Annotated in this window: 41 protein-coding genes and 2 tRNA genes (2 of these 43 cut by a window edge); 22 read left to right on the top strand and 21 right to left on the bottom strand. The window is 66.0% G+C overall.

The annotated features are described in order from the left end of the window. The 5 genes from NCW75_07220 to NCW75_07200 all read left to right on the top strand — a co-directional run. On the top strand, positions 1-796 hold the 3' portion of the coding sequence (locus NCW75_07220; GenBank protein ID UYV14073.1) for a hypothetical protein. The gene continues 407 nt to the left of window position 1, outside the view; the window shows 796 of its 1,203 coding nt (coding positions 408-1,203); its start codon lies beyond the left edge, outside the window; its stop codon occupies positions 794-796. An 8-nt stretch (positions 797-804) separates the two neighbouring features. Then, positions 805-2,766, top strand: coding sequence for a hypothetical protein (locus tag NCW75_07215; GenBank protein ID UYV14072.1), 1,962 nt, complete (start codon positions 805-807; stop codon positions 2,764-2,766). 68 nt (positions 2,767-2,834) lie between these two features. Continuing rightward, complete coding sequence (locus NCW75_07210; GenBank protein ID UYV14071.1) at positions 2,835-7,547, top strand: hypothetical protein; 4,713 nt, start codon at positions 2,835-2,837, stop codon at positions 7,545-7,547. 139 nt (positions 7,548-7,686) lie between these two features. Then, positions 7,687-7,760, top strand: a tRNA-Pro gene (locus NCW75_07205). A 134-nt stretch (positions 7,761-7,894) separates the two neighbouring features. After that, positions 7,895-9,448 (top strand): sodium/proline symporter, encoded by a 1,554-nt coding sequence (locus NCW75_07200; protein ID UYV14070.1) that lies wholly within the window; start codon positions 7,895-7,897, stop codon positions 9,446-9,448. A 488-nt stretch (positions 9,449-9,936) separates the two neighbouring features. Here NCW75_07200 and NCW75_07195 read toward each other — a convergent pair whose 3' ends face one another. Together NCW75_07195 and NCW75_07190 are read right to left on the bottom strand one after the other, a co-directional pair. After that, positions 9,937-10,548, bottom strand: coding sequence for a hypothetical protein (locus NCW75_07195; protein UYV14069.1), 612 nt, complete (start codon positions 10,546-10,548; stop codon positions 9,937-9,939). Then, positions 10,535-11,446: a type II secretion system GspH family protein gene (locus NCW75_07190; GenBank protein ID UYV14068.1), complete on the bottom strand. Its 912-nt coding sequence runs from the start codon at positions 11,444-11,446 to the stop codon at positions 10,535-10,537. The genes NCW75_07195 and NCW75_07190 overlap by 14 nt, the downstream gene beginning before the upstream one ends. A gap of 366 nt (positions 11,447-11,812) precedes the next feature. Here NCW75_07190 and NCW75_07185 point away from each other — a divergent pair, with 366 nt between their 5' ends. Next, positions 11,813-13,243: a sulfotransferase gene (locus NCW75_07185; GenBank protein UYV14067.1), complete on the top strand. Its 1,431-nt coding sequence runs from the start codon at positions 11,813-11,815 to the stop codon at positions 13,241-13,243. Positions 13,244-13,302: 59 nt separating this feature from the next. Here the strand turns inward: NCW75_07185 and NCW75_07180 are convergent, their stop codons facing one another. Next, entirely contained in the window at positions 13,303-14,364 is a 1,062-nt protein-coding gene (locus NCW75_07180; protein ID UYV14066.1) for a hypothetical protein, read from the bottom strand. 474 nt (positions 14,365-14,838) lie between these two features. On the opposite strand from NCW75_07180, the gene NCW75_07175 reads away from it, so the two are divergent. Beyond that, positions 14,839-17,301, top strand: coding sequence for a fibronectin type III domain-containing protein (locus NCW75_07175; protein UYV14065.1), 2,463 nt, complete (start codon positions 14,839-14,841; stop codon positions 17,299-17,301). Between the two features lie 220 nt (positions 17,302-17,521). After that, entirely contained in the window at positions 17,522-18,676 is a 1,155-nt protein-coding gene (locus NCW75_07170; protein ID UYV14064.1) for a TIGR03364 family FAD-dependent oxidoreductase, read from the top strand. 109 nt (positions 18,677-18,785) lie between these two features. Here NCW75_07170 and phnE read toward each other — a convergent pair whose 3' ends face one another. From phnE to phnC, 3 genes are read right to left on the bottom strand one after another with little or no spacing between them, the layout of a single operon-like run. Further along, positions 18,786-20,009 (bottom strand): phosphonate ABC transporter, permease protein PhnE, encoded by a 1,224-nt coding sequence (gene phnE / locus NCW75_07165; GenBank protein ID UYV14063.1) that lies wholly within the window; start codon positions 20,007-20,009, stop codon positions 18,786-18,788. Beyond that, the gene (phnD, locus tag NCW75_07160) at positions 19,999-20,922 is read right to left on the bottom strand and encodes a phosphonate ABC transporter substrate-binding protein (protein ID UYV14062.1); all 924 of its coding nucleotides are present in this window, start codon (positions 20,920-20,922) and stop codon (positions 19,999-20,001) included. The genes phnE and phnD overlap by 11 nt, the downstream gene beginning before the upstream one ends. Beyond that, positions 20,919-21,734 (bottom strand): phosphonate ABC transporter ATP-binding protein, encoded by an 816-nt coding sequence (gene phnC / locus NCW75_07155; GenBank protein UYV14061.1) that lies wholly within the window; start codon positions 21,732-21,734, stop codon positions 20,919-20,921. The genes phnD and phnC overlap by 4 nt, the downstream gene beginning before the upstream one ends. Positions 21,735-21,820: 86 nt before the next feature. Here phnC and NCW75_07150 point away from each other — a divergent pair, with 86 nt between their 5' ends. Together NCW75_07150 and NCW75_07145 are read left to right on the top strand one after the other, a co-directional pair. Continuing rightward, positions 21,821-22,603 (top strand): HAD-IA family hydrolase, encoded by a 783-nt coding sequence (locus tag NCW75_07150; GenBank protein UYV14060.1) that lies wholly within the window; start codon positions 21,821-21,823, stop codon positions 22,601-22,603. A gap of 6 nt (positions 22,604-22,609) precedes the next feature. Beyond that, positions 22,610-23,782, top strand: coding sequence for a phosphonoacetaldehyde reductase (locus tag NCW75_07145; GenBank protein UYV14059.1), 1,173 nt, complete (start codon positions 22,610-22,612; stop codon positions 23,780-23,782). 400 nt (positions 23,783-24,182) lie between these two features. Here the strand turns inward: NCW75_07145 and NCW75_07140 are convergent. Continuing rightward, positions 24,183-24,269, bottom strand: a tRNA-Ser gene (locus NCW75_07140). Between the two features lie 124 nt (positions 24,270-24,393). On the opposite strand from NCW75_07140, the gene truB reads away from it, so the two are divergent. Next, complete coding sequence (gene truB, locus NCW75_07135) at positions 24,394-25,167, top strand: tRNA pseudouridine(55) synthase TruB (GenBank protein ID UYV14058.1); 774 nt, start codon at positions 24,394-24,396, stop codon at positions 25,165-25,167. Here truB and NCW75_07130 read toward each other — a convergent pair. From NCW75_07130 to NCW75_07120, 3 genes are all read right to left on the bottom strand, one after another. Then, on the bottom strand, positions 25,164-27,209 hold the full coding sequence (locus NCW75_07130) for a hypothetical protein (GenBank protein ID UYV14057.1): 2,046 nt from the start codon (positions 27,207-27,209) through the stop codon (positions 25,164-25,166). The genes truB and NCW75_07130 overlap by 4 nt on opposite strands. 138 nt (positions 27,210-27,347) lie before the next feature. After that, on the bottom strand, positions 27,348-27,953 hold the full coding sequence (rpsD, locus tag NCW75_07125; GenBank protein UYV14056.1) for a 30S ribosomal protein S4: 606 nt from the start codon (positions 27,951-27,953) through the stop codon (positions 27,348-27,350). Positions 27,954-28,748: 795 nt separating this feature from the next. Then, positions 28,749-30,680 (bottom strand): hypothetical protein, encoded by a 1,932-nt coding sequence (locus NCW75_07120; protein UYV14055.1) that lies wholly within the window; start codon positions 30,678-30,680, stop codon positions 28,749-28,751. 233 nt (positions 30,681-30,913) lie between these two features. On the opposite strand from NCW75_07120, the gene NCW75_07115 reads away from it, so the two are divergent. After that, positions 30,914-32,251: an FG-GAP repeat protein gene (locus tag NCW75_07115; GenBank protein UYV14054.1), complete on the top strand. Its 1,338-nt coding sequence runs from the start codon at positions 30,914-30,916 to the stop codon at positions 32,249-32,251. 210 nt (positions 32,252-32,461) lie between these two features. Here NCW75_07115 and ilvE read toward each other — a convergent pair whose 3' ends face one another. From ilvE to NCW75_07100, 3 genes are all read right to left on the bottom strand, one after another. Beyond that, entirely contained in the window at positions 32,462-33,487 is a 1,026-nt protein-coding gene (ilvE, locus tag NCW75_07110) for a branched-chain-amino-acid transaminase (GenBank protein UYV14053.1), read from the bottom strand. Between the two features lie 178 nt (positions 33,488-33,665). After that, complete coding sequence (locus tag NCW75_07105; GenBank protein ID UYV14052.1) at positions 33,666-34,436, bottom strand: SDR family oxidoreductase; 771 nt, start codon at positions 34,434-34,436, stop codon at positions 33,666-33,668. Next, positions 34,433-35,914 (bottom strand): TIGR01777 family oxidoreductase, encoded by a 1,482-nt coding sequence (locus tag NCW75_07100; GenBank protein UYV14051.1) that lies wholly within the window; start codon positions 35,912-35,914, stop codon positions 34,433-34,435. The genes NCW75_07105 and NCW75_07100 overlap by 4 nt, the downstream gene beginning before the upstream one ends. 71 nt (positions 35,915-35,985) lie before the next feature. Here NCW75_07100 and NCW75_07095 point away from each other — a divergent pair, with 71 nt between their 5' ends. After that, the gene (locus NCW75_07095) at positions 35,986-36,642 is read left to right on the top strand and encodes a cyclodeaminase/cyclohydrolase family protein (GenBank protein UYV14050.1); all 657 of its coding nucleotides are present in this window, start codon (positions 35,986-35,988) and stop codon (positions 36,640-36,642) included. Here the strand turns inward: NCW75_07095 and NCW75_07090 are convergent. Next, positions 36,639-38,876: a hypothetical protein gene (locus tag NCW75_07090; GenBank protein UYV14049.1), complete on the bottom strand. Its 2,238-nt coding sequence runs from the start codon at positions 38,874-38,876 to the stop codon at positions 36,639-36,641. The genes NCW75_07095 and NCW75_07090 overlap by 4 nt on opposite strands. Before the next feature lie 125 nt (positions 38,877-39,001). On the opposite strand from NCW75_07090, the gene NCW75_07085 reads away from it, so the two are divergent. Together NCW75_07085 and NCW75_07080 are read left to right on the top strand one after the other, a co-directional pair. After that, complete coding sequence (locus NCW75_07085) at positions 39,002-39,280, top strand: hypothetical protein (protein ID UYV14048.1); 279 nt, start codon at positions 39,002-39,004, stop codon at positions 39,278-39,280. Next, positions 39,241-39,732 carry a hypothetical protein gene (locus tag NCW75_07080; protein ID UYV14047.1) on the top strand — a complete coding sequence of 164 codons (492 nt, stop codon included), beginning with the start codon at positions 39,241-39,243 and terminating at the stop codon, positions 39,730-39,732. The genes NCW75_07085 and NCW75_07080 overlap by 40 nt, the downstream gene beginning before the upstream one ends. A 26-nt stretch (positions 39,733-39,758) precedes the next feature. Here NCW75_07080 and NCW75_07075 read toward each other — a convergent pair whose 3' ends face one another. The 5 genes from NCW75_07075 to NCW75_07055 all read right to left on the bottom strand — a co-directional run bounded on the left by NCW75_07075 (position 39,759) and on the right by NCW75_07055 (position 47,953). After that, positions 39,759-41,363 (bottom strand): ATP-dependent DNA ligase, encoded by a 1,605-nt coding sequence (locus NCW75_07075; protein ID UYV14046.1) that lies wholly within the window; start codon positions 41,361-41,363, stop codon positions 39,759-39,761. Next, positions 41,364-42,473, bottom strand: a complete 1,110-nt coding sequence (locus NCW75_07070; GenBank protein UYV14045.1) for a ligase-associated DNA damage response exonuclease — start codon at positions 42,471-42,473, stop codon at positions 41,364-41,366. Positions 42,474-42,508: 35 nt separating this feature from the next. Continuing rightward, entirely contained in the window at positions 42,509-43,222 is a 714-nt protein-coding gene (locus NCW75_07065; protein ID UYV14044.1) for a hypothetical protein, read from the bottom strand. Between the two features lie 676 nt (positions 43,223-43,898). Beyond that, complete coding sequence (locus tag NCW75_07060; protein UYV14043.1) at positions 43,899-46,106, bottom strand: hypothetical protein; 2,208 nt, start codon at positions 46,104-46,106, stop codon at positions 43,899-43,901. Positions 46,107-46,315: 209 nt separating this feature from the next. Beyond that, complete coding sequence (locus tag NCW75_07055; GenBank protein ID UYV14042.1) at positions 46,316-47,953, bottom strand: MiaB/RimO family radical SAM methylthiotransferase; 1,638 nt, start codon at positions 47,951-47,953, stop codon at positions 46,316-46,318. 51 nt (positions 47,954-48,004) lie between these two features. Here NCW75_07055 and NCW75_07050 point away from each other — a divergent pair, with 51 nt between their 5' ends. After that, positions 48,005-49,726, top strand: coding sequence for a HAMP domain-containing histidine kinase (locus NCW75_07050; protein ID UYV14041.1), 1,722 nt, complete (start codon positions 48,005-48,007; stop codon positions 49,724-49,726). Here the strand turns inward: NCW75_07050 and NCW75_07045 are convergent. Continuing rightward, positions 49,723-50,124 carry a YraN family protein gene (locus NCW75_07045; GenBank protein ID UYV14040.1) on the bottom strand — a complete coding sequence of 134 codons (402 nt, stop codon included), beginning with the start codon at positions 50,122-50,124 and terminating at the stop codon, positions 49,723-49,725. The two genes, NCW75_07050 and NCW75_07045, sit on opposite strands and share 4 nt — an antisense overlap. A gap of 13 nt (positions 50,125-50,137) precedes the next feature. Beyond that, positions 50,138-51,226: a hypothetical protein gene (locus NCW75_07040; protein ID UYV14039.1), complete on the bottom strand. Its 1,089-nt coding sequence runs from the start codon at positions 51,224-51,226 to the stop codon at positions 50,138-50,140. A 330-nt stretch (positions 51,227-51,556) separates the two neighbouring features. Here NCW75_07040 and NCW75_07035 point away from each other — a divergent pair, with 330 nt between their 5' ends. The 6 genes from NCW75_07035 to NCW75_07010 all read left to right on the top strand — a co-directional run. Beyond that, a complete protein-coding gene (locus NCW75_07035; protein UYV14038.1) occupies positions 51,557-52,030 on the top strand; it encodes a DUF1844 domain-containing protein in 474 nt (157 codons plus the stop codon). 97 nt (positions 52,031-52,127) lie between these two features. Beyond that, positions 52,128-53,027, top strand: coding sequence for a hypothetical protein (locus NCW75_07030; GenBank protein ID UYV14037.1), 900 nt, complete (start codon positions 52,128-52,130; stop codon positions 53,025-53,027). Positions 53,028-53,052: 25 nt separating this feature from the next. Then, positions 53,053-55,092: a succinate dehydrogenase flavoprotein subunit gene (gene sdhA, locus NCW75_07025; protein UYV14036.1), complete on the top strand. Its 2,040-nt coding sequence runs from the start codon at positions 53,053-53,055 to the stop codon at positions 55,090-55,092. Between the two features lie 65 nt (positions 55,093-55,157). Then, positions 55,158-55,985, top strand: a complete 828-nt coding sequence (sdhB, locus tag NCW75_07020; protein UYV14035.1) for a succinate dehydrogenase iron-sulfur subunit — start codon at positions 55,158-55,160, stop codon at positions 55,983-55,985. A 59-nt stretch (positions 55,986-56,044) separates the two neighbouring features. Next, positions 56,045-56,896 (top strand): AhpC/TSA family protein, encoded by an 852-nt coding sequence (locus tag NCW75_07015; protein UYV14034.1) that lies wholly within the window; start codon positions 56,045-56,047, stop codon positions 56,894-56,896. Positions 56,897-57,005: 109 nt separating this feature from the next. Then, on the top strand, positions 57,006-57,671 hold the 5' portion of the coding sequence (locus tag NCW75_07010; protein ID UYV14033.1) for a hypothetical protein. The gene runs 858 nt beyond the window's last position; the window shows 666 of its 1,524 coding nt (coding positions 1-666); its start codon is at positions 57,006-57,008; its stop codon lies beyond the right edge, outside the window.

Here is a 57,671-nt window from a genome sequence, read left to right as displayed (position 1 = left end):
GGTGGGTGGCGTCGATCCGGCGATCATCCCGCTGAGCGATCGGCTGTATCCCTCGCCCGCGTCGGACCTTGACGAGCCGCAGTTCGTGTGGGATTTTGTCGCCCGCCGCCTGCCGCCGACCGAGTCGGGCGGGTACGCGTTGCTGGCCGATTCCGATCTGGGCTTGCTCCCGGGCACGCCCGAGCAGTGGCGCACGGGCATCGAGATCGCCGTGTTCGTGCGGCGTGTTGATACCGGTATTCGCGTGCCGTTCGGAGACACGGGCTACGGCGTCATGCTGCGGGGTTCCAACCCGATCCTGCCGGTTGGTATCGACTCGAGTGGCCTGCCCACCGGTGCCGGTGCCGATACGAGCGGGAGCCAGACCTACGCGCCACCCCTCACGCTGGGGGCCGAGTACGACGGGATGCGCAACACCGTGCTGCGGCTCGAGGCCGATCCAACGCTGAGCGGTGCCGAGCCGGGCAGTTCGGTGGCGCTCGGGAACCGGCTGATCCTGGCCGGCCAGGTCGGGCAGCAACTGGTGGACAATCTGGGCAACGTGTACACCGTCGAGGAGACGCTCGACTCGGGATCGAGTTTCACCGAGGTGCGTGTCCGCCCCGCGATCTCGAATTGGGTGCCGAGGACGTCTGGCAGCGTGTCGAGTTGGGATGACGAGGACGGCTGGACGCAGATCCGCCAGGTCGTGTTCGTGCCCCAGCCGCCGGCGACCACCGTCGTGTTCCGACTTGGCGTCGAGCCCAACGCCGTCAAATCGCCCTCGGGCTCGGGCGCGGGGAGGCAGCCGCTGTGAAGAAGCTCATGCACACCAAACTTGACTGTCGTGGCCGCCGCGCTCGCGCGCTGGCCCAAGCCAGCGGCCGGGCTATCGGCCGGGCGGGGGGCTTCACGCTCATCGAGATGCTCGTGGCGGTGGGGGCCGTGGCGTTCGTGGCCGTGGGCATCGCCAGCATCTTCGCCTCAGTCGGCGATACCGTGTCGCGCGGCCGCAGCGTGAGCGCGATCACGCAGTACGCGGCGGTGCTCGAACGCCAGATGCGAGCGGACTTCGGCGCGATGACCCGCGACGGGTACCTCATCATCCGCCACGAGGAGGCCGACGCGGGCAACGACGTTCCGTTGTATCCCGATCAGCCCATCGGCGACTGGCGGCCGCGCCGCGTCGACGAGTTGATGTTCTTTGTTGATACACCCTCCGCGTCGGCCCGCGAGCCGCTCGCGCCGGGGTACAACGCCGAGGGCGCCAGCGCCCGCATTTACTACGGCATCGGCCAGCGGATGCAGCCGAATGGCCTGAATTCCGCATATGCCCAGCCCGATGTCACGACGCCGAACCGCCCGCCGGTGACGGCCGAGGGCCACTTCCTAGGTGCGAGCACAACGGGGAATCCGAACCGTTTTGCCAATTCGTGGACGCTGCTCCGGCACGCCACGACGCTGGTGAGCATCGGCGGCGGGCGGGCCGACACGCCGGCCTCGCTCCCAGCACCCTACCCGTCCGTCTCGCCTGATAACCGGTTGCAGGTTGGCCTCCAGCCCGCCGCAGAGAGCATCTTCCGATCGGTCAACGCGCTGAGCTATACGGGCTGCCCGTTGGTGTTCCCGGTTGCCTCGACGATCCGGAACATCGCGGGCATCACCGCGCCCAATACCAGCCCGATCTTCGAATCGGGCCTGGTCGACGTGGCGACAACCAATCTCGAAGAGATCCGCGGCATTGTGCAATCGTCGGCTGGTCTGGCGGTTGGTGGGCCGCCTACATCGCCACAGTACTCCTATTTTTCGCCACTCCAATTGGTCAATTGCGCGGACTATGTCGGCCCGAGCTTTGTTGTTGGTCCGGTTGGCGTCCAGCAGTCGTGGATGCTCGATGGGATGCCGGCGCCCAGCCATCCCGTGCGACTCGATTACAACACCAACCTGCTCGACCCGGGCGTTGAACCCTCGTACCGGTCCGTGAATCTGGCCGATGCCGACATCGCCCGTATGCGATACGAGCCGGCGCCCCCAGACCTGCACACGCCGCTGGCCGATTCGGTGACGAACCCGACCCGCGGCGCGATCCGGCTGGCCGACCAGTCCGCGCTCGCGTCTTCGGCCTTCATCCCGCGCGTGTCGGAGTTCATCGTCGAGTGGAGCTTCGGCAAGCTCGACGACGAGGGCCTCATGATCTGGCACGGTGCCGAGCGTGAGATAGATGATGTCGACGGCATTCCGGGCACGTTCGACCCGGCGATCGACGTTCGGGTCATGCCATACCCGCAGTACTACAAGGACGTGCGCGGCACGGCCGCGGATCTTGCGGGCTCGTTCTTCGTGCCCTACCGCCTGCGGCAGCCAGCGCAAGCGGGTGCGATGGGCGTGGGTGCCACGGCGCGTGAGTTCACTGATATTCCCCGACTCGGCACGCAATTCGCATCGTCGTTGGGTGGTGACTTTGCGGATGTTGGGGACGAGTTTGCGAGCTTCCCGGTGCTGCCCGAGGTCGTCCACGGCGTGCGAGTCTCGGGGCTCGGTGGCAGCGGTTCGTTGCCGACGGTGTCGTACTTCGGGTACACGCTGCCGTTCTTCGATCCGGAGAATCCCGATGGCAGCACGGTCACGCCTGGCATCGTCGAGCCTGACGCTGCGGCCGAAGAGACTCTTGAATGGCCCTGGCCCGAGCTGGTGCGCGTCACGGTGACGCTCGCCGATCCGGGCGACGAGACCATCGAACGAACGTTCCAGTACGTCTTCCCCACGCCGGGCAACTCGGCGCGATAGCTGGACTTGGACGCCGCCGCGAGGTGGCTTGCGCGAAGTAGCGCGGTAGATTCGGGGAGGGAATGGACATGCGAAGCATGAAGATGAACATGGGTACGGCCAAGGCGCTCCGAGTGGCTAGCGGCAATCTTGCGGCCCGGCGCGGCTCCACGCTGATCCTGGTGGTCGCGACGCTGGCGCTGCTGGCGGTGCTGACTGTTGCCTATGTGAGCATCGGCGGCGGTGATCGCCGGTCGGCCCGCACCACCGTGCGCGCCGCCGAGGTCGAGCGCCAGGCCCAGCACATCGGCGACTACCTGATCGGCATCGTGGGAGACGACGCCCTCTCGGTGTACTTCGAGGGCTACGACCCCAGCGGCGAGCCCATCTTCAAGACCGAGGCGGTCGACCTGCCCCGCACCGACTTCAATCGCACCTTCGATGGCTCGCCGGTCACCGGCACGCCCGAGCCGCAGTTGAGCTTTTATGGGCGCGCGTTTACCCCGATCGGATCGCTCCCGCCGTTGCAGATCACCGACAACCCTACGGCTGCGGCATCTACCATTTTCAGTGACCTCAGGCCGTTCGGCCCGAGCGATCCGTTCCTGGCCGCGAGCGAGCCGGTGTACATCCGTCAGAGCGGCGACCCATTCAACTCGCCGGCATACGCCGATCGGGTGGATTGGCCGAAGATCTCGAACGTCGGGCCGAACGGTCTGTACGTGAACCTGTTCAACCTGCGCGGCAATTTCGATGCCGAGCCCGGTATTGGTGTGGATGCTTCGGGCGATGATCGGACGAGCGAAAACCTGTTCTTGACCCAACACGACGGCAGTCCAACGACGAATCTGGTGTATGGTGGTTCGGCGGATCCGCAGATTCCCGCCCACTTCGACAGCCGGCTCGTTGGGTCGTTCCGTCCGGTGGATTTCGATAACGGCTTCACCGTCGACGACGAGGAGTACATGCCCTACATGTGGGCCGACGCCGACGGTGATGGCTTCTTCGATTCGCGTTGGCAGGAACTCGTTGATGTCGTTGTCCCGGGCTCGCCCGGCACCTTCCTGCCGCGCAATGTCATCCCGAGCGAGGGGCAACTCCGCTGGTTCGTGGCGACCCGCATTGTCGACCTTTCGAGCAAGGTGAACGTCAACACTGCACGTAGTATCTTGCAGCCCTTGGCCGTCGGTGGTGGCTACGACGGTGCCCCAACCAATGGGTTCCGCCTGGGCGCTTCGCCGGCCGACATCGACCTGCGCCGCCTGCTCACGCTTGAGAACTCGTGGGCGATGTTCGACGAATTCTACGACGCGGCCCCACAGCCCACCGGTGGTGCCCAGGACTACAGCGACTACGACAATTACGACGACGCCCGCGACATCGCCAACCAGGGCTACTGGGCCATGAGCCGCGTGCTGTCGGGCGAGCAGCCGCCCGCCGGCCCATTGACGCCCGGCGTCGATCCGCAGATGGCCGACGAACGGCGCGACGAGTACTCGCTCCTTCGGCGGAGTGTCGATACGCCCCTGCGTACCGATATCGACGGCGTCTATCGCCAGTACGCGTTCGGGCTCGAGGATCTCTCGGACCTGTTGGCCTTCAACGGCTTGAACAACCCCCAGAGCCTGTCGAGCCTCGAACGCGCGGTTGGTGGGCGGCTCACGACGCTGCCGTTTGAGTTCTTCAGCCCCTTGCGTGAGAATCGCTCATTGCAATGGGAGCGTGACCTGACGGATCCGGATGCGGCGCTGGCCCTTCGGCACATCGGCGTGCGGCAGCACCTGACCACCCTCAGCGGCGGCATCCCGCGCGTGCCCTCGCTCGTGCGATACCCGTCGGCCTCGCCCAGCGCGCTCGACGTGTACACCAGCAGTTCGTCGCTGCCCGAGAGCACGGTGGCCCTCGACCCCGGAGATGAGAACCCCACCGTGCTCCAGGACGGCTACCGGCTGCTCAACTTGGCCTCGCCGTCCGACCTGCCGGAATCGAACCCCACGCTCGAAGTGGAAGAGCGGCTCAAGCGCAACGCCCACCCGATGTTCCGCACCTATGGCAACGCCCTGATGCCCTCGGCGGGCGAGGCGGGCGCGTGGACGCCTTCGGGATCCGATCAATGGCAGTCGACGTTCTACGGGTTCGATCGCCTTTTTGCGCTCCGTACCGCGGCGCACACGACGGCCAACATGATCGACATGTTCGATGGTGACGACATCCCCAGCGCCTTCACGGTGTTGGTCGATAGCGCGAACCGCAGCGCGATGTCTGGGTTTGCCGAGTTCCCGTGGTGGAACCAACCGGAGCCAATGTCTTCGAACCCCGGCGTGAGCGGCCGCCTTGATATGGGCGACGAGCGTCTGCCCTCGGGCGCCGATGCCGGCGGCGTGATCGCGATGAACGTGTACGGGCTCGAGGTCCACCCGTTCATCACCCAGGTGTCGCTGTACAACATCTTCACGGATTCGCCCGAGGATGCGCCTTCGCAGGGTGATGCCGAGTACGACCCGCCCACCGGGGGGGGCGGTGGGCCGATCTTTGGTCCCGGGGGCGGCAGCAGCAACCCGGTCACGATCGACTTCGAGATCAACACGTCGCCTAGCGACAACAACAGTGATTTCGTTGGCCAGGTGTTTGCTGTACAGCTTACCAACCCCTACACCACCGACATCGAGGTGCGCAACAACCAGTACTTCGTGCGCTTTGGTGAGCTTGGTGGGCCGGTTGCCAGCCCGGCTCTGTCCGATGGGCTCGAGATCCCAGCCGGCACGAGAATCCCCCGCGGCGAGAGTATCGTGTTGTACTACGACACCATTGATCTCGCGCAGCGTGCCAGTGATGCGGCCGCAAGCTTCTTCTCGGTTTCTTCGGGCCAAGTCGAGACCTGGATCAACCTGCACATGATGGGGGCTCCCAACGATCCGGCGGTCCGCTTTGATCCACCGAATGTGAACGTCCAAGATTTCTTGGCCGGTCCTCCCGGTGGCGTAGCGGGCGATTCCGATGCCAACCGTGAGGTGACCCTGTGGACGCGCCTCAACCGTGATGCTGCTGGCGGTGCCGACACGACCACCGACGTGCTGCTCGATCGCTTGTTCGATCCGGCGGATCTGAACGACCGGCCAACACTCGATCGACGCCCCCCCGCGACGAACACCGACATTGCCGGGACCGCTGCCGGCCCCGAGGACATGACGGCCGCTGACGCGCTGGATAACACGGGCTACTCGATCGTGACCTGGGGCACCATCGCGCGACCGACCGGAACCGCCATGGCTCCGTTCGGAGCGCTTCCCGCGTATGTGCTCGAGAAGCCCTTCACCGAGAACGGCCAATCGTTTAATATGGCCAAGACCGACGATCTCATGCTACCGGCACCGCTCACGCCCGGCTTCTCGATCAACCGCGGCCAATTCGTCGGGGGCGGCAAGCTCGACTCGGCTGAGCGGGCCCTGGTCGACATCTTTTCGAACGGCGGTGGCTCGACCGGCGGCATGACGGCCCAGATTCCGACCGAGATCACCTTGCCGGCCACCGATCCGACGACGATGGATCATCGCTTCACGATCACCCCCGGCGAGCAATCATCAGGTCTCGGGTTCGATGACCTCTATATGAACCCTCTTCGTAACGACAATCGCGGCTTGCTCAACCTGACCAGCAGCACCGGCGTCCGGATGCTGCGCCCTGGTGATTTCCTGGGTGTGCCCGCGGTTGGGCCAGTGCAGATGCCGGGCAACAGTTCGGCTACTGCGACCGATCTCGACTGGTTCACGACCGGTGAGTTGCTCACGCTGGCCCTGGGCTACGACCTGGCCCCGCCCAGCAACTCGCCCGATGCGTATCCGAGCCTTCCCGAAAATACATTTGACCTGCTCGACCGAGGCCACCTCTCGCTCGACCTGCCCGCGCCCTACGTCGATCGAGACACGACCGGCGACTTCACCACGGGCGACGAGCGCCGCGGCCTGGGCGTGCCCCACGCGATGGCCGTGATGTCCAGCATCACCACCATCGATGCGCCGGTGAACACGCGCACGCCCATCGCGGGCCTGGTCAACCTCAACACCGCCACCGAGGCGACCACCAGCGTGCTGCCCGGCCTCACGCCGACGTATGAGTCCACGATCGATCCGGCCCTGAGCTGGATCAACGACGATCCCAACGTGCTGCACGACCATCGCTCCGACGTGGCCGCGGGCATCCGCGCGTACCGCGACAAGTCTGGCGCGCTGACGCGCGATGGCACGTCGGTAGACTTCTTGGATCCCGGTGCCTGGGGCGACATGGATCCGCAGGACCTGTTTGGCCGCCAGACCATCACCGGCCTCGACGGGATCCGGGAGCACTCGGGCCTGCTTTCGGTCGGCGAGATGCTGGCCGCCGACACCCTGCCGACCGGCGGGCCGGTCCTCGGCCCGTCGACGTACGCGCGGCCGCACATGATCCGGCGCCTGGGCCAGGACGGCGAGTCTCTTGCGGTTGACGGTGTGGACGCCGTGAGATACTCGGCCAGCGGCCTGGTCGACCAGGCTGCCGGTACTCGCGATGACGGCATCGCCGACGACTACGACGAGCAACTCGCACTGTTCAACGGCGTGGCCAACACCGTGACCGTCCGTAGCGATGTGTACGCCATCTGGTTCGTCATGCACGGCTACGCCCCCGAGGACGTGGAGGGCCTTCGACCCGAAGATCCGATGGTGCCCTCCATTGCGCGGCGGTACCTGATCGTGGTCGATCGATCGAATGTCCGCCGGGCTGGCGACAAGCCCCGCGTGCTGCTGTTCGACGAGCTGCCGCTGTAGGCGGTGAAGACATTCTCCCGTGGGGGTACGGACCCGGGAGGGGAGACGCGGCCGGGTGGAGCAGAGGGAGCCCACCCGGCCGTCCTCGTTTGGTGTGCGGGGCGGTCCCTGGGGCGGCCTCAGGCTACAGTTGCGGGTCCAGGGTGTAGCTCAGCTTGGTAGAGCACCTGCTTTGGGAGCAGGATGTCGCAGGTTCAAATCCTGTCACCCTGATTCACAGAATCACTCTGGCTGGGAGGTCTGTGCGTCTCAAGCGAAGAAACCTACCCTGGGCAGTTAGCTAGACTCTGAGCCGCTGATCGAGGATGGGCCACGGTCGGCATCGATCCGACCCAGAATCGTACGAGGTGACGCTTATCACTTCCGAGAGCCTGCTCAAGCTTGCGGCCGTTGCCATGTACTGCTCGGTGTTGCTCGTCATCGGGTGGCTCGCATCGAAGAAGATGCGCGACATCCGCGACTACTTCGCCGGCGGCAAGCGTCTCGGGTTCATCAATGTTGCGTTCAGCGCCCGGGCCACCGGCGAGAGCGCGTGGCTGCTGTTGGGGCTCACGGGAACGGGCTTCGCCCTTGGTGCCCAAGGATTCTGGGTCGTGCTCGGGGAGTTGCTCGGCGTCGGCGGGGCATGGCTGCTGATGGCCCGCCGCTTCAAGCGCCTCACCGATAAGTACGACTCGATCACGGTGCCCGATTACCTCGAATCGCGTTTCCGCGATCGCGGCCACTGGCTCCGGCTGATTGCGGCGGGTGCGCTGATCACGTTCGTGCCGATCTACGCCGCGTCGCAGGTGTTCGCCACGGGTAAGGCGTTCAACGCGTTCCTTGGGATGGACCACTTCCTGGGCGCGACCATCGGATTTCTCGTGGTTCTGTTTTACATCACGAAGGGTGGGTTCATCGCGGTCGTGTGGTCCGATGTCTTCCAGGGCATGCTCATGCTCATCGGGCTAGTGCTCCTTCCCATCGTGGGGCTGCTCGAGATCGGCGGCATTACCAACCTCATCGACACCCTCCGCGACGTCAGCCCGGGCCACCTCTCGCCGACGGGTGGTGCCGGCTGGACGCCCATGATGGTCACGACAATCCTGGGCTTCGCCGCGATCGGCATCGGCTTCCTCGGTTCGCCCCAGGTCTTCGTTCGCTTCATCTCGCTCCGCAGTGAGAAGGAGATCGGCAAGGGCGCGGGCGTCGCGCTGCTCTGGACGCTCTTAGCCGATAGCGGCGCGGTCCTGACCGGCATCGTCGGCCGGGCGCTCTACGACAGCAGCGCCCTTGGCGGAGACTCAGACAGCATCCTTCCCTTCATGAGCCAGCAACTGCTGCCCGCGTTCCTCAGCGGGGTCTTTATCGCGATGGTCCTCAGCGCCATCATGAGCACGATCGATTCGCTCCTGGTCGTTGCCTCGAGCGCCGCCGTTCGCGACTACTGGCAACGCACCAGACACCCTGACATGGCCGACTCGACGCTGGTCAAGCTCAGCCAGCGGCTGACGCTCGGGCTCGCGCTCATCAGCTTCGCGATCGGCCTGGGCATCCTCGCCTACGACAAAGAGAACGGCGTCTTCTGGATCATCATCTTTGGCTGGAGCGGCATCGCGGCAACGTTCTGTCCGGTCATCATCCTCAGCCTCTTCTGGAGCGGGCTGACGGCCCTGGCCGCCCGCTGCGCCATGGTCGCGGGCTTCCTCGCTGTTCCGCTCCTGAAGTTCGCGGCGCCGCCGTTGCTCGGCCTGCTCGGCTGGGAACAGGGCCCGGCCTACCTCACCGCGCTCGACGTCCTACTTCCGGCGTTCCTGATCTCGGGAGCGGTCGCGGTGCTCGTGAGCGCTCTGGACAAGGACGGCCGCAAGAGGCTCGATGGCGTCGAGGAGGACCTCGCCGAAGCCGGCCATCGCGGGTAGCCACCGTTCTCGCGTCGGGCGTGAATCCACCAATGGACGAGCATCGTGTATCAAGTGGTTGCGAGTCAATCGCTTAGCGGGCCCGCGAGCCAGAAAGCGGAGGGGGGGAATTCGAGACGAGGGGATCTCTGGATCGGTCTTGAGACTCTGCAATCGCGGTATGTGTTGTCGCTGCAAGCACTTGTGCATTTCGGATCGTTGCCGTTTTTTGCCGATTCTTGCCGGTCTTGAGGCGCGCATTTGGAACTCACCCTGGAACTCATGGCGAGGCGCAATTGCCCGCCACGCGACAAGATCTATCAGACCCTGGGATGCCCGGCCTTCTACTCAGACTTCAAGTTGCGGCCGGATTCATGCTCGATCTCCTTCCCAAGGAGTGGTCCAGAAAGCTGGTACGAGCCCACCTTCGGACCACCGCGCCGTCGTTGTGAGCTTCGAGTACGGCCCCAGTGTGTTCCAGCGATCGGCTCGCTGACGGGGGCGAAGCCTCAATCTGTCGGATCGGTGCGCCTCGGGAACACGCCACCCGGGCACTTGCTCAGCAAGATTCCAGCGATGTCCTGGCCTTCGCGGCTCGGCTTGGGGTGCCACGTCGGGTCTGCGACCCTTCGGACGAGGGTGTTCGCTGAGACGTACTTGCGGTCGGCCGCCTCTGGTGGGCCTGCTCGTCCCTCGGCAATCGCCGCGTCCGCACGCTCGAACACCTGCTTTGCCTCGTCGGTGTACCGCTGCAGGTATGCGATCTGCGGGGTGCCATCATTGCACGAGTCGCAGCACGTATAGAGTACAGCTTGCACGCCATCGGAAGCATCGCTGTCGCCGCTATCGATGCCCTCGATCGGCGGGTACTGCTGAGATCGAGACACGAACAGCTCTTGGGCGCTCTCGTCGTAAAAGTACGACAGGCTCCCGAGTGGCTCGTTCCCCCCGATCAGCGTGAAGTACGCGACCGCGCCAACGCCGGCGAGTACCAGACCCCCGAGCCCCGCGCGACGTGCATGACGAGGGCCCCGCTCACCGCGTCGAGCCGCCGGAGCTTCCCGAAACTCGTCCTCCGAGACGAGCGGTTCGTGCTCGAAGCGAGAATCAGCGGACGCCATGGCTCTTGTGTCCATCAACCCACACACTCCACATACACTCGTCGTTGTTACAGGCGATCTCACGCGGGTCCAGAAGGCGACCACTGCCATCGGCGAGGAAGTAATTGCCCTTGTTGTTGAATCGAAGTGACCCCGTATCGGAGCCGAAGTCCACGAACTGCTGGTACCGGCTGAATCCGGGCTTGCGAACGGGATCCTCGTACTTGTAGATCCACCAAGTGTCTTCGGGCCAGCGGGGGTGGTCCGTTCCGCCGCTGCCGAAGAGGATGAGCTCGCTTGGATCCTCGACCTCGCTGAGCTGCGTCAGGCCCTCGCTGTAGCCACGCTCCGTGGGGCGTCCGAACGGGCCCTTGCCCTCGAAGTAGAGGCGGCCGTGCAGGTCGCGTTCCTGGTCCCAGTAATGCACGAGGTTGGCGCCAATGCCACTCCGGTTGTAGTCAATCTCAGTGACCGGCGTTCCGACGGCATCGGGGTTCTCCGAGATCGTGGCGCCAGCCGCGGCGGCCAACTCCACGTCGTATTGGCTGACGCCATCGGAATAGATCTCGGTACGCTCTGCCGGCGAGTCGAATGCCTCCCGCGCTTCGCCGACGTACTCCCAGAGGATCTCGCGCCAAGTCACCTCAATGATCGCGAAGCCTCCACGCCGGCCGGCAGGAACACGTACCTGATCCTGGATCGGGTTGAACCACTCCTGGTAGTCATTCGTGTAGACCTGAGAGGCGACGCCGATCTGCCGCATGTTGCTCAATTCGGTTACCTGCCACGCGGCCTCTCGGGCCTTCCCGAGCGACGGCAGCAAGACGCCGATCAGCAACGCGATGATGGCGATGACGACAAGCAATTCGATGAGCGTAAAACCATCACGATCCCGGCGAGTCAGACCTGCGTGGATCATCTTGTGCGACCTCCTCAGCGTGGAAGTGATGTCAGCCCTACCGGGCGAACAGTAATTGCAAGGGAGGGACCGGTCGCCCGCAACACCATCGTTTCACGGCAATTTGTGTGATTCTGAATGCTTTCATAAACTCTGCCAAATATACCTAAAGGCACTTCCCAGCTTTGCAGCAAGGTTGCTCGCGGCGTTCGTGGGTTCCAACAGCGAGCGCTACAGCAGGCAGAGGCCTAGTGTCGCGTGATGGCCCAAGCATCCCTCCAACGAGTGTCTGAGAGGCAACTCGCGGATTTTGCGGAACTTGCGACAGCCAGGGCAACGTGGGCGCGCGGCGATCTGGATCTGGCGCTTTCCCAGTTCGAGGCAGCCGTGCGGAAGCGTCCCGGCAATGTCAAGGGACTGCTCGAGGCCGCCAGGGCATTCGGCGGACGGCACGAGATCGCGCATGCGGAACGCTACCTAGACAAGGCGCGTTCCCTGGCAGGCACCGATCCGCGCGTCGCTCCGCTGATCGCACAGACGTACGCGCGCTGCTTCCGCCCACAGCGGGCGCTCGAGGAGCTCGAACGGTTGGGCACGCTGCCTCCTTCGGTACAGGGCGAAGTGGCCGTGCTCTACGAGCAAGTCGGCAAGCTCGAGCAGGCCTTGGACGCGATCGACGCGTGCATACGACTAGCCCCGGTAGCAGCCGAGCCGAGGCTCGTGCGGGGGCGGATCTTGCGGCGGATGGGGCGGCTCGACGAGGCGACGGTAACGCTTGAACCGCTCGCCGTCGACCCGGCGCCGCCGCTCGTCCAGGCGGAAGCCGCAACCGAACTGTGCTACGTCCACGATGCGCGGCGTGAGTTCGATCGCGCGGTTGATGCGATCGAGCACGCCCATGGCGTTATCGGTCGCCTCCGGAGCACGCAACCTATGCTCCAGAGGGCTCGTGCGAACAACGCTGCCCTCGCGGACCTCGCCTCCGCGTTCGCCGAAGCCGGCCCACCAACGTGGCTGGATGCGAAGCCTGAGTTGGACGCCCGAGTGGCGGGCATTGCTCACCTGATCGGCTTTCCGCGGTCGGGCACCACGCTGCTGGAGCAATGCCTCGACGCGCACCCGTCGATCGTGGCGTCTCCCGAACGCGTCATCTTCAGCCGCGACATCTTCCCGAGGATGTGTAAGCAAGGTGGGGGAGCGCTGACGCTCGAGACACTGGACGCCATCCCAGACGATGTCATTGGGAGCGAGCGACGCCGGTACCTCGACTTCATGGAGGCCGCGCTCGGCGAGCCGCTGGATCAGCGGCTCCACATCGACAAGAACCCGAACCACACCACGCTCCTCCCGGGCCTGCTGCGGCTGTTTCCCGAGTCGAAGTTTATCGTGGCTGTGCGGGATCCTCGCGACGTCATCGCGAGTTGCGTCCTGCGGAGCTTCCGTCTCACCGAATTCAGTTCAATGCTCTTGTCGTGGGATACCGCGTGCGAGTTGTACGCCGTCGAGATGGGCGCATGGTTGCGATATCGCGAGGCCTTGGATGCCGAGCGATGGATCGAGGTGCGCTACGAAGACGCGGTTACGGATCTGGCTGTCGAGGCGCGCCACGTTATACAGATGCTCGGGGTTGCATGGGACAACCAAGTACTCGCGTACAGGGAACGCACCCGGCACAAACTGGTAAATTCGCCGACACAGACCGAGGTTCGTGAACCCATCTACACCAGCGCCATTGGTCGCTGGAAGAACTACAGAAAGCACCTGGAGCCACACGTTCACGTCTTGCAGCCATTCATCGATGCCTTCGGCTACGAATAGAGCGTGGCCGCCCGAACGGACGGCCACGCCGCGTCGTCATCAATCTACCTGCGGGTAGATTATGGGCAGCCGGCGTCGAACGCGTTGCTGAATGCTAGGAAGTCAAAGATGTCGAGTGAGCCATCCCCGTTGAAGTCGGCAGGGCACGGGTTCACGACGAAGAAGCTCAGCGGGGCATCAAGGATCTCGCGCTCGCCGCCAACGTTGATCGCCGTCACGCTCACGTAGTACCGACCGCTGTTCAGCGGGCCGACCTGGGCCCTTGTCGAGATGATGCCGTCGTCATCGAAGACGACGCTGCTCAGGTCGGCCTCCCGGGCGACGATGATGCTGTAGTCATCGGCGTCGGCAGCCGCCTCCCATTCGATGACGGGAGTGGTCGTCTCAAACACGGCTTCGCTGGTGGTCACGAAGCCGAATGGCGAGGGGGCCCCCGTGCCCTCGCTCACGACGATGTTGTCGATGGCCCACCACCAGTCGTTGCCCGTGTCCGCCATACGGAACTGGACGATCGCGTCGGTCGCGCCGCTCGGGATGGCCACGGACAGAGCGATGGCCTCGTTGGCCCGCTCCAGGCTGCTCGAGCCGCCCGGCACGGTATCGACGTTGAGAGTCAGCAGATTGTCGAAGCTCAGGCCGCTGTTGAAGCTGACCTCGACGAGGCCGGTCATCGTGTCGTAGGGGCGAAAGCTCGAGTCGAACGCGATCTCCAGCAGGCCGGACGCCACGCTGGTAACGTCGATCGCGGGCGTACGGACCAGCACGTTGAACAGGTCGGGCTCGATGCCTGATCCCAAATCGTCATACTCATCGCCATCGGCAACCATGACGGTGCCGGTGCCGCGCACGAACGTGCTGCGATCCTGGTCGCCGGCTGTCGCGATCCAGGAATTGATGTCGAGGAAGGTGAAGCCAAAGAACTCGGCAGGACCATCGCTGGGCGTGTCGCCGTTGTCGAAGTCCCAGCCCGCCGGCAACTCGTCGGTCCAATCGGTGCCGTCGCCACAGCACTCGCTCGAACTCACGAACGGGAGCAGCGTCAAATCCTCGAAGTCCTGCTCGTAGAGGACGGTCTGGGCGGCGGCGCTGCTCGCGAGCACGATCATGATGTTGCGAGTCATGCGTAATCTCTCCAATCTAAGGTGTTGATGCAAGCTGGGCCACGGCCTTCGTACGCCCATCAATATTCGCGGTGCCGTGGAGCCAACGCGCTCACAAGGCGCAAAGATTGAGCAAATCCGGAGGTAATCACGGAGAATTTCATGGTACTTTCGCATGGTTGAAACCTGGGCTTCGGCGCCACTGAAGTGCATGACCGCGGTCCCGGTTCTTCAGACGCGCGAACCGAGTGTCAAGCGGTGCTGCATTTGGCCGTACTTATGGCTGGCCGCCCGCATGTGGACGACCTGACCTCGAGTGAAGCAGGCTACGCGTACAAGCCCTGTCCTTAAATGGGTGAAGCTTTGGTGTCGATTGTGTGTAGATCTCGGCTGGCACCACTGAGGCAGGGGCTCTGACAGGGTCGCACATAGGGTGCAGAGTTGTTCCGGATCGGCGCCGTAGTAGACTGTGCTCGAAACGACGGAGCCCCAACCATGCCGCATCGCATCGTAAGTCACGTGCTAGTCTGCCTGGCACTCCTGTTCGCGAGTCACGTCGCCACGGGCAAGCAGGCCGACACGACACGGAAGGCCAGCCCAGCACGGGTCGGGCCATTCTTGCAAGACGCCAAGCCAACAAGCATCTGGATCGTGTGGGAGACCGAAGGGCCATCTCCCAGCGAAGTTCGATGGGGCAAGGGCGACGTGTTGGAACACACCGCCCGAGGCAGTTCCATTCCCAGCCAGGGACAGGCTCGAATCCACCACGTTCCACTGCTCGGTCTCGAGCCCGGTGCCTCGTATCGCTACCGCGTGCGAGTGCCCGGTACACAAACGTACCAGTTCCGCGCGCCGATGCCGCCCGGATCCGGCGAGCCCTTCAAATTCGTTGTGTATTCGGACACGCAGGCAGGGCCGGTGCCCAATCGACACACGACGGTCATCAACGACGGAGTGATCCGGTTCGTACGCGAGAACTTCGGCCATGCCGACGGCGGCGCGTTCGAGCTCAGCGAGCACCTTGCCTTCAGCTTGATCCCGGGTGATCTCGTCAATGCGGGAAGCAACTACAACGAGTGGAAGGAGCAGTTCTTCGATGAGGAGCAGGAGCTGAGCGCTCGCATTCCGATCTATCCCGTGCCCGGAAACCACGAACAGGATGCACGCTGGTTCTTTGACTACTTCCATCTGCCCGAGAACGGCACCGAAGGCTTCCTCGAGCACTGGTGGTGGAAGGACCACGGCAACGTCCGTATCATCGGGCTCGACTCTAACGGCGCCTATCGCACGCAGACACAGCTCGATTGGCTCGACAATGTACTCGAGGATGCCGCGGCTGCCGACGATATCGACTTCGTGTTCGCCCAATTGCACCATCCGCACCTGACACCGGCGTGGACGCCCGGCAACACGGCGTTTACAGGTGACGTGGTGCGACGGCTCGAGCGATTCTCGACGAAGACTGGAAAGCCAAGCATCCACTTCTTCGGCCACACGCACGCCTACGAGCGCGGCCAGAGCAAAGACCACACGCACCTGTGGGTCGACGTTTCGGCGACCGAGGGCGACCTTGCCTGGTGGGGCGAGTATCCACGCGAGGACTACGCCGAATTCCAGAAGTCCATCATGGACTGGGGCTTCGTGCTCATGGAAGTTGAAGACGGACCGAACCCGAGCTTCCGGATGCGGCGAATCAGCCGCGGCAACCAGTTCGATCCCAAGGACAACGAGGTGATCGACGACGTCCGCATCCGCCGATCCAACGAGCAACCGGTGACGCCCGAGCTGCGATCGCCAGCGAGCGGCTCTGCCGGCGTGCCGGCCGACGGACTCGTCCTCGAAGCTAGCTCCTTCCGTGATCCCGACGGCGACAGACACCTCGCCACGCAGATCCAGATCAGTACGACCGAGGGCGACTTCTCGGCGCCGGTGCGGGACGAGTGGTTCCGATTCGAGAACTGGTACGCGCCACCCGAAGCAACGGGCCGTGACAACGGCTACTACAGCGTGGACACACGTGCTGGCATGCCGATGACATCGCATACGTTCGACGGGCTCGATCCGTTCACGACCCATTACTGGCGTGTCCGATATCGTGACGATGGCCTCGCATGGAGCGAGTGGTCGCAAGAGCGAGCGTTCGTGACTGGGGCCGCGCCCATCGGCGCCTGCTGCTTGCCCGATGGCACGTCCAGGCAACTCCGCGAACGTGACTGTATCTCCGTCGGAGGCACGTTCCTCGGCGTAGGTTCGACGGATGCCGACTGTCCGGACATCCTCATCCTCTGGAAGGAAGACTTCGAGGCGGTCCAACTTGGTCCCAACACTGATGAAACGCGGACGAAGGCCAAGGCTTGGTCGGCGGGCGCGCCGACGGGCTGGACCAACGATCGGTCCGCGATGCCCCAAGGTGGCGTCACCGAGTGGCGCGGGTGGGCGATCGCCAACAAGGAGTGGTGGATCCAGGCCTCGGGAGATCAAAGCCGCAGTCAATTCACGCTTGGATCGGGCAATCTTGCCGTGGCCGACCCCGATGAGTGGTACGACGCACCCATTCCCGATGGGGGAGCATTTGATGCGGTCATGGTGTCCGTACCGGTGAAGCTCGATGGCATCGAACCCGGTAGCGGAATCCTCAGCTTCGACAGCACCTGGGACCCATACGACGACATGCGCGCCACGATCATGGTCAGTTATGATGATGCGGAGCCAAAAGAGATCATGCGCTGGACCTCGCGGCAGGGCGAGCCAACCTATCACGCCAAGAATCCCGCCGAACGCGTCGTCGTGCCCATCCAGAATCCGGGAGGAGCGGGCCATGCGGTCTTCATGTTCCGGCTTGACCAGGCAGAGAACGACTGGTACTGGGCAATCGACAACTTGATGGTCTCGGGTCACATTGCGGTTCGTGAAACACGACCCGCCACTAACGGCTCGCAAGCGTCACCCGATCGCTAGTTCGAGGCCTGATTCACGTTCTCCTTGGCCGCATGCCGCTACCCCACCGTTTCCCGTCCTCTGAATCCCCGACTACACCTCTGCACGCGCCGAACTCGGGTCAGCGGAAGGACCGACCGGACGCCCCCCACAAGGTGCCTCGCGCCATCGGCGTATGAAGCTCTTGTTGTGGCGTGCTCGATCACGATCAATCGCTGGCCCAGCCGAGTAGACTTCTCGCATGGCAGAGCGATACGACCGGATCGTGGTGGGGGCTGGCATCCTCGGGCTTTCGCACGCTCTGGCGGCGCTGCGGGCTGGCGAGCGCGTGGGCGTGATCGAACGCGAGCCGAAGGCGATCGGGGCGACGGTCCGGAACTTTGGCATGGTGTGGCCCGTCGGCATGCGACCGGGCGAGGACCGCCGCCGCGCCCTGCGTTCACGCGAGATCTGGCTGGACTTGGGCCGCGAGGCTGGCGTCGACGTTCGGCCCGATGGCTCTTTGCACGTGGCGCGCCACGACGACGAGTGGGCGGTGCTCGAAGAATTCGTGAGCGACGATAGGTGCGATGGACTGGATTGCACGCTGCTCTCGCCCGAGGCTGCCCATCGGACGCATGCCGGGCTCCGCCGCGACGGGCTCGTCGGGGTGATGCACAGCGCGAGCGAACTGGCCGTCGAGCCCAGGACGGCCGCCGATCGCATCGCCCGCTGGCTGGAAGCGCAGGGCGTGGCGTTCGTGCGATCTCTCGCCGCGGTCCGTTGCGAGGCGGGCACGGTCTCCCTGGCCGATGGCCAGCAGTTGCACGCCGATCGGGTGGTTGTGTGTTCCGGGGCCGACCTCCGCGTCCTCTTTCCCGAGGTGTACCAGCGCCTCCCCGTCGAGCTTTGCAAGCTCCAGATGTTGCGTCTTTCGGCCCCGGCGTGGCGGGCGGGGGCCCACGTCGCCGGCGGGCTGACGCTGCGGCACTATCCGGCCTTCGAGCAGTGCCCCAGTCTCAAGGCGGTGAAGGCCCGCTATGCCCGCGAGCATCCGTTCTACGATGAGCACGGCATCCACGTCATGAGTGCTCAGCGAGGCGATGGCACGCTTGTTGTCGGCGATTCACACGCGTACGGCCAGGGTGCGACTCCGTTTGATCGCGAGGACGTCAACGCCGCCATCGTGGCTTATCTTGGTCAGATGCTGGACATTGACAGCTCGAGCGTGGTCGATCGCTGGCACGGCGTGTACGCGAGGCGCACGGATGGAAAGACGGTGCTGCGCTGCGAGCCGACCCCGGGGGTCACCGTGGTCAACTGCGTGGGCGGAGCGGGCATGACCCTCGGTCCAGCGATCGCCGAGGAGACGATTGCTGCCGAGTGCGGTGCCTTCAATGGAAAGCAACCCGCCTGATCCCAGCCGCGAGGCATGCGCGAGAGCCGAGTGGCTGCCATGGCGACACACTGCACGGCGAGGCCTTGACCGAGCGCATGCACGTCGTGTGGTATGCGAGCCGGCCCGATCAGGTGAAGCGTTTCATGATCCGTCCGCACGCGAAGTCGATGAGCGACACGACCACGATGATCATGATCATCATCGTGGCGACCTCCTGGAAGGCGTAGCTCTTGAGCTTTGCGTCGATGAGGAAGCCGATCCCACCCGCGCCCACCAGTCCGAGGACCGAGGCCGATCGAACGTTGCTCTCGAATCGCAGCAGCGTCTGGCTGACCACGTAGGGCATGATCTGGGGTAGCACCGCGAACGACAGGACCTGCGTCGAGGACGCGCCCGTGGCGGTCACGCCGTCGATCTCGCCCTGCCGGACGGTTTCGAGTGCGTCGGCGAAGACCTTGCCAAGGACGCCAAAGGTGTGCACCGCCAGGGCCATCACGCCGGCGAAAGGCCCTAGGCCGATGATGGCGACGAATATCAACGCGAGCACGAATTCATTGAAGCCGCGGCACGCGTCGAACCCGCGGCGGGTGAAGAACACACCCAGGCGACGCAAGAGGCCCGGGATAGGACCGCCCGCGGTGCTGAGGATCGACAACGTCCGGTGGGAGCCCAGCACGGCGATCGGCAGTGCGGCGACCATGGCCAAGAGCGTGCCCCAGATGGCGATCGCGATGGTCTCCAGCAACGCGTCGGCATAAAGGCGCAGGCTGTCGGGATCGGTCTCGGGCGGGAAGAAGCCGCCGCTTCGTTCACGCTTCACGCGGCGAGCCTGGCGCTCGACAAGGGTGTCCCACTCTTCCAGCGTCGTTTCGTTGCGGAGCTCGGTGGTCCGAGCATCAATGGCCTCATCGAAGCCTTCGGGACGCGGGGCGCCCGGTTCGAGGCGGAGCTCTTCGACGAGTTGGAGCCTGGCCTGGCGTTCGAGGGAGAGCATGAGGGTGCGCTCGGCGCTCTGGTAGGTCTCGGCGATCTGGGCGTCGGAAAGCTGGCGGCCCAGGACGTACTCGGCCGCGCGACCGCGATTTTCGACGAGCAGACCCGGATCGAGGTCGCTCTTGGCACCCGACCAGGAGAGTACGGCGAGGATGAGGAGCGGCAGCGCCAGCCTGCGTGCGGTGAGCCAGGCGATGACGGCCGCCATCGCGGCCGCGATAGCGACCGCAACCGCGGGTTCGAGCTCCATCAGCGCCTGCCGTGAGAACGCGATCGTCCCGACCAGCAACGCGGCCAGCGGAGCGCCCCAACGCAGGATGGACATCAAGGGACGCCGAGGCTCGGCCTCATCGGTCATCGATCAGTTCCTGCCGCCGCTGCTCGAGTGCCCGAATGGGATCGAAGTCTGAGTCGTTGGCCCGCATGAATCCGCCTCGGGCCATGGCCTCAAGCGCCTCGGGCTCGTCCGACAGCGAGACGACCGCGTCGCGGACGGCGTCCTGGAAGCTCTGTGGCAAGTCGCCGCGCACCGAGATCGGGGAGGAAGGGATCAGCTCGCTGCGCCAGAGCTCGATGAGCGGCGAACTGTCCAAGCCGGCCCGCTCCATGGCGATCAGGTCCAGGGTGTTCGTCGCGGCGACGGGCAGGTCGCCCGCCAGCACGGCCCGGATGGCGCTGCCATGCGAACCGGTATACCGGATCTCGCCGAAGTATTCCTCGGGCTTCATGCCGGTCTTCTCGATGATGCCAATGCTCGGCACGAGGAAGCCCGACGTGCTGTTCGGGGTCACGAAGCCGAAGGATTCGCCGCGGGCATCCTCGATCGTCACCATGCCCGAGTCCGCACGCGCGATGATGATGCCGTAGTAGCCCTCCTGGCCCTGGTCGTTGAGTTCCCTTGCAACCGCCACGGCGCCCGCGATGCGATTGGCCTCGATGTAGCTCTTGGGCCCGAAGTACGCCACGTCGACCTGCTTGTTCTGCATGGCCGTGATAACGCCGATATACTCCGATGCGCTGAACGTCTCGACGGGGATGCCCAGTTGCCGTTCGAGGTGATCGGCCAGGGGCGCAAACCGGGCCACGATGTCGCTCCCCCCTTCGCTGGGAATCAGGCCCAGGCGGATGACCTCGGGCCAGCCTTCGCGATTATCACTTTTCTCCCCGCTCCCAGTAGGCGATGAGCTGGCGGACGCACGGTCCTTGCATCCGGCAACGGCGAGCAGGAGCACCGCTGACACGACGAAGAACAAGCGGATGGCGGTGTTCATGCGGGCTGTTCCCTCAAGGTGTGGTGCGTCTGGGCGGGCGTGCTCGATGCGGATGCCGGTTCGTCGCGATAGAGCCGGGACAGTTCGCCGTCGTGCAGTGCCGTGGCTGGCGTGTCGAGCACGAGCACACCATTGCGGAGCCCGACGACACGGTCGGCATGGTTCCGTGCAATCTCGACGTCGTGCACGTTGATGACGATCGGTACCCCGTGGGTCTTGTTGATGCGATCGAGCGTCCGCAGCACGATCTCGCTGCTCCGTCGGTCGAGGCTGGAGACCGGCTCGTCGGCCAGGATCGCCGTGGGCTGCTGGGCGAGCACGCGAGCGATCGCCACGCGCTGGGCCTGCCCGCCCGAGAGTTGGTCGGCCCGCTGGCTGGCGAGTTCGGCGATCTGGACCTCTTCGAGGCACGCCATGGCCGCTTCTCGAGCGCTCGCGGGAAACTGCCGCCAGAGCGAGGGGATCGTCGCCAAGCCACGCTGGGCACCCAGCCAGCCCACCAGCACGTTCTCGAGCACGGTCAGGCGGCCAACCAGGTTGTATTGCTGGAAGATCATGCCCACGCGCGTCCGTACTTCGCGGAGCCTCCGGCCGTGCACCCTGGTGATGGATGACCCGCTCAACACGATCTCGCCGCCTGTGGGCGTCAGCAACCGGTTCATGAGCCTGAGCATCGTGCTCTTGCCCGCGCCCGAACGCCCGATGACCGCGACGCGCTCTCCGGCGGCCACCGACATGCTCACGCCCGACAGGGCGGTGTGGCCCGTGGCGTAGGTCATGGTCAGGTTGCGTAGCTCGAGGACTGGGGTCACGTGCGTCTCGCTCCAATTAAGACACATAGGCTGGGCCTCGCGAGCGGGCCGGGCAAGCCGACGACGTGTGAAGATCTCGTCAAGACGTGATCCACGACGCCGTCGCCCCCTCGCCTGGAGCAATGGTGCTCCTAGGCTCGCGCACGCAGATGCGTGGGTACACCCAACTCGAGAGGCATGGCATGGAACTCGTGGTTTTCGACGTGGCCGGCACCACGCTCAGGGACGATGGCGACGTGGTCGCTTGCTGCATGGCCGCGGCCTTGTCATCGGCGGGCGTCGAGGTCTCGCCGCGAGAGGTCGATCCGGTCATGGGGCTGCTCAAGCCCCTGGCCATCGCGACGCTGCTGGAGGCCAAGCGAGGGCGGGCGCCCGACGCCGACGAGGTCGAGACGATCCACGAGCGGTTCCGTTCAGCCATGGTCCAGCACTATGCAGGAGCTCCCCGGGTTGGAGCGATGCCAGGCGCTGAGGAACTGTTCGAAGCGCTGCGCGGCCGCGGCATCCGCGTCGCCCTGGACACCGGCTTCGATCGAACCATCCTCGACGCGGTGATCGATCGCTTGGGCTGGCGGTCGAAGCTCGACGCCACCATCGCCAGCGACGAGGTCGACCGCGGCAGGCCCCATCCGGACATGATCCGAGCCCTGATGGCTCGCCTGGGCGTCGAAGATGCCTCGCGCGTATGCAAGGTGGGCGATAGCCTGGCGGACATCGAAGAGGGCGTCAACGCCGGCTGCGGCTTGGTGGTCGCCATGCGCAACGGACGGACCGAGCCCGTGCTGGGGCGCCTCACGGGCATCGTTGCGATCGACCATCTCGACGAGCTTCCCGAACACCTCGAGGCTTACTCGCGCGTCGGAGCCTGACGAGGCATGCTCGACGCACTCTCCAAGCAATCGGGGTCGCGCGTCGGAGCGTTCGAGGGCCAGACCCTCGCGTTCGAGGCCGGGGCGCTGACGCAACTCATTGCCGACTCTGGAATGACGCGCCCGATGCTCGTAGTTGATCGGCGAGCGGTCGACGCCGCCGGACTGCGCGAAGAAATCCATGGTGCGACGCGATGTGGCGAGCGCATGTTCGACGGGATCGAACCCAATCCGTCGGCGGAGCTTGCACGGTCGGTCATCGACGCGGCGATTCGCGTGCGGGCCGACGGCTTGGTCGCGGTGGGGGGTGGTTCGTGCATCGATCTCGCCAAGGCCACCGCGCTCGGGCTCGATCACCGCAACGACGTCGAGGCGATCATCCGCGGCCGATCGAGCATCCGCGGCGCGGCGCCGGTCATCGCCGTGCCCACGACAGCCGGCTCGGGCAGCCAGGCGACGAGCTTCGGCGTGCTCTACGTCGAGGGTCGCAAGAAGTCGATCGATCATCCTGCGCTGCGGCCCGCTGCGGCCGTGCTCGACCACCGCTTCATCGAGTCGCTGCCCCCGCGGCTGAGCGCGGTGTCCGGGCTCGACGCGCTGTGCCAGTGCATCGAATCGATCTGGGCCTGCGGCGCGACCGAGCGGTCGCGAACGCTGGCCACCGAGGGCGGCACGTTGATGTTCGAGTATCTCGTCGCTGCCGCACGCGACCAGGATCCTGCCGCCTGCCAAGCCATCATGCTGGGGGCGCACTTGAGCGGCTGCGCCATCAACATCAGCCGAACGACAGCGGCCCACGCCTATTCGTACGCGCTGACGCAGCGCTACGGCGTGCCGCACGGGCTGGCCGTGGCATACGGGCTCGGCTGGGTGGCGCAATGGAACGCGGGCGTCGATGCGGATTCATGCCAGCATCCCGCGGGGCCTGAGGCCGCTCGGGTATTCGTACACGACGCGGCATTCGTGCTTGGCGTTCGGCCCGACCGCGTGGGCGACGCGATGGCGAGCCTCTTGGACGCACTGTCGTTGCCACGCAGTCCGCTCGCGGCCGGCGTGTCCGTCGCTGACCTCCCCGCATTGGCTCGGGCAATCGATCCCATGCGGCTGTCCAACAACCCGCGTCGGCTAACCGCCGACGACGTACTGATGGGCACCCAGCGATCGTTCGTGATGGGGTAGCCGAAGCTCACGCTACGAACATCAGGACGAGCATGGCATCTAGGCCCGTCGAAATGCGCATCGTTGGGCTCTGGCCATGTTCCAGTCTGGCAAACCCGCCTCCCTGCGCGAGAAGCTCACCGAGCGGGGCTCTTGTGATCGTGTTTCGGCGACGGGGATGACGCTCCAGGCTCGAGTGCGGCCGCACTGTGGTGTAGTGGCTGGTGCCGCTCGTCCTGCCGGCCGGTGTTCGACGCGATGCGGTAGACAGCATCGAGTTCATCTGCGGTTGCGGAGAATGCAGCGAAACTCACCCCGAGGCGCGAAAACGCCCGTTTTGGGAACTCATCTGGAACTCAGGGGTGTTTCGTCTCGAAGAAACGGCCCTAGCGAGCGCTCAGACGGGCTATTTGAAGACAAGCGGAGAGGGGGGGATTCGAACCCCCGAGGGGCTTACGCCCCCACACGAATTCCAATCGTGCGCCTTCAACCGCTCAGCCACCTCTCCGTGGGTCGCCAGGGCTATCAGGCCCAAAGGCGAGCGGGCAACAGGATAGCGCCGGACCCGCCAAAAGGCGATGAACGGCCAGTCCCGGTTCGCCTTCGCTGCTACCAACGCAATCATCTGGGGCATGGCCGAGCCTTCCCCTAAGCCCAAGCACGATCCCGAGCACGCCCACCCGGCTCCCGTCAGCGGGCTGCTGGTAATCGACAAGCCCGAGGGCCCGAGTTCCATGCACGCCTGTGCCCGCGTGCGGTCGGCCCTGCGGCGTGGTGGGGCCCCAAAGCGGGTCAAGGTCGGCCACGGCGGCACGCTCGACCCGCTGGCGACCGGCCTGCTTGTGATACTTTGCGGCAAGGCCACACCCCTGTGCAACCGTGTGATGATCGGCAAGAAGCAATACCGGGCGCGGGTCGACCTGTCAGCGTTCACCACCACGGACGATCGGGAGGGCGAGCGGACCGAGGTCGTGATCGAGCGGCCGCCGACCAAGGACCGGGTACTCGAAGCGCTCGGCGCGTTCGTGGGTGACGTCATGCAGCGGCCGCCGGCCTTCAGCGCGATGAAGGTCGGAGGCCACCGGGCCTACGCCCTCGCGCGCAAGGGCAAGGTGGTGGAACTCGAGCCCAGGCCTGTCACGATCCACTCGATCGAATTGATGCGCTACGAATGGCCGTTCGCAGATCTGGACATCCGTTCGGGAAAGGGTGTCTATATCCGCAGCCTGGCGCGCGACCTCGGGGTGGCGCTCGGCACGGGCGGGTCGCTCGCGGCGCTCCGTCGCACCGCGGTGGGGCGGTTCACGATCGATCGGGCGACCAGGCTTGATGATCTCCCGACGGTCCTCACCCAGGCGGACCTGCTGCCGGTCGAGGCCTTCGTCGACGACGAAGGCCAGGCTTAGCCCTCGTCGCCTTCGGTCTCTCCGCCGCCGGCGGCCTCGTCCTCGGCACCAATAATCTCGAGGTTCAGCCGCTGGCTCATGGCCTCGAATGAGAATGGATTGCCGCTGGGTAGGGCCTCACGCAGCTCGATGAGGCGCAGCTCGTAGTCCAACCGATCGGCCATGCGGCGATAGGCCTCAGCCGTCAGGGGCGTGATGCCGTTCACCATGCCAACGCCCAGCGTCAGCGTGCTGGGGATCGGCACGGAAACGGTCCGCTGGTCGAGCGGCGTCTCCTCGACGTCCACGAGTGGGTCCAGGCTCTCAAAGACCGCCATTACCGCATCGCGGAACGGCTCGGCATTGATCTCCGGAATGGGCTGCGCCTGGAACGAGCCGGCGGTCGCAACGGCGTTGGGGCTCACGCGAACAGTCTGCGGCGTGGGCGCTTCGGCCGTGGAGCCGAGCGTGCTCATGAGTTCGACAGCCGCCGAGGTCAGGCCGTTGGTTGCCGCGTTCTGGGCAACCTGCTCGGCGTTGTCGCGGAGTTGCTCGAAGGCCCGCAGTGCTTTCCAGTCTTCGACGACCTGTTCACGCACCTCGTCGACACTGTCCGGCTGGGATTCCTCGCGGACGTCGAGAACCGTGTAGAAGTACACACTGCCGTCGGGGCCGGTCGCTGGGATATCGGTAACCGGCAGGCCCTTCTGGATCGCCAGGCTCGCGCCCATCTCGGGCCGCAACTCGCGGACGGCGAACAGCACCTGGGCCACCGGGGCGCGGGTCGAACCGATGCTGATCTGGGCCCGGCCGAAGCCGTCGAGCGCGATCATGGCCGACGGCCACAGCCAGCCTTCGGGCCGGACGATCTCTGGTGCGGGCAATTCGACGGTGCCGTCCTTGGCCTCGGGGAAGCGCGTCAGGCCCACGGTCTCGACCATGGCCTGGGCCACGCTCTCGAAGCTCGGCCGCGTCGAGTCGAAGTCGTCGGGCAGCCGCTTGTATGGCCCTTCGGCTTCCAGCGTGCGCGTTGCCTCGCCCATCGCGCCCACGAACGCCTGCTGGGCGGACTTGATCACGTCGTCGGCGATCTCTTCACGAACGTTGCGTTCGAGGTCTTCCCTGACCTCGCTGAAGGGTTGTGCTTCCTGGCCGGCGGCTTCCTGCTCGCGGGCCGTGGCCTGATAGCGCTTGCGCACCTCGAGCGGGTCGGGCGTGATGTTCGCGAGGATCGCGTCGCGGTCGAGCTTGAGGTACTCGAGCTTCAGCCGCTCGGGCAGGGTGTAGCCGATGCCGTACTCCCCGCCGCCCAGGGGTGTCGAGGCGAACCGCTCGTAGTGCTCGCGCACCTGCTCGTCGTTCGGCTCGCCCGCGATCCCGGCGATGTCTCGGCCGTTGACCCAGAACGCCTCGACACTGGCCAAGCGCTGGAGGTCGGCCGAGTTTCGCACGGCTCGCGTATCGCTCAGCGGAGCGCTCTCGAAGTAGGTCGCCGTCAGGCGGTGGATGCCGCGGGCCACGCTCAGGGCCTCGTGGTACTCACGCTCGCTCACGTTGTTCGGAGGGTTGCCGAGGAAGCCCGCGATGCGGTCGATCATCGCCTGCCGTTCTGCAGGAGGCATGCCGTTCCACTCCTGTTGTGCGAACTGGGCGGCGAGTTGCGGGCCGAATTGCTGGGCGTACTGTGCATACTTCAGATCAATCTGACGCCGTGCCATCTGCGGCGCGAAGTCCTCGAGCCAGAGCGCCCCGTCGCCGGCCACGCCCACCAGGCCGGCGGCTTCGGCCTCGCGTCGCAGCATCATCCAGTGCAGCCCGGTCCGGTCGCGATCGACCGCGGGCATGTACTGCGGGGGCACGCGATCCTTGAGCAGCGCGTGCTGCCGCTCGGCCAGTTGCATCTCCATCGCGCGGATGCCCGAGCCGTCCAGACGCGCGATCTCGCGGTTCGAGATGCGGTTGCCCAGCTGCGTGATGGCCTGGGGCGCGGTGAACGCCACCATCAGCAGCACGCCGAAGATGATCATGAGCCACTTGCTGTACCGGCGGAGGAACTTGAGCATGTGCCCGCCCTGGCCCGTAAGGTGTTCGACCCGTGTCTGCCGGGTGCCGGCGGACCGACCGGCCCCAGCCGAGCCATCCGCACGCGCGGGGCCGATGCCTCGCGCGGCGGACGCGCCGCCCGGAAAAAACCGAGCGAATCAGAAGCGGTAGAACTCGATGACCAGGTTCGTGTTCACGCGGAAGGGGACCTCGTCGGCCTTGGGTGCCGCCACGACCTTGGCCTTCAGCTCGCTGGGATTGAAGCTGATCCAGCCGGGCACCTCGTGCCCGGGGATGCTCTCCATGTTCTCGCGGCAGAGCTTGTGGGTCTTCTCCTTCACCGTGATCTCCATCCCGGGCTTCACGTGGAAGCTGGGGCGATCGGTCTTGCGGCCGTCCACCAGGATGTGCCCGTGGGCCACGATCTGACGGGCCGCCCAGATAGTGCGGGCGATGCCCATACGGCGGACGACGTTGTCCAGGCGGGTCTCGAGCAGCACCAGCAGCATGTCGCCGGAGTTACCCGGCAGTCGCTTGGCTTCCTTCACGAAGCGGCGGAACTGCTTCTCGCCCACGTTGTAGTGGAAGCGGAGCTTCTGCTTCTCGGTCAGGCGGATGCCGTAATCGCGCGGGCGGCGGCCACGGAACCCGTGGATGCCCGGCGGCTGGCGGACGCGCTCGTTGCTGGTGTGCTTGGGCACCGCCTCGATGGGAACACCCACGCGGCGGCTGAGGCGGACCTTGGGTCCGGTGTAGTTGGCCATTTTCGTATCTCCGTCCCACCGAATTGGCCTTGTGGGCCCCTCCGGGGGTGCCGGGACATATCCCGGCGATCAGGCCGGCGACCGCGACTGCGGGCCGGCAAATGCACTGATCCGGCCCACGCTGGGCCATCTCTGGCCGCACGAATCTGGCGACAGAACGTGCGGGAAAGGATTGAAGGTCGCCGGGCGGTGGGAATCAACTTGGGAGCCACCAAGGGCCCCGAGGGCGGTGGGCACGAGCCCGGGCCACCAGGCCCCGTGTAAGCCCGGGCTCCCTTCCATCCCCCGGCCGCTCCCGCCCATCGCCCGGCGACGCCCCCCCATCGCCCGAGAATCATCTTCCAGCGATCCGAAACGATTCCCGCTCGCTCGGAAACTGTTCCCCATCGATCCGAAACGGTTTCCCATCGCCCGGAAGTGATTTCCGCTCGATCGGAGACGATTTCCCATCGCTCGGAAACGGTTTCCCATCGCCCGGAAGTGTTTTCCGCTCGATGGAAAATCGTATCCGACGGCCCGAATCGCCCCCCAGAGGCCGTGAACGCGGTTTCCATATCCGGACCCGCTCCGTGAGGGGTACTCCGTACGGGGTCCACTCCGTGGGGGGCTTCTCCCTCCTTCCGAGCCGCGAGCGGGAGCCGTGGCCTTGGCTCCCCTCCGTCCGAGCCGCGCTGCGTGTGTACGCGGACCAACACCCGGGAAGGCATCGAACGCGGAGGGCTCGGAGGGGCATGAGAACGGGCCCGCGTGGGCGGGCCCGTGGGGGGAAGGACTGCATTCTGGCCAAGTGGGGCCTTAGTCCTTCTGGTCGCCGTAGGCGTCGGCGTACTCGGCGGCGTCGGTGGCGTCGGTCGTGCCGTCGGTGTTCATGTCCACGCGGCGGGCGCCGGTGGCGTAGTAATCGTTGAACATGGCCATGTCCAGCAGGTCCACGCCGCCGTCGCCGTTGAGGTTGGCGTTGTTGCAGTTGATGGGGTTCTGCAGCAGCCACACGTCTCGAAGATCGATCTCGTCGATGCTCGTGTGGGTCTGCATGTCGTCATGAACGAGGGTGTGCGACGACCAGAGGTCGCATGTGAACGGGTCGGCCTGCATGTCGCTGAAGTCGGCCCATGTCTGATTCCCAGGCGAACATTCATCGACGACCAATTTGTACGAGAGGTTTTCCGGACCGGCCTTGACCGGAAAGTTCGAATGGATCGCCGTATCGTAGTCGTTGTCGAGTTGCACGCGGCGGATCTCAGGCCACGTGGTGCCGTTCGAGAACGTGTACTCGACGTACGCCACGCCCTGCTTGGTCACGCCGATGGATGGGAAATAGCAGTCGCCAGCGTTGGTGCCGTCGGTACTGATGCGGCCACTCTCGAGGATGGATGGCGTCCACGTCACAGGATCCTGGACCTTGCGGAAGTCGTCGAGGTCGGGATCGATGTAGTACCACTGCACGTGGATACCGTCGACGTCGCCGGAACTATCCTCCGTGTAGACGTGATGGGCCGCGAACATCCGCATGTCGCCGTTCACGTCCTCGGCCAGTACGGCCGACGAGAAGAACGACGTGCCGGTGGATGGGCTGAAGCCCGAGTCGGGGGTCACGATGTCGTAACCGCCGGTGGCAGTGGCGAAGAACTCCAACCCCATGCCCGTGGGCACGGCCATGTCCGCCAGGTCCAGCGTCCCACTGTCGAGGTGCTGGGTGTATCGCCATTCGCCTGGGGGATCGCTGGGGTCGAACCACAGCCCGCCGAGACGGATCTTGCTCTTCTCACCGGCCGACCGATCGAGGGAGATGAAGAACTGGGCGTTATCCTCCTGCTCGAAGGGCTCCTGCACGGCGAAATGGCGGGTGTGCAGGTCACGCTCGTACGCGTCGTCGGCTTCCGGCAGGTCGCGGGGCCGCATGCACACGATGAGGTCCTCGGCCGGCTTGTCGCCGTCGAGCATCGACGAGCCGCTGCCGAACTCGATGGGGATGATGAACATGGCCTGGAACAGGTACGCGGGCCCCAACTTCATGGGATCCATCGGATCTTCGTCGGCGTCGATGCCGAACGCCGTCACGAACACGAAATCGTCCTCGATCGCCATCGTGGGCAGGTCGAAAAGCGCGCTTCGCTTGGCGGCAAATGGTGTGTCTGGAAACGGCCTGTGCGGTCCCCCGGCCACGAACCTTTCGATATCGTTGTTGTTCATGTCGAAGGCGATATCACCATTGCCGGGATCACTCGTTGTGCCCGTATAGAACCACCAATCGTCGTTGCCGAAGCCGTCCATCTCGTTGGGATGCGTCATGCCTTTAGACACCGCCAGATGCATCGACGAGATGTCGTCATCCCCGGCGCTGCAGTTGCTGGCGTTCTCCTCGCTATACAGGATCCACTGCCGGTTGTTCTCCGGGTCGTACTCTGTGCGGCCGTCGAACCAGCGGCTCGGGGCAACGTCGCCGGTTCCGTCGCCGGTGCGGATGAACGGGAACCCGGTGTCGGTCATCTTCACCTCGTCGATGATGTACCCGGTGCGATCCAGCAGCGTCAAGCCATGGTTGGTGGTGACCAGGATGGCGTCCTCGCCCACCGACACGGCCGCGTCGGTGGACCGTTCACCGAATTCATCGTCGTCGTCCGCGACGCGGGCGACCACCTCGACCTGGGCGGCCGCGCCAGCGGCGGCCAGCAGCATCGAGGCGAGGGTAATGGTGACGATCCCGCTCTTGGAGAACCTGTACATAAAACACTCCTGCGACGCGAGCGCCGGTGCGTTCCGGCGGTGTTCGCGTCTGTGAGCACGCTATTGGTTTGAGACCGATAGTCAAGCGAACTACCAAGGGATGAGTGCGATCTCATGTCGCTGTTGGGGTCGTGTACTTTGTTTGGTGCGTGCTGTTCTATATGTGTTGAGAGAATCTGTCGATATCACGACATCGGCTTGCATCCGGCGGTCGTTTCCTGTATGCTGATGGTATGAAGCTCTTTCATACAACAGTGTTTTTCATTGCCCTACACGGCCTCGCTCTGGGTGCCTTGGCCCAGCCCGGTGGCGACTGCCTGGCCCAACGCTTCCGTCCGGACTTCCAGCCGCGCGATCTGGAGTTCGGTGTTGATGTCGCCATCAGCGACGAGCACCTGCTGATCGTCGATCGCTTCGGCGGCTCGCTCATCTACACGTTTCGCCGCGATCCTGACACCGGCGACTGGGCGCTGAACCACACCGTGCCCGGCGGCAGCGGCGGCGACATTGTGCTTGACGGCGATCGCTTCATTTCCGGCGACGTGCAGGTGGATCCGGCCGGGGGTGCGCTGATCTACGAGTTTGTCGGCGGGCGATGGGCCATGAGTGCCGAGTTATCCGCCGGTCCCGATCGATCGCGGACGTGGGGCGAGCACGTCGCGTTCGTCCACGGTCATGCAGCGATCGGCAACGCGGGCGAGGACGTGCTGGTTTTTCGTGAGGGCGCTGAAGAGTGGGCGTTCGTCGAGGAGATCGTCTCGCCCGACAGCGAGTTCGAGCGTTCGGACTTCGGCGACGCGCTGGCGATGGACGAGCGGTTCCTGATCGTCGGAGCGCCGGGCGAGGACCTGACGGGCAACCAGAACGGCGCGGTGTATATTTACGAGTGGGACGCCGATGGCCGGCCCGCGTTGGTGCAGAAGCTCACTCCCGAGCCGGCGGATGTGGGGCCCAGGCTCGGCACTTCGCTGGCGCTCCAAGGCAATACATTGGTCGTGGGGGCACGGTCGCTCGACACCGGTGGACTCGAGAATGTCGGCGGGGCTTACGTGTACCGTTTCGAGGCCGGGCAGTGGGTGCTGGAGCAGGAACTCCTGCCCGAACCGCTCCGCCCGGTCGCCGAATTCGGCTGGGATGTTGCGTTGGAGGACGATGTGATCGCCGTGGGTGCGGTCAGCGATCACGCCGGCAGTGGCTTCGGCGTCGGTGCGGCCCACCTGTACCGCCGCTCGGTGGCCGGGCCGTGGGCCCACGCGGCGACAGTCGCGGTCGACATCTCGGCCCGCGACTACGGCGAGGCGGTCGACCTCGGCGGCGGGCAACTTGTGGTGGGCTGCAGCGAATCGTTCTTCATGGGCGAGGAACATGGGCTGGCGGACGTGTACGACCTCGACTGCCTGCTGTGCGCTCCCGACCTCGACGCCGACGGCACGCTGACCATCTTCGACTTCCTGCTGTTCTTCAACGCCTTCGACGACGGGAGTAGCGAAGCCGACTTCGACGGCGACGGCGAGCTGACCATCTTCGACTTCCTGGCCTTCCAGACGGCGTTCGACGCGGGGTGCGAGTAAAGAGAGGCATTCGGCACTGGGCATCGGGCATCAGTCAAGAGCACAAGAAGGCCGGGTGCTCACGCATCCGGCTCGGACGGACCGCCCCCTCCTGCTCACTATCCCACTGTACCTCTGTGGTGATCCCCTGCGTTCCGCCTTCGAGCCCCTCGCACTCCAAACAAAAAACCCGGGCTCGCGCCCGGGCATGGTCCAGATCGTGCTCGATTTCTAATCCTCGGGAATGTCGTCGCTCGTCACGATCGTGCGGAACGCCGTGCGGAGCGTGTTGGTCACCGGGCCCTCGCCATCGCTGATGGGGTGGCTGGCGGTGACCCCGCCCTTGCCGTCGTGTTCGAGAACCTCACGCACGGCGATCAGCTCGGCCGCAGTGCCGGTCATGAACACCTCGTCGGCGGCGTAGATGTCCTCAAGCGAGATGTGCCCGGTCTCGACCGTGAAGCCACACTTGGGCGCGAGCTGCTCGATCACGAACCGGCGGGTGATGCCGCTCAGGCAGCCGTCCTCGACCGGCGGTGTGCGCAGGGCGCCGTCCTTGATCACGAAGATGTTGTCGCCCGAGCCCTCGGCGACCTTGCCCTCGGGGTTGAGCATGATGACCTCGAGCAGCTTGTCCTGCTCGTCGGTGATGTTGAGGTCGCGCGTCAGGTGGATGGCCTCGCACTTGGCGAGGATGTTGTTGAGGTAATTCAGGCTCTTGATGCGCGGGTCCAGGCTCTCGACGCCGATGCGCGGCCGGTGGGCCACGACCACACGCATGCCCGCCTCGTACATCGACTCGGGGTACAGCCGGATCTGGTCGGCGATGCAGATGACCCCGGCCTTAGGGCACAGGTACGGGTTCAGCCCCAGCGTGCCCTCGCCGCGCGTGACCAGCAAACGGATGTAGCCGTTGACGATGCCGTTGGCCTCGATGCACCGCCGCTGGACGTCGATCATCTCGTCGCGGCTGATGCCGATGTCCAGGAAGATGCGCTCGGCGCTGTCCCACAGCCGGTCCATGTGCTGGGCCAGCTTGAAGATCTTGCCGTTGTAAACGCGGATGCCCTCGAACACGCCGTCGCCGTAGAGCAGGCCGTGGTCGAACACGCCCACCTTGGCCTGACTCTTGGGCACGATCTCGCCGTTGACGTAGACCAGCGGCCGATCGGTCGCGCTGCCCGAGACAAGATCATCGGCCTTGGCGGTCGGGCCCGGTCCCGCTGACCGGATGGTCGGGCTGGTGGTCTGGGTCATGGTCTTGTCTCCGTGCTCGGCCAATGTCGGTCCATCCTTGTTCGATCCCGGCCCGTTGGGCCCCTGGCAGTGCCGCAGTCTAGTAGGGCCGCTCCGCAGGCGGGGCGGTGATGGGGCGTCTCCCTATCAGGATGCGTACGCAGGGCCTCTCGGACCGGCATGAGCGGCCAGCGGACGGCTAGACCTTCACCCGCCCACGCAGGTTGGCCAGCCCGCCATCGACTTCGAGCACTGTGCCGCTGACCCATCCCTGCCCGGCCTCCAGCAGCCAGGCGATCGCTCCGGCGATGTCCGCCGGTTCACCCAAGCGGCCCAATGGGTGCATGGCGGTCGAGGCCTTCTCGGCCATGTCGTTGCTGAGGATCGGCTCGCTCAGGGGCGTGCGGACCATGCCAGGGGCCACCGCGTTCACGCGCACGCCGTTGCCCGCGTATGTCGCCGCCGCCGAACGGGCTAGGCCGATCACCCCGGCCTTGGCCGCCGCGATGGCCTCGTGGTTGGGCAGGCCGCTGGTCGCCGCCGCCGATGACATCAGAACGATGCTGCCGCCCTCCTTCCGCATCGCCTGGCTGGCCGAGCGGACGAGGTTGAACGCCGTGACGAGGTTCGTGTCGATCGTGTCTCGAAGCTCTTGCGGCGTGGTCAGGTGTGCGGGCTTGAGCATGATGGTGCCCGGGAGGTTCACCGCACCATCGAGACGGCCGTGGTGGTCCGCAGCATCTGCGACCGCCCGATCGACCGCTTCGTGGTCGGTCGCGTTGAGCGAATCGAGTGCGTGAACGCCTAGCTCGTCCGAGAGTGCTTTGGCCTTACCGGCATCACGCCCAGCAATCGTGAGTTGTGCGCCAGCACCGGCCAGCCCGCGGGCCAGCTCGCTACCAATGCCGCCGGCACCGCCGATGAGCAGATAGGCACGGTCCGTGTGCATATTGAGATTTGTCTGGGTCATGCCGTCTCCGATTGGCGCTTTCTGCCGGGAAGGAATGGCGCAGGCTCGGTGCCCGCGGATTGTGCGACGAGGCGGCGGATGCCGAGTTCCCAGCCGACGGCCGGCGAGAGCGTTGGGTGCCGCCACGCGAAGCCCAACTCGTTCAGGATGGTCGGCTCGGCCCGAATTGAAGAGAGCAGCGACTCGGTTGCCATCTCTGTGCCCATCAGCGTTCGTGCCGCGCCGGCGGGCAGCCCGACTACTGCCGGCCGGCGCGCGGCCTCGGCGATCGCACTCACCACGTCATTGGCCGTCGCGGCATCGGGAGCGCAGACGTTCACCGGACCGCTGATGTTGTCCCGCGATAGCAGGAAATGGATCGCCCCGATCGCGTCGTCCAGCCCGATCCAAGACCACCACTGGCGGCCCGTGCCGATCGGGCCGGCCAGCCCGAGCTTCGTCGGGAGCATGAGTGACTTCAGCGCCCCGCCGTTCGCGCCCAGCACCATGCCGAGCCTGGCGTGAATCACACGCACGCCCGCCGCCTCGGCCGGTCGCGTTGCGGCTTCCCACTTGCGTACCAGCGAGGCAAGATATCCGTGCCCCCGGTCGCTCCGTTCGGTCACCGGCTCGTCGCCACCATCGCCGTACGCGTGCGCGCCAGAGGCGTTGATGAGCAGTTCCGGCCGGTCGGCGCCGGGCAGCGCGGCGATCGTGCCGGCCAGCAGGGACGTCGACCCAACCCGGCTGCGTTCCAGTTCCACCTTGCGTTTGTCGGTCCACCGCCGGCTCGCCACGTTGCTTCCGCACAGGTTAATCACGACGTCCACATCAGCGAGCGCACCCGGTGCCAAATCGCAGCCGACCGGGTCCCACCGCCGCTGCTCGATGCCGTCGATGGGCCCCGATTCGGCCGGCTTTCGGACCAGCCGGATGACCTTGTGTCCACCGGTCGACAGAAACGCCGCCAAGGCCGAGCCGATCATGCCCGAGGAGCCGGCGATGGCGATCGTCTTGGGTTTCGCGTTCGACTCGTGACGAGCCAGATCCGCCCGTGTCCGCTCGTGACGAAACCAGAACAGGCGGTCCAGATCACTGGCCAGCTTCCCGCCCAGCAATACAGAGCCCGCGAGCCCCGCAGGCGGCGAGTACTCGATGCTGTCGTCCAGTTCGCTCCAACCGTTGTCAAGATCGTTGAACCGGTGCCGGTGCGTCCAGCTCCCGAACGGGCCGGACACCTGACGATCGCTGAAACCGTTGGGCGGTTCATGGTCGAAGTGCTCGGCCACCCAAGGGATGCTCAGCGGCCCGACGCCGATCATCATCCGAGCGATCGCCCCGTTGCCGATCCGGGGGTGATCGCTGCCGGGCCTCCGCTCGGCGATTCGCACGGACTGCCACGGAGGGGTTAGGCGCTCGAGCGCTCCCGGACGGGCGTGCCAGTCATACAGGGCCCGGGCGTCGCAGGGCATGTCGGATGTGGCGCGGAATGTTCGCATCGGAGCATCATCGCACGCGCAGGCCGCCAAAGCCAGCGGCCGGCCGCCCATCAGGGTGAGTAGAGTGCTGCATGGCCGACAACGCTGCCCAAACGACGGAGTCCACCAACGCCAGCATCGGTTTCCAGGCTTTCGGTGAGCTGCTTAGCGCCATCGCACGCAAAAGCCCGGCCCCGGGCGGTGGGGCGGTCGCCAGCGCCGCTGGCTCGCTGGCGGCATCCCTGGCGGGAATGGTGCTGGCCTACAGCCGGGGCAAGAAGAGCCTTGCCAAGCACGCCGAGGCCCACGAGATGCTCGCCGACCGCTGCGCGACCGCGAGTTGCAAGCTCCTGGAACTCGCCGACGCCGATGCGGCCGCCTACGCCCAGCTCAACGCCCTCCAGCGCCTGGACGAAGGCGACCCGCAGCGGACGGCCAACCTCGCCGACGCCGCCCAGCGCTGCGTCGACGTGCCGCTTGACGTGCAGCGCGTCTGCCTCAGCCTGCTCGAGGGCTTCGAGGAACTCGCCCCGATCGCGAACCAATGGCTGCTGAGTGACCTGAAGATCGCCGCCATCCTGGCCGAGGCCGCGGTACGCGCCAGCGATTGTAACGTGGAGGTCAACGCTCCGACGCTGGGCAAGGCCGTCTCACCCGAAGCCGAGCGCGATGCGCAGGCGACGAGCCTCGGTGCCGTCGAGCGGGCCAAGGGGCTATTGCACTCGATCGAGGCGTTGATCGACGACTAACCGCCGGCCTTCTTCTTTGTCGCGGTCTTCTTGGCGGCTTTCTTGGCAGTCTTCTTCGCCACTTTGGCGGGTGCCTTCTTTGCCACTTTCTTTGCGGTCTTCTTGGCGACGTTCTTCGTCGCGGGGGCAGCGGTTTGGGTCTTTGCGGTGGGCTTTGCTACCGCCTTGGTTGCTGGCGTGGAGGCAGCCACGGGGGCCGGCTTGGCCTCAGCCTGAACGGGCGCCTTCTTCGCCGCCGGGGTCGCGCCCGACTTCACGTTCGTGCGATCGGCCAGGTCCTGCATCAGCGTTGCCAGCTTGTTGAGCTGGTCGACGCTCGACGGGGCCGCGGGCTTGCTGATGGCCGCGCGGGTTTCCTTCTCGACCTGGCGCGCCGCCTCGATGTCCTCGCGCAGCGACTGCCTCGCCCGTTCGGCCCGCTGGCCTTCGGCACTCAACGCCGTCAGGCTCTCCTTCAGTTCGCCCTTGAGCCGCGTCTCGAGCGTCTTCCACGCCTGCTCGAGCGCTTGTCGTGCCTGGATGGCCTTCGCGTCGAGCTTCTCGGTCTCGATCTTCGCCTTGTGGATGGCCTTCTCGGCGGCCTTGTCCGCCGCCGCGTTGGCCTTGGTCTCGGCCCGCTTCTCGGCCTTGTCGATCACCTCGGCCAGCTCGCCCCGCCGCGCCTCGGCCTGCTCCGAGGCCGATTTGAGCGCCTCGAGGTGACGCTGCACCTCTGTCGCAGGTGCCCGCATGGCCTCGTCGAGCTCGGCGTGCCGCTGCGAGAGCTGCCCCTCGGCCTGCTCGCACAGCTTGGTGGCCAGCGCGATCGATTGCTGCAGCCCGTCGCGCTGCTCGACCAACCGATCGAGCCACAGCGCCGCGCTATCGATCGACTCGCCGAGCGCCTTGCGGCTCTCTTCGGCCTGCCGCCGGGCGCGTTCGCCCGCGGTGGCCACGTCGTCCATCCGCTCCATCGCCGCCGTTGCTTCGGCCGCGACCGCCGCCAGCGTGCCCTCGGCGGGCTTGGCCTGCCCCGCGCCGGTCTCTTGCAGCAGTTGCTCGGCCCGCTCGCACAACGCCTCAACACCGTCCAGATCGAGCTCGAACACGCCGCGCGCCTTCGTGTCGACCTGCCCGACACGCTCGAGCACCGCGTCGGCGTTCGCCTCCGCTTCCGCCAGCCTCGGGTCGACTTCGTGCTCGACGCGGGCGGCGAGCGCCGCGACGCGCTCGCCCGCCTTTGCGTCGCCAGACTCGACGACCTCGGCCAGCCGCTTTTCGGCGGCCTCGAACGTCTCGTCCATCCGCGTCGCCATCCCCTCGATGCGCTCGGTCAAGACCGCCGCCCGCTCGGCCGCCTCCGCGTCGCGGGTTTCGATCACTCCGGCCAGCCGCCCCTCGGCGGTCTCGATCAGCTCGTCCATCCGAGCATTGAGCCGCTCCACACGGTCGGCCAGGGCCGCCTCGGCCGCGCCCCGCTCGGTGCCGATCGCCTCAACCGACTCGTTGCGCGCCTGCCCGATGTCGTGCGTCGCATCAGAGTGATCCTCGGCGATGGCTTCGCGTGCCTGGGTGCCGCGGCTCCTAATCGCCTCCAGCCCGTCCTGGGCATCCGCCCGCGTCTGCTCGGCCACCTTCTGGAGCGCCTCGACCGCCTTGGCCCTCGCCTCGGCCAAGTCGGCCCGGCCGCGATCCACGAACGTCGAGAGCGTCTCGCCGCGATCGTCCAACTCGTTGGCCCGCTTCTCAGCAACCTCCTCGACCCGCGTCACGGCCTCGTCGGCCGCCGCCGTGCCGGCCTCGAAGATCCGCTGGCGCGCCCGGTCGTCCATGTCCTTGATGCGCCGCTCGGCCGTCACGGCCCGTTCGGCCGCGGCCTCGGCCCGTTTGGCGATGGTTTCGGCGCTCTCCAGCCGTTGGGTGAGGGTGTTCAGCATCTCCCCGGCCTTGGCCAGCTTGGTATCGACCGCTGGCAGCACCTCTCCGATCGCTCTCAGCGTCCGGCTGGCGTCCACGGCCGTCCGCCGCAGGTGCTCGCCCTCGCTCGTCGCCGCCGCCAGCAGCTTTCGCAGGGCCTGGGCGTAGTCCTCAAAGGCCACCCGATCGACCACCCGCGGCGACACGAACACCTCGCCAGCCGTCCGCACGCGGGGGTACTCGGCCTGGCCCGGCTTCTCGCCCGCGTCCTGGGCCTCGATCTGCTGGGTTCCGCCGGCCGTCCTACTGGGCAAGTGGGTGGGCGTTTCGGTGCTCATGGGGGTCTCCTGTCGCCGCCCAGCCATCGGCAAGGCCCGGGAGCGGCCTGCAAAGAGGGGTCGGGATGCTATCCGGGTCGACCCGTGACGAAACAAAGCGCAAACGACAGCCGTAAGCTCTGGTGATGTTCCGGCCGATCCGCACAGACACGCCAAGGGGCAAGGCCACCCAGACTTTGCAGACTGGCCAGTTCTGCGTGTTCGTCTTGGCCCCCATGCTCGCGTTCGAGTACGGGCTTCGCATCTTGCAGGACGGCGGCTGGACGCGACCCGCCTCCGAACACGCCGCGGACGTGTTGCCGGCGATCGTGATGATCCCGGTAGTTGCGCTCTTGATTGGCGTGATGCTCATGTACGACGGCTGGTGGCACCTGCGAAGGCTCGAACACTCGGAGACCACCTGACCATGCACGCCGCCAACCGCATCGCTCGCACGTGCCGGCTGTACGACGAACGAACACCTGAACGAGCCCACTTCGAGCGGATGCTTACCTACGTGATCTGTGCGAGTGTGCTGGTGCTTCCGCTTGCGATGGCACCCATCAACGCGTTCTTTGCTCACGTGGTCTATCGAGTCAGCGAAACCGCTCCGGGGTACCCGATCCACGTGGACGATAGTGTTTATCCCGTGCTCGACGTGACGTCCTGGCCATTCCTTATCTATTGGCTGTTCAGCATTCCGTTATGGGTGGCCTTGCTGGCGTGGGCCGTCTTCATGACAGCCTCCGCACGCGACGGGGCAAGTTCGCGCGGCTGGCGTTGGCTTGTGATCCAGTGCCTATTGCTCTACATCCCGTTCGTGCTCTTCGGAGTTGCATTAGTGGTGATGCGCGAGTGGGGCGTTGTACCCGATTAGGACTTGCGTGACCATCAAACGAGGCACTATGTCTCCGCCAACCACCGCAACGCGGCGAGTTCGTCCGCCTCCCCCGCCTTCTTATCCTCCCGCCACCTCAAGATCCTCGGAAAACGCACCGCCAGCCCGCTCTTGTGCCGGGTCGACACTTGCACGCCCTCGAACCCCAGTTCGAACACCAGTTCGGGCTTCACCTCGCGTACCGGTCCGGCCCGCCTGACCGTGTTCCGGCGAATCCAGTTGTCGACGCGCTCGATCTCCTCGTTGGTCAGCCCGCTGTACGCCTTGGCGAAGTTGACCAACTCGCCCTCGTGCCAGAGGGCGAACGTGTAGTCGGTGTACAGCCCCGCCCGTCGCCCGCTGCCGTGCTGGGCCATGACGAGCACGGCGTCGAGGGTCATCGGCCCGATCTTCCACTTCCACCAGCCCGTGCCATCGCCCGGCTTGGTGCGGCCGATGCCGTACGAGCCGTCGAGGTGCTTGAGCATGAGCCCCTCGACGCGCCGCTCGCGGCTGGATTCGCGCAGCTCGGCGAGGCCCTCCCATGTCGGCTCGCCCACCGGCGCGGTCGCGGCAATGATGGGGGCGGGCAGGTCGAGGTACTCGAGGATGTTCCGCCGCTCGCGCAGCATCGAGCCCCGCACGTCGCGTCCCTCGAACCGCAGCACGTCGAACGCCCGCAGCACGATACGGCGATGGTCGAACAACGGCAGTTGACCCGCCGTCCTCGCTTTGCGGTTCAATCGGGTCTGGAGGAACGCGAACGGCGCGGGGCGGTCGCCCTCCCAACCCAGAACTTCGCCGTCCAACACCGTCCCGCCCGGCAACGCCCGTGCGGCGGCCAGCACCTCCGGAAACTGCTCGCCCACGTCCTCCTCGCCCCTTGACCACAGCATGGGCGGGCCATCATGCGGCACGATCAGCTGCGCCCTGATGCCGTCGTACTTCCACTCGGCCAGCCACTCGCTTCGCTCGCCCAGGACCTCGGCGGGCGGGTCATCCAACTGATGGGCCAGGAAGAACGGCAAGGGCCTGGCGATGTCCTCGCCGGCGTCCTCAGATGTGACCGACTCGTACCACTGCGCCGTTGGGTCCATCCGCCCGCTCACGCGGGTGGCCACCAGGGCGGGCTCCAGATCATGAGCCATCGCGATGGCGCGGACGACCAGCTTCTTCTGCACGCCCACGCGCAGCCCGCCGCGGATCAGCTTCTGGTAGACGTACCGCTGCCGGGCGTCCATCTCCTGCCATGCTTCGAGGATGATCGCGCGTCTCGCGGCGTCGTCGCTGGTCGCCAGGGGCACGATCGAGTGCTGGTAGATCTCCGTGAGCGAGGCATCGGTGCCCTGCCCCGGATCGGGTAGCAGCAGGGCGATCGTTTCGCTGAAGTCGCCGACCTGCGCGTAGCACGCGTCGACGAGCCAGCCGGGCAGGCCGGTTGTTTCAAGCGTCAATTCGTACAGCAGCTTGGTCGGCACCGTCCGCAGCACCCGCTGGCCGCTGAGGAAGTACGCCGCGATGGCCGCGTCGCTCGGGCCCGCCGTGTGGAAGTACGCCGCTATCGCCGCCAATTTCTCGCTGGTTGCGGTCGTCGAGTCGATCTCGTCGTAGAGCTCGGTGAAGGCGCGCATTCAGTCGCCCTCGCCTTCCTGGTTGCTGGCGACCTCTTCCTCGGCCTCCCCGCGGTACCGAGTTGGCACGACGAAGGTATCCAGCCCCCGCGTCTCGGCCAGGTACCGCGCCAGCGGCTCGCTCGCGCCGTGCGTCACGCCCACGCTCTTCGCCCCGCTCGCCTCGACGATCCCCAGCAGACCCGGCCAATCGGCATGGTCGCTGATGACGCAGCCGTGATCAAAACTCCGCCACCTTCGCCGCCCGCGCACCAGCATGAACCCGCTGGCCATGCCCGTCCGCGTCGAGCCGAAGCTCCGGAGCCAGGGCGAGCCAAGGATCCCCGGCGGCGCGATGATCATGGCCACCCCGCGCAGGCCCTTGCGGGCCTTCTGCGTGGTGTGCACCACCTCGGGCAACTCGACACCCTGTTCAACATAATCGGGAATCAGCTTCTCCACCGCTCCATGCACCCCAATGGGCCCGATGGATGGGTCGAGCCCCGCCAGCACCCGCTGGGCCTTGCCGAGCCCGTACGCCATCACGATGCTCGTCCGCCCGTTCGTGGCGTTCGACCTCCACCACTCGTTGAGCTTCGCGAACTCTTCCTTGGGGTCCGGCCACCGATAGATCGGCAACCCGAACGTGCTCTCGATCAGCAGCACGTCGCAGGCGACCGGCTGGAAGCGCGTGCACGTCGGATTGGGATCTTCTGGCCGAGCCGTGAAGTTGCAGTCGCCCGTCACGATCCACGTGCGGTCATCCGCCGGCCGTTCGCTCTCGAGCACGCGCAGCCGCACCTGCGCCGATCCCAGCACGTGCCCGGCCGGAAAGAACGTGACCTCGACCGCACCACCCTCGCCCTCGACGCGGAACGGCTCGCCATACGCGTGTCCCTCGATCACCGCGTCCTTGCCCATGCGCGTCCGCAAGACGCCGACGCCGGGCTTCGAGCACAGGTACTTCTCGCTGCCCCGGAACGCATGGTCCGCGTGCGCATGCGTGATGATCGCCAGCGGCGCGGGCCGCCAGGGGTCGATCATGGCGATGGGCTCGGGTCCGCCCACGTCGACCGCCAGCCCGCCGGGGGCGGCGGATACGAGCGGTGGCGGGGTGGTCCGTGCGGTCATGCCTCAGGCTATCGCCCGAGCCGACCGCAGCGTGCTCATGCCGACTTCGCGACACAGTTTGCGGGCTTGGCCTCGATGCTCATGCTCGCCCTAGACACGCTCGCGCTGGTCCCGAACGGGAAGATCCGCTCGTCGGACCACTCGCCCGTCTTGCCGTTGGTCCGCAGCGCCCGGACCTGATAGCCGATCGAGCGCAGGCCGCTGGGCACGTTCTCGTCGACGATCCTGCGCTTGGGCGTCACCGCCACCGGCTCCCACGGCGATGTCTCGCCCTGCAGCGGCATGCGCCGCCGGCGGACCTCGTACACCAGGTTGCCGCGGCCATCGTCGTCGATGGTGAAGGTCAGCTCCAGCTCGCCGTAGGTCTTTGGTTTGATCCTGAGCTTCGTCGGCGCCGCGGGCCTGGGCAGGGGGCCCTTGCGATCGGGCTTCTCGATGCCCGCCTTGAGGTACACCCCCGGATCGCGCGAGGCCCGGGCCAGCCCGTCGATCATCGAGCTCAGCCCGCCGAAGGTGCCCCGCAGCGTGCCGATGGCCGCCCGCTTGGCGGTCATGGCCCGGGCGAGCTCCAGCCGCAGCTCCTGCACGCGGTCGTGGGCCGCCAGCGCCCGCTCGTATTCGCGGCCGAACCGCTGGACCTGGGCGTGGCTGAGGCCGAAGGAAGAGGGGTCGGCCTTGGCCCAGTGGTCGCGGACGTGCCGCATCTGGTTCAGGAACGACTTCTGGGCCTTGTCGGCTCGGCGCGGCATGTCCTGGCTCCCGGTCTGGTTTCTGGGTTTGGGTTCTCGGTCGATGACCAAGAGCACCATCGGCCGGTTCCCGGCCCCGCTCCAGCCCGGCTCAATTCACCCGGCCGGGCACCGCGCCCCCGCCAGGGGCCGGCGTGGGCCCACCGGCGGCCGCCGGGCCCCGCGATCGGGCGACCCGGCCTGGCCATCGGGTCGCCGGGCCTCAGGCCGGGGCGACCGCGCCCCTTCCCAAAAGGAACGTGCCCCACGCGATGGGGCGGCTTCTCCGGCCGCCGGGGCACGCCAGCCGCGCGCCAAGACGGGCAGGTCCAGGGCTCCCGAAGCTTCCGGAGAGGCTTCCTCGGGCACCGGAGCCTTTCCGGCAGTCACGCGAGCGGCCCCGGAGGGCTCGCGCATCGCTCCGGGGGGCAGCGGAGGTGCTCCGGCAGGCGGACGAGCGGCTCAGCGAGCGTCGAGGAAGGCTCCTGCGGGCACGGGAGGCGTTCAGGCGGAAGCCAATGCCGCTTCCGGAGCGACAGAAACACCTCCCCAAGCTATCGACGCTTCCCCTCACCCCGCATCGAACGCGTTCTGGACGGCCAGGAAGTCGAAGATCGTGAAGGCGCGATCGCCTCCGTGCGTGGCCCGAAACCCCGCGAGGCAACACGTTGGAGCTTGCAGGTCGAGCACGGAGTGATTAGGGCCAATAACTGCTGTCGGTAACAATGTTCATCCCCGGAGACCGGACTCGGAGTGCCTCAATTCCGTTGTCCGTGGCTCCCGTAAGGCTTAGGTTCAACATATTAAGTGCCTTTAGGCCCGTTTCCGGGCTTCCCAAGGCGCTCAACCCGCAGTCCGACACTCTCGTAACTCTGAGGTCCAGGGTCTTGAGTGCCTTGAGGCCCGTCTCCGGGCTTGCCAGAGCCCTTAATCCGTCGTCCGACACTCCTGTCCAGCTAAGGTCTAGCACTACAAGAGTAGTGAGCCCGGTTCCCGGGTTTGCAAGGGCCCTCAACCCGTTGTTGGACACTTCCGTATTGCTGAGGATTAGGGCCTCGAGTGCCTTGAGGCCCATCTCCGGGCTAGCCAGTGCCCTCAGGCCGTCGTCCGACACGTCCGTGTGCGAGAGGTTCAGGGTTTTGAGTGACTCCAGTGGTGCGCTCCGTTCCGCTAGCTGACGGAGCGAGGCATCAACTTCGCGTGCGCGTAGAACAAACCCTATTGAATCGATTTTGTGAATCCGCGTCATGTGCCGCACCGCCCGGCGAGTGAGTGGGGCACGCACCGACACATGATTGCGTGTGTGATCATACTGAGCGCACGCGTTGAACGCGTTGCTATCCTCAGCCCGCTGCCACTGCCCCACGCCCCACAGGCCGACGCCCGCCAGTATCAGCAGCGCCGCCACCGGGACGGGCAGCCACGGGCGCAAACGCCGCCAGATCGAGGCGGTGATCCCGTCGAGTGCCCGTCGGATCAGCGGGGCCAGGAAGTCGTGCGACACCTCCCACTTGGGACCCACGCGGCGGACCAGCCCATGCCGGGCGAGGGTGAGCAGCGTGGTCTCGGCGGCCCGCGGATCCAACCCGCCCTCTCTCCTGGAGTTGCCCCTCGTCGTGCCGGTCAGGGCCGACACTTCGGCGGGCTGCTGGCGGTCGCCCGACTCGGAGACCAGACGGCCGAGCACCGCGGGCCCGATGTCCCTGATGTCGCCGGATTCGATGCGCGACCGGACGTAGGTTGGCAGCACGCCCTCGATGGCGTTGACGCCCCCGCCAGCCAGCCGACGCCCCATCGCGGGGTCGGATTCGTACATGAAGCCCGTCATGTTCAGAGCGATCGGCGTGACGTTCTGGGGGATCTTGCCCAGGGCCTCGGCCTCCCTGGCGAGCGCCGCCGCCACGGTGGCGTTGTCGTCTCGATTGCCGTGGATCCTCGCCAGCCCTGCGTGTATGGCCCGGGCGGCGTCGGCCACTGAAAAGGGCGGGACCTCCATGAACGTCTCGCGCTCGATGCGCGGCGGAAGGCCCAGCGGCTCGAAGTCCTTGCCGTACTCGGCGCGGGCGACCAGCACGCAACGCACGCCCGGGATCGGGGCCTTGTGCAGCGAAACCACCAGCCGGACGGCTGGCGAGGTGGCGTGCTCTTCCGTCGAATCGCCGACGAGCACTTCCTCGAACTGGTCGAAAACGAGCACCAGCCGCCGCCCCTTGTCCGAGAGCCGCTTGCCGACGCGCTCGAGGAGCGTGCGCGCGGATTCGCCGCTGAGATCCGGCGGCGAATCCCAGATCCTGCCGGGCCGGCCCAGTTCCTCTCGCAGGGTCGCGTCCAGATCCCCAAACGCCCGGACCATGATGCCAACGATCGTGGATTCGCCCCGGCCATCGAGGCCGATCCCTTCTCGACACAGCGAGGGCACCACGAACGCGCCCATGAGCGAACTCTTCCCGCACCCGGAGAAGCCCAGGACATACAGGACGGGCCGGTTGGAGCCGCGGATCCAGGCGAGGATCGCCTCGTGCTGGCCGTCGGCACGGTTGAACACGATGGGTGCCTTGTCGTCCGCGGGCGGTGGGAGGGGATCGAGGCGGAAGTGGCGTCCCCGCTCGGCCATCTCGAGCAGTTCCCTGGCCTGCTCCTGCCCCCTGCGGACGCGGTCCTCCCGCCAGCGCCTGGTCCAGCGGGGTATGCCAGCGGACAGGACCACGATCGCCAGGCTGATGAGCAGCCCAGTGGCCGTGATCCAAGGGGGGAGATTAGGCTGTCCGGTGGCGTCGGCGACCGACCGATGGAGTGCCGCGAAGGCATCGGAGGCATTCGTCCCCGCGATGATGAACGCCACGACCGCGGCCAGGACTGCGGCCGCACGAGCAATGGAACGAACCAGATCTGACTTCTTGCTCATACGTGCCAGTATAGTGGATTGGCCCCAACGCTCGCTCCGCCATACAGGCCACGCTCGCAGCCCCGCGATTCCCGAGATTGTCCCGCCGTGCGGGTTGGCCGCGGTCAAGTCTCGTTGACCGTATGAATGGTTTCAGCACCCCGCCTGGAATGCGTTCTGGAACGCCAGGGCGTCGAAGATCGTCAACTCGTGATCAGCGGTGCGTTCTGTCAACCCACAGCAAGCCGCCCGCCCATCGACAGCCCGCTCGCCGACTCGACCACCACCGGCACGATCCGTCCGATGAGCGACTTTGCGTGCTCCGAATCTCGCGTGTCGAAATGGATGATCAGGTCCCCGTCGCTCCGCCCGGTCACCTGCACGGGCCCGGCTACCTCGTCGGCTTCCTCCACCACTGGTGCTGTCGCAATCGCCGACCCGCCGACGGTCATCTCGATCGTCCTGGGCTTGCGGGCCGCGTTGGTCAGTCCCGACGCCTTGAGTTGCTTCTGGCTCAAACCCTCCACGAGCACGTCGAACGTCTGCCCGACCTGCTCGTTGCCGATGGCCTCGCCGATACGCGCCTGCACGCCCAGCAGGTGGTTGTTCCGCTCGCGCTTGACCGACTCTGGCACGTCGTCGGGGATCTTGTCATACGCCACCGTGCCGGGCCGCGGCGAGTACTTGAAGATGAAGCAGTTCTTGTAGCGGCTCTTTTCCAGCAACTCGACCGTGCCCTGGTAATCGATGTCGGTCTCGCCGGGGAAGCCCACGATGATGTCGCCGCTGAGCATCAGCGGGCGGCCGATCTCCGGCTGGTGCAGGAACTGCCGGGCTCGATCGAGAAATTCCAGGTACTCACCCACCGTGTAGCCGCGGTTCATGCGCTTCAGGACCGAATCGCTGCCGCTCTGGGCCGGCACGTGCAGGTAGCGGCAGATCCGCTCGCTGTCGCGCATGACCTCGAGGACGTCATTGCCGAAGTCCCTTGGGTAGCTCGTCACGAACCGCAGCCGCTTGATGCCCGGCACCCGCTCGTGGATCTGGTGCAACAGGTCGGCGAAGGTCGTCACGCTGCTGCCCGCGAACGCGTCGCGGTGGTGGCTGCCCTTGTAGGTCCGGCCCTTCTGCGGCTGTTCCACCCCGCTCACGCTCACCGACGCCCCGTGCTCGAAGCGGTAGTGGTTCACTGTCTGGCCAAGGAGCGTCACCTCGACCACGCCCGCGTCCGCCAGCCGCTTGCATTCGTCGATGATGTGCTCGGGCGGGCGGTGGATCTCCGCCCCGCGCGTGAAGGGCACCACGCAGTACGTGCAGAACTTGTTGCACCCCCTCGTGATTCGAACGTACGAACTCCGGTAGCTGCCATCGGGATCGACCGGCGAGATCGTCCGGGACAGATCAAGCAGCTCGAGCCGATCCTCGGCGGCACCCAGCGTCTGGCTCCGCCGGCTCGTGTTGCCTTGCAGCGCCGCCTGGGCAGCCGATTGATCTCCGGTGAGCGACGCCCGTGTCCTGACCGCGTTGTCGAGCAATTCGGGCAGCTTGTCCAGTTCGCCCGGCCCGCACATAATGTCGACCACGGGCATCCGCTTCATCAGGTCGGCGCCGTCACGCTCGGCCATGCACCCCAGGACGCCCACCACCAGGCCGGGCTTGGTCTTCTTGGTCTTCTTCAACTCGCCAAGCCGGCTCCACACCTTCTGCTCGGCTTGCTCACGCACCGAGCAGGTGTTGTACAGCAGCACGTCGGCCTCGCCCGCATCTCGCGTCATTGCGTAGCCAAGCTGGGCCAAACGGCCGGCCACCAGCTCGCTGTCGAGCTCGTTCATCTGGCATCCGAAGGTTTCGAGGTACACGCGCGGCATGGGCGGTCATCGTACGCGCCCCGCGCCGGTCTCGAACTACCATCGGGCCGCATGATCAAGCTGGCCATGGCCATCCTCAACCGCATCCGCCGCATGGCCCTGGCCGATAAGGCTCTGGTGCTCTTCGGGGCGGCCCTGGTGCTCATCATCGTGATCGCCCTGACCGTGGCCTGGCTCCGCATGAGCGCCCTGGTCAGCAGCGGCGAACTCCAGCTCAGCCGCCAGATGGTCGAGACCTGGCGCTCGGCCGGAGAGGACATGCCACCCCCCGCCCAGCCCACCGAGCGCCTCGGAATAGCCGCCACGTGGTTTGACGCCGATTCCGCCCGCAACAACGCCAGCGAGGATCCGTTCCTCCGCCGCGCCCTTGCCCGCTTCGAGCGAGACGGCACCCCACGCGTCGAACTCCAGGACCACACCTGGCACTATCGCTGGCAGATCCTGACGCGTACGGAGCGCACCGAGCGGTACGCCCGGGCGATCCGGGGGCCTTCGATCCCCTCGGGCGAACCCGACGAGCCCGCCGCGCCCGGGCCCTTGCTCGGCATGATCGTGCTCGAGCGTCCGGCCGAGGGTGCCGCCTGGCTCATGGCCGTCAATGCGATCTACCTCCTCAATGCCGGCGCCGCCGTGCTCGCGGTGGCGGTCGGGCTGTTCTACATCCTGCTGCACCGCATTATCCTCAAGCCGGTCGACGTCCTGCGACAGGGCGTCGATAAGGTCCGCGAGGGCGACCTGGCCCACCGCGTGAAGGTCGAGACCCACGACGAATTCGAGGAACTCGCCAGCGCGTTCAACAACATGCTGGGCACCCTGCAAACCAACGAGCAACGCCTCCGCGCCGCTCGCGGTGCTCTCGAAAGCCGTGTCAGCGAGCTGGCCGAGGCCAACAAGGTCCTGTTCGAGGCCAACCGGCTCAAGAGCGACTTTCTGGCCAATGTCAGCCACGAGCTGCGCACGCCGCTCAATTCCATCAACGGCTTCGCCGAACTCCTCCTCGAGATCGCCCAGTCCAGCGACCAGGGCGTCGAAGAAACACCCGAGAAACGCGCTAAGCGCATGCGCTACCTCCAGTACATCCACACCGCCGGGCGGGATCTGCTCGAGATGATCAACGGCCTCCTCGAGATGGCCAAGCTCGAGGCCGGCCGCTTCGAGCTCCACGTTCAGGCCGTCAGCGTGCCCACGCTCTGCGAGACCCTCAGCGGCCTGGTTGATCCCCTCGCCCAACGCCGCGGCATCGAGATCGTCCAGTACGTCGAGGCCGACCTGCCCGTGGTCGAGACCGACCCGAAGAAGCTCCAGCAGGTCGTGTTCAATTTCCTTTCCAACGCCGTCAAATTCACCGGAGCGCCCGGCTCGACCGGCCCAATGCGCGTCGAGTTGCGGGCCGAGCGTCTCACCAACGCCAGCGGCACCGACCGTGTCCGCATCAGCGTGATCGACAACGGCCCGGGCATCCCGCCCGACGACCAGGAACGCGTCTTCGAGAAGTTCACCCAGGTCGACGCCAGCCGGACACGCGAGCATGCGGGCACGGGGCTGGGCCTGGCCATCGCCAAGGAACTCGCGGGCCTGCTCCAGTGCGAGATCCAGCTCGTGTCCGACATCGGGCGGGGCTCGATGTTCAGTGTCATCGTGCCGCTGCGTCTCGACCTCGAGGTCGTCCAGGAACGCCGCGTCGAGGCGCAATTCCGAGATCGCCTGGCGGGCCGCCGGGACTGGTCCGAGCCGGATATCAAGCCGGACGCGATGAGCGACTCTCCCGACTAGCGGGCACCCCCGCCCTTGAGCACCGCGTTCTCGAAGTGCTTGACCGTGGGCTTCGGCCCAAGCCAGCCGCGAGAACGAAACTCGATGGCAACCACGTCGACCCGCCGGGGCCGTCCCTGCCAGTCGTTCTTGTTGACGAGGTGCTCCAGGATCCTCGCCAGCCGCTGCCGCTTCGTGAGTGTCACCGATGCCTGCGGCGGCGGTGTTCCCTCACGAAACCGCCTGGCCTTCACCTCGACCACCACGATGCACCCGCCCAGCCCCTCGCACAGCAGGTCGGCCTCGCCGAAGCGGGTTTCCAGGTTCTTTCCCAGTACCTTGTAGCCCTTACGGCGGAGGTACCGGGCCGCGACGCGCTCGCCCCTTGGCCCGAGCTTGTCGCGTCGCCCAACCCGCACGTGTCGCTGCCCTCTAGCTGCCGGGGTAGAACCAGTCGATCGCGACCATGAGCAACTCGTCGCGCATGGTGCTCATATCGGAGAGGCCGGCCTGCTCGTACAATCGCATCATCTCGCGCTGGTAGGCGGCGTCCAGCCTGCTGCTGTACAGCTCCTGCCGGAGCTCGCTCTGGGCCTCGGCCCACGACTTGTAGCCGAGCTCGATCCTCTCCAGGTAGATCCAGTGCGTAAAGCGATCCTGCTCGATGGGGCCCGCCCACTCACCGGGTGTCAAGCCGCGTAGTGCGCTGTCGACCTCCGGATCACCCGAAAAGAACGTCGCATCCTCGAACGCGCCGGTGAAGGTCATGGCCGGCCCCAGGCCACCCTCGGATCGACGCGAGCCGTTCGCCTCATCGGTGGCCACCACGGCGAATACCTCGCCGCGTGAGAGCCGGTCCGATACCCGGGCGACCCCCTCCGCGTCGTTCCGGCGCACCCTGATCCGCCGGAAGGTCATGCTCGACGACTTCCTGTCGTCGCCATATCTCTGGAGGTACGCCCGCTCGACATCGCTGCGCGTCACGACAACGCTCCGGCGGAGGTTCTCGCTGAACTTGTTGATCAACTCCGTGTTACGGACTTCCTGGAGATACTCGCTGAGCGTTTGGTCCGTGCCCAGGTTGCGGACCGCGCGCGTGATGCTCCCGCCGGAGCGGCGTTCCAGGTCGTTGCGGACCAGACCCAGGAAGTTCCGCAAGCCGGCACGCTGCCCGGGGGTGTAGCTCGCCAGGCCTTCGGCGATGACTAATTCATTGTTGATGAAGTTGACCAACTGCTGATTGATCACGGCGATGGCATCTTGCCGCCATTGCTCGGGTGAGACCAGTTCGACGCCAATCTCTCCATCCGGCATGCGAACGTCCCGATACGCCAGTGCACGCAGTCGCTGGGCGATCGGCCGGAGGAACTCGGCCGCGAAAATCGGCTTATTGTTCACCTCGCCGACCTTCACGTCGAGGAGTACGACGCTCGGCCCGGCAGCTTCAACCGGGACCGCCTCGGCCGTGGGCCCAACGGGTTGCAAGTCGGTCGCCTCGACCGGCGGGGGAACCAGGACCATCTCGCCCGTGACCCCGAATACCGAAGCGTCCAATGGCTCGAGCCGCCCGGGTCCGCCGGTGGCGAACCCTCGGTCTAGACCCGTCTGTTGAGTGGTCGCGGGCGTTCCGGCCCGGAAATCCTGAGGCCCCAGGCTGGCGCTGCTGCCGCCCCTTGGCCCACCACAACTTGCCAGGCCAACCAAGGACACCACTACTGCCGTGCGCAAAGTCCCGCACATGATGCGAAAATCGACAATCAAAGGTGGAGTTCCGCCTACGCTCACTTCGGAGGGTATTCGCGCCCCAAGGCTGCCGCACAGAGGCCGCCGAAAGCAAACGAAGGAGACGCCGTGGCCGACCAGGATAACGAGCCGAAGCTGATCATCGATTCCGACTGGAAGAACCAGGCCGAGGCCGAGCGGCAGAAGCTCGCCGACCAGGAAAAGGAAAAGGCCGAGCAGGCCACCGAGCGGGAACTCCCCCCCGCCGACATCATGGGAATCGTCCAGATCCTCGCGACCCAGGCCCTGCTCTACATGGGGGCCTTTCCCGATCCCCAGACCGGGCGGGCGATGGTCGCCATGGACCTGGCCAAGTTCCACGTCGACCTGCTTGGCACCCTCGAAGAAAAGACCAAGGGCAACCTGTCAGACGAGGAAGCCGAGACCGTAAAGCAGACTGCCCACGAGCTCCGGCTTCAGTTCGTCGAGGTCAACAAGGCCGTCGACAAGGCGATCGCCGAGGGCCGCGCCCAGCAGGTCGACGCCAGCCCGGCAGGCGGTATGGGTGGTGCAGGCCAGGGTCCGGGAATCTCGGGCGTCTGATCACGGTTTGGTCCCATTGTTGGCTCACGCCCCACTGGGACCATGCCGATAACAACACAGCGACCCTTCCCCTCCCAGAACCAAGAGGAGCCGACGCGTGGCAACCGGTTCAGATACTCCCAACGCTCCGACCCAGGCGCAGATGCAGCGCTATTTCATCCTGCGCCGCCTGCACTCGCTGACGGGCATCGTGCCCATCGGCGTGTTCCTCGTCGCCCACCTCACCACGAACTCTTCGCTCGCCTGGGGCCGCTTCGCCCTTCGCGGCGAGGGCGAGGGGCTGTCCGTGGCCGAGGGCGGCGTGCGGTACTTCCAGCACGAGGTCTCGTACATCAACGAGCAGGTGCCCCATCTGCTGCTCATCGAGATCGTGCTGTGGGTGTCCATCGCGTTCCACAGCATTCTGGGCGCTTTCTACGCCACGACGGGCAAGTCCAACGTCCAGCGGTATGCCTACCAAGACAACTGGCGGTACACCCTCCAGCGTTGGACGGGATACATCGGCATCCTCTTCATCGTGTACCACGTAGCCACGCTCCGCTGGGGTTGGGCGTGGCTGGTGCCAGAGGGCACGGCGTGGAGCCATAACTTCTCGGCGTCGACCCTCGCCGCAGCCATGCAGGGCTCGACCGAAGGCTTCACCGCCCCCGGCGTGGCCGTCTCGGTCCTTTACATGGTCGGCGTCTCGGCGTTGGTCTTCCATTTCGCCAACGGCCTGTGGACCGCCGCGATTACCTGGGGGCTCACCATTTCGGCCAAAGCACAGAAGCGCTGGGGCGTGGTGTGCGCTGGACTGGGCGCCGGGCTCATGCTCGCCGCATGGTCGGCCCTGTTCGCCACCATGACCCTCGACTACGACGAGGCCCACGAGATCGAGAAGCACCGTTTCATCGAGGAGCATGGCGAAGCGGCCTACGAGGCCTACATGCTCGATAAGGGCATCACACCGCCCGAGACGCACGACGTCACCGGCACGACACTTGAGCCATCAGCCTGACCCAGACGACGTTGGAGACCACAAAATGCAGAATCAACAGCGTGTGATTGTCGTCGGTGGTGGCCTGGCCGGTTTGGCCGCCACGGTGCGTATTGCAGAGGCGGGCATCCCCGTCGACCTCTTCAGCATGGTGCCCGTCAAGCGCAGCCACAGCGTGTGCGCCCAAGGCGGCATCAACGCTTGCAATGAGGTCGCCCGCCAGCAGGGCTATAGCGAGTACCAGCACTTCGACGAGACCATCTACGGTGGCGACTACCTGGCCGACCAGGGCCCGGTGCTGGAGATGGCCAACTTCGCGCCCAAGGTCATCGACCTGCTCGACCGCATGGGCGTGCCGTTCAACCGGACCAACGAGGGCCAACGCGACCTGCGCCTGTTCGGCGGCTCGCTCTTCAAGCGCACGCACTTCGCCGGTGCGACTACCGGGCAGCAGCTCCTCTACGCGCTCGACGAGCAGACCCGCCGCTACGAGGCGTCGGGCTTGGTCAAGAAGTACGAGTTCTGGGAGTTCCTCTGGCCGGTGATCGAGGGCGAGGTCAGCGGGACTGAAGGCGACGGCCGCTGCGTAGGCATCGTTGCCCAGGACATGCGCACGATGCAGACCCGCGCCTTCCGCGGCGCGTCGGTCGTCATGGCCACGGGTGGGTGCGGGCTGGTGTTCGGCAAGAGCACCAACAGCATCATCTGCACGGGCGGCGCCGCCAGCCGCTGCTATCAGGCTGGAGCCTGGTACGGCAACGGCGAGATGATCCAGGTCCACCCGACGGCCATCCCCGGGGCCGACAAGTGCCGCCTCATGAGCGAGAGCGCCCGTGGAGAGGGTGGCCGCGTGTGGGTGCCCAGCAAGAAGGGCGACGACCGCAAGCCGGCCGACATCCCCGAGAGCGAACGCTGGTATTTCCTTGAAGAGCGCTACCCCAAATACGGCAACCTCGTGCCCCGCGACATCGCCACGCGCGAGATCTTCGACGTGTGCGTCAACGACGGCATGGGCGTGGCCGGTCAGAACCAGGTCTACCTCGACCTGACCCACAAGGACCCCGACTATCTCACCCGTAAGCTCGGCGGCATCATGGAGATCTACGAGAAGTTCGCTGGCGAGGACCCCCGGTTCACGCCCATGCGCATCTTCCCGGCCGTGCACTACTCGATGGGCGGCATGTGGACGCAGTACACGCCGGGTTCCTATTCGCCCGAGACCCCGCACCGCGAGCACAAGCCCGGCATGGTGGCGCCCGTCGACACCGAGCCCGGCCGCGGCATGGCCTTGGGCGACCCCAAGAACATGATGACCAACATCCCGGGGCTCTACGCCTTCGGCGAGGTCAACTTTGCCTACCACGGCGCGACGCGCCTCGGCGCGAACGCGCTGCTCAGTTGCATCTTCGACGGCCTGTACTGCGGCCAGGGCGTGGTCAACCACGTGACCCAGGGCGACCCCGCCGACCGGCCGGTCGAGAAGGTCGATCAGTCGATTTACGACCAGGCCGTCGAGCGAGAACAGGCCAAGGCCGATCGCCTGCTCGACACCGTCGAGGGTGCCGAGGCCAGCGACGATACCAACCCCTACCTCATCGGCAAGGAAATGGGTGAGGTCATGGAGGCCTCATGCACGGTCGTTAAGACCGCCGAGCGGCTGAACAAGACGCTCGACACGCTGGCCGGCCTGCGGGAGCGTTTTAGTCGCGCTCGGTTGTCCGACGCGGCGGCCTGGACGAACCAATCGCTCAGCTACAGCCGAGCGGTGGGCGACATGCTCATCCTGGCCGAGATGATCGCCAAGTGCAGCCTGCTGCGTGAAGAGAGCCGCGGCTCGCACTACCGCACCGACTTCCCCGACCGCGATGACGAGCGGTTCCTTAAGACGACCGTCGCGAGTTTCGATGGTGGCGCTCACGGGGTCGAACAGCACGAAATCGGTTATCGGGATGTGCAGACCATGCTGGTCAAGCCGCGCCCCCGCACGTATGGCAAGGTGGAAGAAGATGCACCCGAGAAGAAGGGCCCGACCGCATCCGGTGATCCGGCAACGGCCCGGACCGATCCGGAGCCCGCATCGACATAACTCTCGGGGTTCGTTTTTAGCGCCTGCCTGTTTGATGCCCGATTCGAAACGAAGGAATCACGCCCATGTCCAGTAGTACCGCAACCAAGTCCCAGAGCGATCGCCAGCCCGTTGCCGGGCGCTTGGTCCGGTTCAACATCAAACGCTGCGAGGGGCCGGGCAAGACGTCGCGGTGGGAGAGCTTCAACGTCCCGACCGAGCCGGGCTCGAACGTCATCTCGTGCCTGCAGTGGATCGCCGCCCATCCCACGACGGTCGAGGGCAAGAAGACCACGCCGGTGGTATGGGATTCGGGCTGCCTGGAAGAGGTCTGCGGCTCATGCACCATGCTCGTGAACGGCCAGGTCCGCCAATCCTGCTCGGCTCTCATCGACAACATTGCGCCGGGCGAGGGCGACGAGATCACGCTCGAACCCATGAGTAAGTTCCCGGTGATGCGGGATCTGTGGGTCGATCGCCAGCGGATGTTCCAAGCACTCGAGCGCGTGAAGGCCTGGGTACCCATCGACGGCTCGTACAACCTGGGCTCGGGCCCCAAGGAGAGCCCCGACCAGCAGGCAACGCGGTACGTCCTCTCGACGTGCATGTCGTGCGGTTGCTGCCTGGAGGCCTGCCCGCAGTACAACCTGGAAGAAGACCCCGAGAAGTGGCCAACCAGCTTCATCGGTGCCCACGCTCTCAGCCAGACGCGGCTGTTCAACGAGCACGAGACCGGCAAGCGGCTCAAGAAGGATCGCCTCGACGTCCTGATGGGCCCGGGTGGCGTCTCGGATTGCGGCAACGCCCAAAACTGCGTCAAGGTTTGCCCAAAGGAAATCCCGCTCACCGAATCGATCGCGGCCGACGGCAGGGCGGTGACGATGCACGCAATCACGTCGTGGTTCCGGCGGTAGGCACGGGTTTTCCAGCGAGCGGGAATAGGCTGGCGTCGGGCGGACTCATACCCTGACCCATGACCACGCGACAAACACCCAACGCTCTCATGCTGGCCGCGCTCTCGATGGGCGTGGCCGCGTTCGTGTTCACCGGCTGCGAGGAGCAGCCCTCGGATGCCAGCGGGACCGCTGCCACGGCACCATCCGCCGCGAGCGACGAAGGGGGAAACCAGATGGCCGAATTGCCCGAGATCCCGACCGCCGGCCGCCCGCTGGCCATCGAACTCCAGGCCAAGAAGGCCGGCTTCGCCGAGCGGGCGCCCGACGACCTCAAGGAGCTCTACGACGACGGGTTGCGAGCCGTGGTCGAAGCCGGCGTGGTCGAGAACGCCAAGAGCATGGGCGACCAGGCTCCCAACTTCACGCTGACCAACCAGACCGGCGGGGAGGTCTCGCTCGAAGGCCTGCTGGAGCAGGGCCCGGTCGTGCTGCTCTGGTACCGTGGCGGCTGGTGCCCGTATTGCAACCTCACGCTGGCCGCCTACCAGGAGCGGCTCGATGACATCCGAGCTCAGGGCGCGACGCTGGTCGCGCTGACTCCCGAGCTCCCCGATCGATCGATCAGCACCGCGGAGAAGAACGAGCTCGATTTCCAGGTTCTCAGCGACGTGGGCAATGACGTGGCCCGCCAGTACGGCGTGGTCTTCGAGCTCACCGAGGGCGTGCACGCGAACTACGAGCAAGCGTTCGGCATGAGCGAGCACAACGGCGACGACTCGGGCGAGTTGCCCCTGGCGGCGACGTACGTGATCGACCAATCGGGCACCATCCGCTGGGCGTTCCTCGATGCCGATTATCGGAATCGGGCCGAACCGGAGGATGTCGTGACCGTGCTCGAGGGCCTGAGCGGCGAGACCGGCGGCGGATAACCCGCAAGCCGGGTGGTGCAGACCGCACGATCCCACAAACCGCTCGTAGCTATCCATCCCCGGCGACTTGCGAAGCCATCGCGCGGGGCATCAGGCCGATGTGGGGGCGATGAACACTCCCCAACGGATGCAGCGGGGTTCGGCCAACCAGGTCGGCCATGATACGAGTGCCGTCTCGGGCCTTGCGTGGGTCGTAGGCGTGTGCGCCGTCGTACTCACGGCGTGGCTGCTCGGGGCGGCGTGGCTGACGCGGACCCTGGTGGGTGTGCCCGCGGGACTGTGGATTATCGGATTGGTCTTGGGCGGGCGCTGGATGGCGGTGCGTCTGCTCTCGCCCGCAGAGACACTCCATGTTGCGGCCCCGAAGCCGTACGTGCCGGTTGCTCATTGCGACGACAACGAATCCGAACCATCGGACGCGAACGAGACGACTTTCGAGGGAATCGCGGCCGAGCCGGCTTCGCTTTCGGCTCAGAGTGTTGTGCCCGCTCCGAAGCGGGCGCTCGCCGGTGTGGCCGATGGTGCGGTCACGATCATCCGTTCGTGCTCGGGCGGCACGCTGCCAGGCTGGCTCGAGCGCCTGCGTGAGTCTGGTGGCACGCCCGGGGCGTCGCTCCAAAAGCCCCTGCGTGTCGGCGTGAAGCTGCCCGAGCAGCAGTTCAGGAGCCTCGAACTCGCTCCAGGCTCGTTGGGCGTGGCGTTCGTTCCGTTCTCGGGCGAGGGCGATGCCGCCCAGTGGCGGAGGCTTGGGTTCGATGCCGTGATCGAGCAGGTC

The organism is Phycisphaera sp., from assembly GCA_025916675.1.
GTDB lineage: Bacteria > Planctomycetota > Phycisphaerae > Phycisphaerales > UBA1924 > JAHCJI01.
The sequence above is the reverse complement of the archived record's forward strand: the minus strand, read 5'-3'. Positions and strand labels throughout refer to the sequence as shown.

Bases quoted from the DNA above. Each gene is read 5' to 3' on its own strand.
- NCW75_07215 (UYV14072.1), top strand. From the start codon at position 805: ATGCACACCAAACTTGACTGTCGTGGCCGCCGCGCTCGCGCGCTGGCC.
- NCW75_07210 (UYV14071.1), top strand. From the start codon at position 2,835: ATGCGAAGCATGAAGATGAACATGGGTACGGCCAAGGCGCTCCGAGTG.
- NCW75_07195 (UYV14069.1), bottom strand. From the start codon at position 10,548: ATGGCGTCCGCTGATTCTCGCTTCGAGCACGAACCGCTCGTCTCGGAG.
- NCW75_07190 (UYV14068.1), bottom strand. From the start codon at position 11,446: ATGATCCACGCAGGTCTGACTCGCCGGGATCGTGATGGTTTTACGCTC.
- NCW75_07180 (UYV14066.1), bottom strand. From the start codon at position 14,364: ATGACTCGCAACATCATGATCGTGCTCGCGAGCAGCGCCGCCGCCCAG.
- NCW75_07175 (UYV14065.1), top strand. From the start codon at position 14,839: ATGCCGCATCGCATCGTAAGTCACGTGCTAGTCTGCCTGGCACTCCTG.
- NCW75_07170 (UYV14064.1), top strand. From the start codon at position 17,522: ATGGCAGAGCGATACGACCGGATCGTGGTGGGGGCTGGCATCCTCGGG.
- phnE (UYV14063.1), bottom strand. From the start codon at position 20,009: ATGACCGATGAGGCCGAGCCTCGGCGTCCCTTGATGTCCATCCTGCGT.
- phnD (UYV14062.1), bottom strand. From the start codon at position 20,922: ATGAACACCGCCATCCGCTTGTTCTTCGTCGTGTCAGCGGTGCTCCTG.
- NCW75_07145 (UYV14059.1), top strand. From the start codon at position 22,610: ATGCTCGACGCACTCTCCAAGCAATCGGGGTCGCGCGTCGGAGCGTTC.
- truB (UYV14058.1), top strand. From the start codon at position 24,394: ATGGCCGAGCCTTCCCCTAAGCCCAAGCACGATCCCGAGCACGCCCAC.
- NCW75_07130 (UYV14057.1), bottom strand. From the start codon at position 27,209: ATGCTCAAGTTCCTCCGCCGGTACAGCAAGTGGCTCATGATCATCTTC.
- rpsD (UYV14056.1), bottom strand. From the start codon at position 27,953: ATGGCCAACTACACCGGACCCAAGGTCCGCCTCAGCCGCCGCGTGGGT.
- NCW75_07120 (UYV14055.1), bottom strand. From the start codon at position 30,680: ATGTACAGGTTCTCCAAGAGCGGGATCGTCACCATTACCCTCGCCTCG.
- NCW75_07115 (UYV14054.1), top strand. From the start codon at position 30,914: ATGAAGCTCTTTCATACAACAGTGTTTTTCATTGCCCTACACGGCCTC.
- ilvE (UYV14053.1), bottom strand. From the start codon at position 33,487: ATGACCCAGACCACCAGCCCGACCATCCGGTCAGCGGGACCGGGCCCG.
- NCW75_07105 (UYV14052.1), bottom strand. From the start codon at position 34,436: ATGACCCAGACAAATCTCAATATGCACACGGACCGTGCCTATCTGCTC.
- NCW75_07100 (UYV14051.1), bottom strand. From the start codon at position 35,914: ATGCGAACATTCCGCGCCACATCCGACATGCCCTGCGACGCCCGGGCC.
- NCW75_07095 (UYV14050.1), top strand. From the start codon at position 35,986: ATGGCCGACAACGCTGCCCAAACGACGGAGTCCACCAACGCCAGCATC.
- NCW75_07090 (UYV14049.1), bottom strand. From the start codon at position 38,876: ATGAGCACCGAAACGCCCACCCACTTGCCCAGTAGGACGGCCGGCGGA.
- NCW75_07085 (UYV14048.1), top strand. From the start codon at position 39,002: ATGTTCCGGCCGATCCGCACAGACACGCCAAGGGGCAAGGCCACCCAG.
- NCW75_07075 (UYV14046.1), bottom strand. From the start codon at position 41,363: ATGCGCGCCTTCACCGAGCTCTACGACGAGATCGACTCGACGACCGCA.
- NCW75_07070 (UYV14045.1), bottom strand. From the start codon at position 42,473: ATGACCGCACGGACCACCCCGCCACCGCTCGTATCCGCCGCCCCCGGC.
- NCW75_07065 (UYV14044.1), bottom strand. From the start codon at position 43,222: ATGCCGCGCCGAGCCGACAAGGCCCAGAAGTCGTTCCTGAACCAGATG.
- NCW75_07060 (UYV14043.1), bottom strand. From the start codon at position 46,106: ATGAGCAAGAAGTCAGATCTGGTTCGTTCCATTGCTCGTGCGGCCGCA.
- NCW75_07055 (UYV14042.1), bottom strand. From the start codon at position 47,953: ATGCCGCGCGTGTACCTCGAAACCTTCGGATGCCAGATGAACGAGCTC.
- NCW75_07050 (UYV14041.1), top strand. From the start codon at position 48,005: ATGATCAAGCTGGCCATGGCCATCCTCAACCGCATCCGCCGCATGGCC.
- NCW75_07040 (UYV14039.1), bottom strand. From the start codon at position 51,226: ATGGTCCTGGTTCCCCCGCCGGTCGAGGCGACCGACTTGCAACCCGTT.
- sdhA (UYV14036.1), top strand. From the start codon at position 53,053: ATGCAGAATCAACAGCGTGTGATTGTCGTCGGTGGTGGCCTGGCCGGT.
- sdhB (UYV14035.1), top strand. From the start codon at position 55,158: ATGTCCAGTAGTACCGCAACCAAGTCCCAGAGCGATCGCCAGCCCGTT.
- NCW75_07015 (UYV14034.1), top strand. From the start codon at position 56,045: ATGACCACGCGACAAACACCCAACGCTCTCATGCTGGCCGCGCTCTCG.